44 protein-coding genes (1 of these 44 running past the window's edge) are annotated in these 57,671 nt (G+C 47.6%); 20 read left to right on the top strand and 24 right to left on the bottom strand.

Annotation, left to right across the window (positions count from 1 at the left end):
* Positions 1–5,545 carry the 5' portion of a DUF7379 domain-containing protein gene (locus ACOJS8_RS22720; RefSeq protein ID WP_420150850.1) on the bottom strand. It extends 32 nt beyond the left edge of the window, so the window shows 5,545 of its 5,577 coding nt (coding positions 1–5,545); it begins with the start codon at positions 5,543–5,545; the stop codon falls past the left edge of the window.
* A 232-nt stretch (positions 5,546–5,777) separates the two neighbouring features.
* Here ACOJS8_RS22720 and ACOJS8_RS22715 point away from each other — a divergent pair, with 232 nt between their 5' ends.
* Positions 5,778–8,195: a glycosyl hydrolase family 95 catalytic domain-containing protein gene (locus ACOJS8_RS22715; RefSeq protein ID WP_420150849.1), complete on the top strand. Its 2,418-nt coding sequence runs from the start codon at positions 5,778–5,780 to the stop codon at positions 8,193–8,195.
* 143 nt (positions 8,196–8,338) lie between these two features.
* On the opposite strand, the gene ACOJS8_RS22710 is transcribed toward ACOJS8_RS22715, so the two are convergent.
* The 11 genes from ACOJS8_RS22710 to ACOJS8_RS22660 form a co-directional block, all read right to left on the bottom strand.
* On the bottom strand, positions 8,339–10,462 hold the full coding sequence (locus tag ACOJS8_RS22710; RefSeq protein WP_420150848.1) for a S9 family peptidase: 2,124 nt from the start codon (positions 10,460–10,462) through the stop codon (positions 8,339–8,341).
* Positions 10,463–10,666: 204 nt separating this feature from the next.
* On the bottom strand, positions 10,667–11,365 hold the full coding sequence (locus tag ACOJS8_RS22705) for a hypothetical protein (RefSeq protein WP_420150847.1): 699 nt from the start codon (positions 11,363–11,365) through the stop codon (positions 10,667–10,669).
* Positions 11,366–11,388: 23 nt separating this feature from the next.
* Complete coding sequence (locus ACOJS8_RS22700; RefSeq protein WP_420150846.1) at positions 11,389–12,168, bottom strand: hypothetical protein; 780 nt, start codon at positions 12,166–12,168, stop codon at positions 11,389–11,391.
* A gap of 48 nt (positions 12,169–12,216) precedes the next feature.
* Positions 12,217–13,005, bottom strand: coding sequence for a HEAT repeat domain-containing protein (locus ACOJS8_RS22695; protein WP_420150845.1), 789 nt, complete (start codon positions 13,003–13,005; stop codon positions 12,217–12,219).
* Complete coding sequence (locus tag ACOJS8_RS22690) at positions 12,989–13,507, bottom strand: RNA polymerase sigma factor (protein ID WP_420150844.1); 519 nt, start codon at positions 13,505–13,507, stop codon at positions 12,989–12,991. Before ACOJS8_RS22690 ends, ACOJS8_RS22695 begins: the two co-directional genes overlap by 17 nt.
* A gap of 226 nt (positions 13,508–13,733) precedes the next feature.
* Positions 13,734–14,882: a glycoside hydrolase family 5 protein gene (locus ACOJS8_RS22685; RefSeq protein ID WP_420150843.1), complete on the bottom strand. Its 1,149-nt coding sequence runs from the start codon at positions 14,880–14,882 to the stop codon at positions 13,734–13,736.
* 58 nt (positions 14,883–14,940) lie between these two features.
* A complete protein-coding gene (locus ACOJS8_RS22680; RefSeq protein WP_420150842.1) occupies positions 14,941–15,810 on the bottom strand; it encodes a hypothetical protein in 870 nt (289 codons plus the stop codon).
* A gap of 135 nt (positions 15,811–15,945) precedes the next feature.
* Positions 15,946–16,416, bottom strand: a complete 471-nt coding sequence (locus tag ACOJS8_RS22675) for a hypothetical protein (protein ID WP_420150841.1) — start codon at positions 16,414–16,416, stop codon at positions 15,946–15,948.
* 123 nt (positions 16,417–16,539) lie between these two features.
* Positions 16,540–18,672, bottom strand: coding sequence for an alpha-amylase family protein (locus ACOJS8_RS22670; RefSeq protein WP_420150840.1), 2,133 nt, complete (start codon positions 18,670–18,672; stop codon positions 16,540–16,542).
* A gap of 33 nt (positions 18,673–18,705) precedes the next feature.
* Complete coding sequence (locus ACOJS8_RS22665; RefSeq protein WP_420150839.1) at positions 18,706–19,620, bottom strand: YihY/virulence factor BrkB family protein; 915 nt, start codon at positions 19,618–19,620, stop codon at positions 18,706–18,708.
* A gap of 109 nt (positions 19,621–19,729) precedes the next feature.
* On the bottom strand, positions 19,730–20,134 hold the full coding sequence (locus ACOJS8_RS22660; protein WP_420150838.1) for an energy transducer TonB: 405 nt from the start codon (positions 20,132–20,134) through the stop codon (positions 19,730–19,732).
* 167 nt (positions 20,135–20,301) lie between these two features.
* Here ACOJS8_RS22660 and ACOJS8_RS22655 point away from each other — a divergent pair, with 167 nt between their 5' ends.
* A complete protein-coding gene (locus tag ACOJS8_RS22655) occupies positions 20,302–20,466 on the top strand; it encodes a hypothetical protein (RefSeq protein WP_420150837.1) in 165 nt (54 codons plus the stop codon).
* A 4-nt stretch (positions 20,467–20,470) separates the two neighbouring features.
* Here ACOJS8_RS22655 and ACOJS8_RS22650 read toward each other — a convergent pair whose 3' ends face one another.
* On the bottom strand, positions 20,471–21,328 hold the full coding sequence (locus ACOJS8_RS22650; protein ID WP_420150836.1) for an SDR family oxidoreductase: 858 nt from the start codon (positions 21,326–21,328) through the stop codon (positions 20,471–20,473).
* Between the two features lie 588 nt (positions 21,329–21,916).
* On the opposite strand from ACOJS8_RS22650, the gene ACOJS8_RS22645 reads away from it, so the two are divergent.
* Positions 21,917–22,663: a carboxypeptidase-like regulatory domain-containing protein gene (locus ACOJS8_RS22645; protein WP_420150835.1), complete on the top strand. Its 747-nt coding sequence runs from the start codon at positions 21,917–21,919 to the stop codon at positions 22,661–22,663.
* Positions 22,664–22,692: 29 nt separating this feature from the next.
* Here the strand turns inward: ACOJS8_RS22645 and ACOJS8_RS22640 are convergent, their stop codons facing one another.
* Positions 22,693–23,682 carry a YihY/virulence factor BrkB family protein gene (locus ACOJS8_RS22640; RefSeq protein WP_420150834.1) on the bottom strand — a complete coding sequence of 330 codons (990 nt, stop codon included), beginning with the start codon at positions 23,680–23,682 and terminating at the stop codon, positions 22,693–22,695.
* A gap of 200 nt (positions 23,683–23,882) precedes the next feature.
* Complete coding sequence (locus ACOJS8_RS22635; RefSeq protein ID WP_420150833.1) at positions 23,883–24,833, bottom strand: hypothetical protein; 951 nt, start codon at positions 24,831–24,833, stop codon at positions 23,883–23,885.
* Positions 24,834–25,224: 391 nt separating this feature from the next.
* Here ACOJS8_RS22635 and ACOJS8_RS22630 point away from each other — a divergent pair, with 391 nt between their 5' ends.
* Together ACOJS8_RS22630 and ACOJS8_RS22625 are read left to right on the top strand one after the other, a co-directional pair.
* Entirely contained in the window at positions 25,225–25,563 is a 339-nt protein-coding gene (locus ACOJS8_RS22630) for a PadR family transcriptional regulator (RefSeq protein ID WP_420150832.1), read from the top strand.
* 12 nt (positions 25,564–25,575) lie between these two features.
* Positions 25,576–28,236: an ABC transporter permease gene (locus ACOJS8_RS22625; protein ID WP_420150831.1), complete on the top strand. Its 2,661-nt coding sequence runs from the start codon at positions 25,576–25,578 to the stop codon at positions 28,234–28,236.
* Between the two features lie 71 nt (positions 28,237–28,307).
* On the opposite strand, the gene ACOJS8_RS22620 is transcribed toward ACOJS8_RS22625, so the two are convergent.
* On the bottom strand, positions 28,308–30,716 hold the full coding sequence (locus tag ACOJS8_RS22620; RefSeq protein ID WP_420150830.1) for a TonB-dependent receptor domain-containing protein: 2,409 nt from the start codon (positions 30,714–30,716) through the stop codon (positions 28,308–28,310).
* Between the two features lie 337 nt (positions 30,717–31,053).
* Here ACOJS8_RS22620 and ACOJS8_RS22615 point away from each other — a divergent pair, with 337 nt between their 5' ends.
* From ACOJS8_RS22615 to ACOJS8_RS22575, 9 genes are all read left to right on the top strand, one after another.
* Entirely contained in the window at positions 31,054–31,392 is a 339-nt protein-coding gene (locus ACOJS8_RS22615; protein WP_420150829.1) for a PadR family transcriptional regulator, read from the top strand.
* A 58-nt stretch (positions 31,393–31,450) separates the two neighbouring features.
* The gene (locus tag ACOJS8_RS22610) at positions 31,451–34,177 is read left to right on the top strand and encodes an ABC transporter permease (protein WP_420150828.1); all 2,727 of its coding nucleotides are present in this window, start codon (positions 31,451–31,453) and stop codon (positions 34,175–34,177) included.
* Positions 34,178–34,317: 140 nt separating this feature from the next.
* The gene (locus tag ACOJS8_RS22605; protein ID WP_420150827.1) at positions 34,318–34,887 is read left to right on the top strand and encodes a Crp/Fnr family transcriptional regulator; all 570 of its coding nucleotides are present in this window, start codon (positions 34,318–34,320) and stop codon (positions 34,885–34,887) included.
* A 75-nt stretch (positions 34,888–34,962) separates the two neighbouring features.
* The gene (locus ACOJS8_RS22600) at positions 34,963–35,553 is read left to right on the top strand and encodes an HD domain-containing protein (protein WP_420150826.1); all 591 of its coding nucleotides are present in this window, start codon (positions 34,963–34,965) and stop codon (positions 35,551–35,553) included.
* Between the two features lie 60 nt (positions 35,554–35,613).
* Positions 35,614–37,263, top strand: coding sequence for a DUF4980 domain-containing protein (locus tag ACOJS8_RS22595; protein ID WP_420150825.1), 1,650 nt, complete (start codon positions 35,614–35,616; stop codon positions 37,261–37,263).
* Between the two features lie 485 nt (positions 37,264–37,748).
* Complete coding sequence (locus tag ACOJS8_RS22590) at positions 37,749–38,387, top strand: ankyrin repeat domain-containing protein (RefSeq protein WP_420150824.1); 639 nt, start codon at positions 37,749–37,751, stop codon at positions 38,385–38,387.
* A 98-nt stretch (positions 38,388–38,485) separates the two neighbouring features.
* Positions 38,486–38,983 (top strand): DUF4199 domain-containing protein, encoded by a 498-nt coding sequence (locus ACOJS8_RS22585; protein WP_420150823.1) that lies wholly within the window; start codon positions 38,486–38,488, stop codon positions 38,981–38,983.
* Between the two features lie 69 nt (positions 38,984–39,052).
* A complete protein-coding gene (locus tag ACOJS8_RS22580; protein WP_420150822.1) occupies positions 39,053–39,484 on the top strand; it encodes a VOC family protein in 432 nt (143 codons plus the stop codon).
* 218 nt (positions 39,485–39,702) lie between these two features.
* The gene (locus ACOJS8_RS22575) at positions 39,703–40,080 is read left to right on the top strand and encodes a bleomycin resistance protein (protein ID WP_420150821.1); all 378 of its coding nucleotides are present in this window, start codon (positions 39,703–39,705) and stop codon (positions 40,078–40,080) included.
* A gap of 7 nt (positions 40,081–40,087) precedes the next feature.
* On the opposite strand, the gene ACOJS8_RS22570 is transcribed toward ACOJS8_RS22575, so the two are convergent.
* Positions 40,088–40,723: an intradiol ring-cleavage dioxygenase gene (locus ACOJS8_RS22570; RefSeq protein WP_420150820.1), complete on the bottom strand. Its 636-nt coding sequence runs from the start codon at positions 40,721–40,723 to the stop codon at positions 40,088–40,090.
* Positions 40,724–40,934: 211 nt separating this feature from the next.
* Between ACOJS8_RS22570 and ACOJS8_RS22565 the strand changes: the two genes are divergently transcribed.
* The 5 genes from ACOJS8_RS22565 to ACOJS8_RS22545 all read left to right on the top strand — a co-directional run bounded on the left by ACOJS8_RS22565 (position 40,935) and on the right by ACOJS8_RS22545 (position 44,939).
* The gene (locus ACOJS8_RS22565) at positions 40,935–42,002 is read left to right on the top strand and encodes a sensor histidine kinase (protein WP_420150819.1); all 1,068 of its coding nucleotides are present in this window, start codon (positions 40,935–40,937) and stop codon (positions 42,000–42,002) included.
* Between the two features lie 40 nt (positions 42,003–42,042).
* Positions 42,043–42,516, top strand: coding sequence for a hypothetical protein (locus tag ACOJS8_RS22560; protein ID WP_420150818.1), 474 nt, complete (start codon positions 42,043–42,045; stop codon positions 42,514–42,516).
* Positions 42,513–43,010 carry a hypothetical protein gene (locus ACOJS8_RS22555; RefSeq protein ID WP_420150817.1) on the top strand — a complete coding sequence of 166 codons (498 nt, stop codon included), beginning with the start codon at positions 42,513–42,515 and terminating at the stop codon, positions 43,008–43,010. Before ACOJS8_RS22560 ends, ACOJS8_RS22555 begins: the two co-directional genes overlap by 4 nt.
* A gap of 7 nt (positions 43,011–43,017) precedes the next feature.
* Positions 43,018–43,755, top strand: a complete 738-nt coding sequence (locus ACOJS8_RS22550; protein WP_420150816.1) for a LytR/AlgR family response regulator transcription factor — start codon at positions 43,018–43,020, stop codon at positions 43,753–43,755.
* Positions 43,756–43,895: 140 nt separating this feature from the next.
* Positions 43,896–44,939, top strand: a complete 1,044-nt coding sequence (locus ACOJS8_RS22545) for a sialidase family protein (protein WP_420150815.1) — start codon at positions 43,896–43,898, stop codon at positions 44,937–44,939.
* 44 nt (positions 44,940–44,983) lie between these two features.
* Here the strand turns inward: ACOJS8_RS22545 and ACOJS8_RS22540 are convergent, their stop codons facing one another.
* Positions 44,984–48,889, bottom strand: coding sequence for a sialate O-acetylesterase (locus ACOJS8_RS22540; protein ID WP_420150814.1), 3,906 nt, complete (start codon positions 48,887–48,889; stop codon positions 44,984–44,986).
* Positions 48,890–49,180: 291 nt separating this feature from the next.
* Positions 49,181–50,569, bottom strand: a complete 1,389-nt coding sequence (locus ACOJS8_RS22535) for a TolC family protein (protein ID WP_420150813.1) — start codon at positions 50,567–50,569, stop codon at positions 49,181–49,183.
* A gap of 106 nt (positions 50,570–50,675) precedes the next feature.
* Between ACOJS8_RS22535 and ACOJS8_RS22530 the strand changes: the two genes are divergently transcribed.
* Positions 50,676–52,307, top strand: coding sequence for an amidohydrolase (locus ACOJS8_RS22530; protein ID WP_420150812.1), 1,632 nt, complete (start codon positions 50,676–50,678; stop codon positions 52,305–52,307).
* 5 nt (positions 52,308–52,312) lie between these two features.
* Here ACOJS8_RS22530 and ACOJS8_RS22525 read toward each other — a convergent pair whose 3' ends face one another.
* The 5 genes from ACOJS8_RS22525 to ACOJS8_RS22505 all read right to left on the bottom strand — a co-directional run bounded on the left by ACOJS8_RS22525 (position 52,313) and on the right by ACOJS8_RS22505 (position 57,571).
* Positions 52,313–53,242 (bottom strand): nucleoside hydrolase, encoded by a 930-nt coding sequence (locus ACOJS8_RS22525; RefSeq protein WP_420150811.1) that lies wholly within the window; start codon positions 53,240–53,242, stop codon positions 52,313–52,315.
* Between the two features lie 410 nt (positions 53,243–53,652).
* The gene (locus tag ACOJS8_RS22520) at positions 53,653–54,249 is read right to left on the bottom strand and encodes a hypothetical protein (RefSeq protein ID WP_420150810.1); all 597 of its coding nucleotides are present in this window, start codon (positions 54,247–54,249) and stop codon (positions 53,653–53,655) included.
* A 43-nt stretch (positions 54,250–54,292) separates the two neighbouring features.
* On the bottom strand, positions 54,293–54,712 hold the full coding sequence (locus tag ACOJS8_RS22515; protein ID WP_420150809.1) for a hypothetical protein: 420 nt from the start codon (positions 54,710–54,712) through the stop codon (positions 54,293–54,295).
* A gap of 131 nt (positions 54,713–54,843) precedes the next feature.
* A complete protein-coding gene (gene bla, locus ACOJS8_RS22510) occupies positions 54,844–55,593 on the bottom strand; it encodes a subclass B1 metallo-beta-lactamase (protein ID WP_420150808.1) in 750 nt (249 codons plus the stop codon).
* 79 nt (positions 55,594–55,672) lie between these two features.
* A complete protein-coding gene (locus ACOJS8_RS22505) occupies positions 55,673–57,571 on the bottom strand; it encodes a CocE/NonD family hydrolase (protein WP_420150807.1) in 1,899 nt (632 codons plus the stop codon).
* Positions 57,572–57,671: the final 100 nt, after the last annotated feature.

The following is a 57,671-nucleotide window of genomic DNA, read 5'->3' as shown; positions in this document are numbered from 1 at the left end:
GTTTCACTACGTCATAAGACTCCTGAGCTTTGCTCCCTCCCATGCCCAGAGCATCCATCAGGAATTCAAAATTCTCGATCTCGACCTGATGCTGTCCTTGTGTGCCTACTACTTGCCAGACATTCTTAAATTCAGCCAGAATCTGATCTTCTGTAATCGTCGTGTCGCCCAGCAGGCGTTTGCACAACAGGAGCGTTGCCACAGCAACCCAGTCCCAGTATTCTTTCTCTTCCTGCGATTTCTGGCGGACACTTCCCAGTTCATCATCAAGGTATTTATAAGCTTCTTCGGTTGTCGGCAACTTTATATCTTCTCCTTTTGGCGCTTTTCCCCAGGCTCGACTACCAGCGATTACCAGCGCATTCTCGATAGACAGCCAGTTGACTAAAGGATAGAATTTCGCTTTGTTGTCGGGCATTTCATAGGCGGTTCGATAAAAGAAAGCCGAGCCAGCGTAAGCTTTCTGCTTCTCATCGATTTTGGCTTTATGTTTATCGCTTTCGCCTTCCGATTTGTCTAACTCGTTACGGATGATCATTCCCAGCCGTTTATACGTACTGGCCAATATGTTTGTTCGCTCTGCCGTTACGCCAAACTGGTTCAGTGCTTCCAGATCTTCGGCTGCCTTCCTAATGCCTGCAATGGCCTGAGTGATAAATTCGGGGTTAGTGCTTCCCTTTTGTTTTATCTGTAATACGTACCATTTAACTTTTGTATTGCAGTACTTTTCAGTAGCCGAAAAAGAGAAGGAAGCCCGTTCTTCCTTCCAAAGCTCATCAAATTTCGCTACGGCCTGTTCGTACTTGTTCAAGGCACAATAAAGCAGAGCCTGCAGTTCGGTAGTTCGCGCGCTTTTGATACCTGCCTGAAGAAGTGCTTTGTCGATAGCATCCATTGTTTGCCCAACAGCTTCCGGGTCATGGCCTCCTGCGTCTACTCGTCGTAGCAGATTACTCAATTCAATTTCAGCCTCTTCCGGGATGATGAAACTGTAAGCTTCTTTTGTTTTGCGAGTTTCATTCGAGAGTTTATAGAATGGATCTCCGTAGCACTGATACGCCCCCCAGGTGTTGTTCCGTAGTCCGTATTTCTCAAATACAGCTTTGCGTGCCCGCTTGATCGATTCGCCGAAATTGTAATTCTCGAACAGGCTCTCATAAAATCGTTCGGCAAAGTCGAGGGCCGCACTGTCGTTAACCGCCCAGCCAGCCACCACCACCGCTTTCACGCCAATTTCGATCAATTGTGTACCGATATTGGCCGCCAGCCGAAACCGGCTTCGGCTAAAGCGTTCGGCAGTTCCATCGTTCTGTCCTAAGTAGCAGCAATTGACAAACACGAGTTCCGGTACATTGCTCATTTGGTCGATGTGCGATGGGGTCAGAAAAGCGTTCGGGCCGATGAGCATACCTGTCGGCTGATTTGGGTCGCTGTTAAAGACCCCATGTCCGGCCAGATGTACCACTTTGTAATCTTTACTGAACAGGTTGAGCATGATCTGCTCTGCCGTTGCTTTCAGCAGCGAGGTAACCTGAAAATCCTGCGTGCCGAATAAGCTGGCTACTTTCTGACCTTCTTCAAAAGCCGCTTTAAGCTGAATAGCCGGATTCTTCAGATCAGGGTCGCCTACCACGAAAGCCGTACGTTCGACTACGGGATTGATGTTAATACGAAAATCGCCTGTAGCCAGTTGACGAATCATACCCGCATTAACGCTCAGTGGGCGTGCATTGGCTACATTATCCTGCAACAGTTCCCAGGGAAAAGCCGCCGTGTACTTATCCAGAATCCAGTTAATATTGCTCTGACGTTTTACCTGATCCTTAAAATCATTCGGGATCATCAGCTCAAAGATGGCTTTTGCCCGCTCCGCCGACCAGTCACCTTTTCGGGAGATTTCTTCCAGCATGTTGGTGAGCGTATCATTGAGTGTTTTGAGTGGGCGTTCTTCAACGCGGGCGGCATCAGTGGAGATCGTAAACTGTAAACTGCGCCGTTGTTCTTTACTACCCTCTTCGCTGGCAGGTCGGCTTACGGTGATGCGGGTCCACCACTCGGCTGTGTCATCAACTGGTAGCCGTTCGCGCCAGCCGATAAGCTGCTTAATTTTGTTGCCACTCCTGAAAATATTAAGCGACCGGCTTTCTTCTTTCTCGATAGACCCAATGGCTTTTACGCAGGCCAGCGCCCTATCTTTGTAGAGTTCAACAAACTCGATAATGTCTATAACTTTAGGCGATGCATACACCTGCCGCACTTTGGCGTTGGCGTTCTGCACTCCCTGAATGATAGCCCGGATCGAATTTTCGACGCGCAGCCCACCGTAGCCCGATCCGATCAGTAGGGCCGATATTCCGATACGTTGCGAAACCTGGTCTTTGCTACCAAGATTGTCATACCGGCTGTTTAAATTGACTAAATAGTTGGTAGCACCGTGTTCGATGGCGCTGGTAAGTCGGAATTCGGTCAGCGACCCCTGCTGTCCCAGGCCAATAATAATTGCTCCCTGAAACCCTGTCGCGCTTCCGGAGCTGACCGTTTTGCTAGTACCAAACGCGCCCGGATATTGCCCCAACCGATGCCGACGACTCAATTCACCTTTTAGCGCCAAGTCAATCACTTTTTCGGCGGAAAGAATACCATCTTTTTCAAAATGTCCGGCCATAATCGGGTACAGCGCGTACTTCAGATCGCCGTTACTGACTGATACATTAATCGGTACGTTACTGGCCGAAAACCGATTGTCGGAACCTAACCCCATCAGCGTTTTTTCAACCCCGTCCGGCGATGTATCGAAGTCGAAAACGGCACGAGCTTTAAATTCTTTCTCCAGACTACGTAACGCCGGTCGGGTTCGTTTAAGCTGAGTAGTGGCACCTGTAGCCAGAATGTCTGTAATGGCTCCAAACAACTTCGGATCGTTGGCCAGTTCGCCGTGCGGTACGTCGGAATAGTAGACAGTATCCTGATTAAGAATCGCCTGTGGAATGCCGCTCTCCCAGGTTACGCTCTCGTCGCCTTCTTTCGTAGCCAGGAATTCCAGTGCAGGCCGTTTACCCGTCCTGTTGATCCGATATCCGCTTATGGTCTGCTGGTTTTGGCGCGATTGTCCGGCGATATAGATCGCATTACGGTAGGCGCGTTCCTGAGGTTCTTTCTGGTTTTCATCCTGGTCAAACTCCAGCGCTTTTCCCCGATAATCCGCGAATTTCACTAACAGCTCCTGCGTGGGTATGGGCCATTTTCCGTCGCCATAAGCATCGCGCATATCCTCCCAGGTGCTGCTTTTGGCAAAATCATTATCACTATCGGGTTTATTGTCTTTTTCAGTCGTTAGCGGTAACAGACTCAGTATGCCAGGGAATTGAGAGAATACCGTCAGCAACTCTTTCCGAGAGTTGCTGATGTCGATAAGATCCAGCGTATTGATCAGCGAATCCAGCCCGAAAAGAACGTAAGGGATGCGGAATGAACCTTTCAGGGGCGAGCCTAGAAAAATCAACCGGAAGTTACTACTGGCATTCAGTTTCTCCCAGGTTTTGGGATGATTAATAATAAAATCACGAATCAATACCCCACCCATCGAATGCCCAATGAGCTTAACCGGCTGCTGAAACTCCATCAACTCGGCCAGTTTTCGGTCCAGCGCTTCGGCGTTTAGGGCCATGTCTTTTCGCCAATCGAACGGGAAGGTTACTACGTCATAATCACGAGCGAGAAATTCGGTCAGTTTCCTGTATGAGCTCCCTACCAGGGCGTCAGCCCGAACGTTTTTGTTATTATCATCACTGTAGAGTAAATGTGTCAGTCCGCCATTGATGAAACTCAGGAAGTTAATCCAGACCAGATTGTCACTCACCGTTAGCGTACTGCCCATAATACCAGGCAACAGCACTACAATTGGTTTCTTTCCGGACACCTTGTCGCGGAATACGCGGCCACCCGGTAAACCGAGGTCGATATTACGGACTTCTTCTTTCGTAAAATCCCTGATTTCCAGCTTTGTAAAACTAGGAATAGGCTTACCGCCGGGCGTACTTAAGGCCTGAAACAGCGCGTTTCGTGTCGTATCATTCTTAAAATAGTTAAAGTGGCTCACCTCGGCCCCTTCATCAAAAAAGAATTGTACTTTGCCCGGTGCCCGTTTAGCCCCGTTGTACATCGAGCGCGTATCGACTACGAAATCATTGTCGCCCCAGAAGAACAGATTCGCCAATACTACTTTAATAGCCGACCAGCGCTTACTTAGTTTGGCATCGCCCGATATGACCACTAAAGGCGTATTAATCAGTACGTCTGGATTGGCGTTGTTGAGCATCTGATTGAATACCGACTGCGGATTCTGCATCTCCAGTCCCGGTAGTACCGATGCGTCGCTTTTGCTTTCAATCAGAGCCGTAACCAACTCCTTGAAAGCCATATAGGCCGGATTGGCGGCCTGCGCCGTTGCCAGACCAATCAGATTAAAAATAACGTTAAAATAAATATCCAGCCGACTCGATGCCAACGTAGTACCACTGGCCGTACAGGCCACCCGGATGAACTTCTCGATGGTAATCGTTTTCCCGACAATCGCCTTATCAATCTCCTCAATCAGGTTGAGTTCGTCCTGTCGCTTCTGCCGGCTGAGATAGTTCTTCTCCTTGGCCGAAAAACCACGTAACGTCGGGTCTTCGACACAGTAGCGGTTCAGGATGTCGCCCACCAATCCCCCGCGTGAATGGCTGACGAGAGTTAGGGTAGCTTTTTGCGGTAGCAGATTAACCAGGTCACGGACATTTTCCAGCGGGCTTTTGGTGAGCGTTTCGTGTTCAAAGGCTAGTACGTTGCTGGGGAAGGTTTGCGTTATGTAAGTCCATAACTGAGTGCCCTTCAGTTCGCCAAACGAACCCGTATTATGCGAGGTAGGATCGTCTGAAAATCCCGTTGTAGACGAGGCCGTACCGTGTAGAAACAGAATATATTTGCCGTCTGGCTCGAATGTCGATTTTCCGCGGAAGTCTCTTGTGTCTGTAAATTCAAATTTACTGCCGGTGTAAGCGAACCGATACAGGCCCGATCGTCCCTGCAACTGCTTTTTCTCAAAGTCTTCAGCCAGTTTATGAACCAGTGGCGACAGCACCTTTTTCTTGGTAAAAATTTTCACCATTTTGAGTACCACCTTCACCAGTTCACCACTCCGGCCCGGTTCGCTAACAGCCACCTCCGTAGGAATATCGACAACATCCTCTCCCACTTCGGCGCTACGTACCTGTGCCAGAGTACCCGGAAAAATCTCTTCGATCGTCGTATGATCGCCGATCCAGGTCGTGTTGTCATCATAGGTAAACTCCACAACTTTGGTGTCGTCCAATTTGATTGTCGGGCGGCTTTCGGGCTCTCCGCGCATGGCAGCGCCGATTACGTAGACCTCGTCAAGCGTTAGGTTTGCGGTCTGTTCGTTTTTTGCAGCTACCTCCTCATCTTTGAGTTGGTGGCCGTTGACTCTAATGGTTAAGGCTTTCATGCAGAAGAAGGGTGAAGGACGTAGTACTTGCTGAAGCATCAGGGATGTTACGTCCAGAGCCAATGAATCGCACGCGAAATGTGCAGTAAGTACGCGAAATGGATGCTACATTGGTCTACTGATACTGAGTGATTTAGCGAACGGTCGGTTATTTCCAGAAACTGGCAAGCACGACAAAGAGAGCACGTAGTAAGAAATCAGAAAAACTGATCTTTTACTGTAACGTAGCACATCCTAACTTAAGTAACTATCACCCATAACGTAACAGCTTATGCGCCGTTTTGCCAGGCTTATCCTTTTCGCTTTTTTACTGCCTGCCTCCGGCTTTGCCCAGCAATCGGCACCAATGAAATTGTGGTTCAAACAACCGGCTGATGCTTCCGTACCTGATGGTTCTAATGGCTGGCAGAATAATCCGGCCTGGCTCCATGCCTTGCCCGTTGGTAATGGCTTTATGGGCGCTATGGTATTTGGCGACGTTCATCGGGAACGTATTCAGCTTAATGATAAAACCCTCTGGAGCGGTAGTCCTGCCGACAATGACAATCCTGTTGCAGCCGCTTCGCTCCAGCAGATCCGCGACCTGCTGTTTGCCAATAAATTTAAAGAAGCCACTGAGCTTACCAACAAAACACAGATTTGTAAAGGGGCTGGCTCAGGCAACGGCAATGGCGCTTCTGTACCCTTCGGCTGCTTTCAAACGCTGGGAGATTTGTGGCTGGATTTCGGCAGGAAAGCGCCCTACAAAAATTACTACCGCGACCTGAACGTAATGAATGGAATCGCGTCTGTTCGCTACGAACAGGATGGCGTTCGCTATACGCGGGAAGTTTTCGCCAGTTACCCCGACAAAGCTATTATTGTACACCTCGCAGCCTCTCAGCCAAAAGCCCTTTCGTTTACACTTTCACTTGATCGTCCGGAACGCTTTACAACCACAGCCGACCGGAGCCAACTGACAATGACTGGGGCGCTCAACAATGGCACTGGCGGAGATGGTATGATGTATAAAGTACACGTAACACCGATTATAAAGGGTGGTACGTTAACCTCGCAAGGCAACAGACTGGTGATTTCGAACGCTACCGACGTAACACTGCTCATTACGTCAGCAACCAACTACCGCCTACATTATCCAGACTATCTAAACGCCGATTATGAGAAACAGCTAAAAAAGACAACAGATGCGGTAACGCGAACGCCATACGTAACGCTTCGGCAAAGGCACGTAGCAGATTTCTCATCGCTCATGAACCGTGTTACGTTACAGCTTAGTGCCCAGTCAAACGATACGCTGCCTACTGATGAACACCTCGCAACGCTTGCCCGTACGCATAATGCCCCACACTTATACGCGCTGTATTTTCAGTATGGACGGTATCTGCTTGTTTCCTCGTCACGTCCCGGCAGCTTACCAGCCAATCTGCAGGGCGTCTGGGCCAATGAATTACAAACGCCCTGGAATGGCGATTATCATACCGACGTAAACGTACAGATGAATTACTGGCCTGCTGAAGTAACGAATCTTTCCGAACTTCATATGCCGCTAATTGATCTGATCACTTCCCTGAAAGAACCAGGCTCCAGAACGGCTAGTGTGCAATACAACGCGAACGGCTGGGTCATGCACCCGATTACGAATGTCTGGGGCTATACGTCACCAGGCGAACAGGCGAGCTGGGGTATGCATGTGGGTGCCAGCGCCTGGCTGAGTCAGCATTTGTGGGAACACTACGCATTTACGCTGAACAAACCCTATTTGTCGAAGGTACTTCCCTTATTACAATCTGCTTCAGAGTTTTATCTGAACTGGTTGGTAAAACATCCAGCCACTAATCAGTACGTATCAGGACCAGCCGTTTCACCTGAAAATACGTTTATCGCTCCCGATGGCAGTAAAAGTCAGATCAGCATGGGACCGGCGCACGACCATCAGGTGATTTACAATCTGTTTACCAATACGCTGGCTGCGGCTCATGAACTCGGAATTACCAATCCGACCCTTACGAAAATTGAAGCCATTCGTGCGCAACTTCCTCCACCGACGATTGGAACGGATGGGCGCCTGATGGAATGGCTCCAGGAATTTAAGGAAACAGAATCCACGCACCGGCACGTATCACATTTGTTTGCCTTGTATCCTGGTGATCAGATAACGTACCACAAAACGCCGGTTTTAGGGCAGGCAGCCCGCCAATCGCTGGAGGCACGGGGCGACGGAGGCAACGGCTGGTCGCTAGCCTGGAAAATCAGCTTCTGGGCTCGATTGCACGACGGAGATCGGGCGCTTAAACTGCTCAATAATCTCCTTCAGCCGATTGATACGCAAAGTCCATCAGGGAAATCATTGGGTGGTTCTTACGCGAATTTGTTCTGCGTGTGTCCACCTTTTCAGATCGACGGAAATTTTGGCGGCACGGCGGCCATTGCCGAAATGCTGTTGCAAAGCCACGGGGGTCAGATTGAATTATTGCCTGCCCTTCCCACCAACTGGAAAGAAGGTGAGGTAAAAGGTTTATGTGCACGTGGCGGATTCGATATCAGCATGAAATGGAAAGCCGGTAAACTAGTCTCGGGCTTCCTTTTGTCGAAAGTTGGCGGGAAATGTGCCGTTACGTATGCTGGCAGAGCAGTCACACTGACTACCGTAAAAGGAAAGCAATACAGTTTAAACGAGTTGCTGAAGTAATACTAACTAGTTCTTCCTCATACGTTTTCGACGATGAGAATCATCACATTTTACCAACTATAACGGGCGATCCATTCATCAAATCGCCCGTTGTGACGCTTTTCAGCGGCTGTTTATCAGCCTATGAGGCAGCAAAGCAGCCATTACTGTTTTGGCTTCATCAGCTTGCGTTTAAAAAAATCGGCCGTTGCCGCACTCATTTTCAGCGCGTTGGCGTGTTTCATCCAGTGATGTGTATCATCGACAATAACAAGTGTTTCCATCGGTATGCCCTGCTTCGTTAGCCGCTGGACCAGATCCGTACTCTGGCTAAACCGTACGTTCCGGTCATCATCACCATGAATGATCAGCACGGGCGATGTCCAGGTTTTTACCGACGAAATTGGCGACGATTCGTAAACCACTTTATTGGCCTGTTCCAGGTCAGGTATTTTTTCAGCCCGATCAGCCTGGGCACCACCGTAGCGTTGCTGGCTCCAGTCGTGTACGCCATGAATATCAACGCCAGCCGCGAAGAGTTTTGAGTCGCGGGCGAGCGCAAGAGCGGTCAGATAACCACCGTACGAACCACCGTAAATTCCGATTTTAGCAGCATCGACCTGGGGTTGTTCCGATAGCCAGACAGCTGCTGCCCGAACGTCCTGATATTCGGATGCACCCGAAGCTCCGCCTTTAGCTGGTTGGTGAAACTCGTATCCGTACCCAATGCCTAAGCGATAATTGACCGACAAAACAACGAAGCCCTGACTAGCCAGATACTGATTCAACGCATATGAATTAGCGTAATAATCGGAGTAGTTCCAGCCCAGAAGCATCTGACGCGGAGGGCCGCCATGCACATAAATCAGAGCTGGTTTTTTGGCAGCGCCCCCAGCCGGCTCAAAAAGCTGTCCATGAACCGTCATGCCATCCGGCGCTTTAAACGTAACCTGCTTTGGGGTCACCAACTGGTTTGTGGGAAAATTGGCAGGCACAAGGTTCTGGCTCAGAATTTTAGGCGTCCCCTTTGAAAAAGCCATCACCGCTGGCAACGGTGGTCGCTGAGCCGTAGCACTGATCATCGCTATTGTGGAGCCCTCACCCGTAACTACGGGCATCCATTCGAGGCCATTGCCGGGCGTGAGTACTTCCATCGCGGCTTTATCAACCGGTACCCGTACTACGTGTCGGCGGTCAATGTCCTGCTTATCCGACCCCGTATTTCCACTAAAAACCAGCCATTTTCGGTCGTGACTTAACGTAATGTGCTCGGCCATAAACGAACCCGGCGTGAGTAATAACGGCGTTCCACCGGACGTAGCCATCGAATACAGGTGTGGCCACCCATCCTGATACGACAGAAAAACAATACGTTCGTTAGCGGTCCAATGCAGGTTAAATCCGCCGTGCGTTGTCGGTACGGAACCCGCCAGCGTTTTGGGCGCTTCCCAGAGTTGTGTCGCTGCGCCCGATGCTACGTCGGCGGTCCAGATGCTCCAGGGGCGATGTCGGCGCACCAGTAACGAGTCGGGAGCACCACCACTACCGGGTGTGCGCACAAACACAATGCGCGTACCATCCGGCGACCAGCGTGGCGATTTATCATTTGCGAAGGAAGGGGCAATCCAGGTAATGGGCGTTGTTTCGTTCGTGAAAACACCAACAAATGAATGATCTTTCCGGTCGCAGATAAACGCCAGTTTTGAACCATCCGGCGACCATTCGAGCGAACTGTTAGTGCCGCGAGCGGTGAATAATGCTTTAGCGGCTGACGACCCATTGACGGGCACCGACCAAACCTGTCCGCTTTTTACAAACGCTACGTTATCGCTTTTGGGCGAAATAACCGGCGCGTCGCCTTCAGCTAGTTTTTTTCCTTCGCCACCGGCAAACGGAAAACACCAGATTGTTACGTTCAGCGGTACAGCGCTGGAATTGGTATTGATGGGTAGTTCATCGTCCCAGTTGGCACCATGGTCGCCCCCGCGCACGAAAACAACCCATTTTCCATCGGCAGAAATCGAGAGACTACTGATCTCCTGACCTTCATCCGTATCGAAACTAGTCAGTTTTCTGGGCGTAAAGTCAGGTCCCTGCGCTACGTACACATTTCGTTTTCCCTGCTCATCAAATGCCCACGCAATGCGCGAACCCTGCGCCGAGCTGGTAAGTTCGGTTGGAAAAGGGTAGCTTTTAACCGCTTCCAGTGAGAACGTTTGCGATTGTACGGAAGTTGTTCGGGTGAGAAGTAAGCCTATAGTCAGACAAAGGAACGTAACCGTTTTCATGTGCTATGAAATGAGGATTGAGACTTCACTATCCAGCGAGTCGGCACCCTCAAATAAGCACTTTATTTTTTATTCTAATGGATAGAAGGGATAAAGTTCTACACATCAGCAATATTGTAATATAACGTAGTAAACGATTTGTTTTTCTCGATTGACTTTAAGGGCTTCCATGCTATCAACAACCCTATTCGCCCGGACCAAATGCTACTCTTTCTTTCGTAAATAAACATTGTTGCTAATCGACTCCAGCCGCACATTAGGACCTCCACCGTTAACGGTTCCTTCCAGCAGATAACCGACCATTGGATTCTTTTGCTTCTTCGAGGTGAATGCAATGTCAAGGTCCGAGTAAACCTCTCCGGTGATAGTTTGCATCGCCAGATTTGCCCCTTTCGACTTGGGCCAGGTCATATCTACGTAGCCGCTGATGGTTTTCGCAAAAACGGGAGCCGTTCCACCCTGAATGTCGATATTACCGCTGATCGTTTCGATTTTCAGCTGCGCCTGCCGGGGCACAAATACCTGATAATTAATATTGCTACAAACGCTGTATCCCTTTCCATCGCGATTGACGTTCATCGAGTAATTGCGTTTGGGGCAATCTTCGTCTTTACCCTGCTTGATAAGTTCTTGATCGAAGTCGGTTTTAAGACTAACTTCTTTATCCGTTGAACCGGTCGCTACGGTCAGCGCATCATTCAGTTTGCCACCGTTGATTGTAACCGAAATACGTACCGATACGTTGGGCTGATCCCAATACCGTACCCGGATGCTATCGGCAAATTTCAGGTTTAGATTAACCAACTGGCCAGCCGTAACAGGCAGTGATTTTTCAATGATTTTCTGCGAAAAAGCCGGGCGAATGAGCAGGCCAAGCAGAAGTAGGAATAAAATCTTTTTCATGGTACCAGACAGAAATAAGGGGTCTATTTTTGTTTACGGATATAGATGTTGCTATTGATGGTCTTGAGTTGCATCTCTACGCCACCACCGTTGGTCGATCCATCGATGTTACGTCCACCGCCTACCTTGGCCAGCCCATCTTTTGAATTTTTCATGCCAAGATCAAAGTCCGTATACATCTCCCCGCCTACTGACCGGAGTTTCAGATTTGCTTTGGCGTTGGCAGGTAAGGTAATGTCGATGGGACCGTTGATGGTAGAAATAGCAGTTGGTTTTTCCTGACTCAGACTGGAGTAAACAATGTTTACTTCGCCGTTGATGGTGTTGGCGACGACGGGACCGGTTACGTTGTTGAGATCAATCGCAGAGTTGTTTGTGCGGATTTCCAGATCACCATCCATGTTGCTTATGGTGATGTTTGAGCCATGCCAGTTCGTTTCCTGATAGAGAATCGCTACTTTTCGAGGTAGTTTAATCGTGTATGTAATTTGTTTACGGGCCGCTTTTTCGATTTTCAGTCCACCGCTTTCGGGCGTTACGGCCAGACCGATGCTGGAATTATCGACAGCCGTATTGTAAATTGGTTTTAGTCCCTTGGCTCGTTCCGGTGCCGCTTCGTAGCCCGTCGACGCCTGAATAATAACCTCATCGCTATTGTGGCCTTCGATTTTGAGTTGGGCAGCGTCCATCTCAATCGTTACTTTCCTATCTTTCGAATTCGTTAGTTTGGTTTTGTATTCCTGCGCATTGGCCGTAGCGAAACACCACGCCAGACCAACGCCTAGCATCAATAACGTTTTCATATATAAACTTGAATTAATTGGTGGTTTTTACTGAATTGTACCGCTCGTTTACGACGGCGATTTTTCATTGTGAGCCAGCTGGTTTGCTCCTTCTTCTGCCTTTAGGCGTACTACATCCAGTGCCTGCTGATTTTGCGCCAGACGCTGCATTTCCGCAACAGCTCGTTTCTCTTTAATGGCGACCAGAACTTCGATGAGCGTGATCTGAACGTTTGGATCGGTTTGAATTTTCAGCGACTGAATCAATCCATCACGCACCGTTGGCTCACTCTCGAAACGTGCCAGCGCCTGACAGGCAGCTAGTCGTACATTTACGTTTGCATCGAAGTTCAAGGTATTGAGCAACAGTTGGGTAATCTCCTGGTCGGCTTGTGTAAGTTCATAGCTTTGATTAACGGCCTGAATACGTTCGCTGGCCGATGTTTTAGGCTGTTGCTCAAACGCCAGCACTTTTTTTATCTCGATCGCGGGTGCTACGTTACCTGACGCTACGTTAGTTTCGGTATTTGGTATAGAACGCCACTGGTCATACAGCAAGCCCCCGGCAAAGCCAATAATCAGGAGCACAACGCTGGCCGCCAGACGCATACTCCACGCTGTCAGGCTAATGACCCGGCCCCGCTCCGGCGCATTTAATTTGTTGGCCAACTGATTGATCGACGCGGCCGATGGGTGCTGATTCCGAACGTTGGCGAAGTAGCGAAACTGCTCAGCGTGATGCTGTAAGTGAGTCGGAATTTCCGCTTGCTGAAAGAAATTGCGCAATTGCTTTTCTTCAGCCAATGATGTTTCGCCCTCGTAATACTTTCCCAGTAGCTTTTCAATGTCCTGCTTCATAATCGTTGGCTTTTACGTAATTATCCCGCAGCCGTTGTCTCGCCCGCGACAGAATCACCCGAATATTATTGACGCTAAGGCCGGTTATCTGCTCGATTTCCTCAAACGAATACTCCTCAACGTCGCGCAAATGAAGAATCAATTTTTGCTGGTCAGGCATCGTGTCAATCAGATTACGGATTAAGTCGGCACTGTCCGCAAATTCCAGTTGCTGATAAGGTGAAAAGCCCTCAGCCTGCACACTCAGCATATCGGCTTCGTCAGCCATTTTCCGCTTACTGTGCGCTTTCAGCTTATCCAGACAGAGATTTTTAGTCATCTGAACGGCGAGTGCTTCTACGCTGTGATACGCATCCAACTGCTGCCGATTGGTCCAGAGCCTGAGCAATACGTCCTGCAGGGCATCTTCCGCTTCTTCACGATTTCGAAGAAACAGTTGAGCCAGCCGGAAAAGGCGTCCCTGCACGGGCAGTATGCGTTGCTTGAAGGCTTGTAGATCCATTTCAGTGACAAAGACGACTGAAATCAGAAAACATTACAGGCGAATGGAAAATATTTTTGAGAAAGAAATGCTACGTCCCGATAGGGTGTGATGGTTGAGGATAACAGTAAAGCGGATAAGTACGACCCCTTCGGAGTCAAATGTTTATAGAAACCGCTTTCGTACTATAAACATTTGACCCCGGAGGGGTCGTATCGTCATCAGCCTCTTACGATTTCGAAAGAACTTACACCTTCCGAATTAAATCCAGCAGCTTACGGTCTAGTTTGTGGCCGTGCCAATCTTCATAGGCGATATCAGTACGTCCAGAATCCAGGATACCAAACGAACCGACAAACTCCCAGAGGGCAAAGCCAATACCGTGGCTGGTCAGAATGTCCAGTACGTCGCTAAACCAGGCCAGAAATACAGTATGGGGCGTCTTGTTCCAGCAGCCGCACTCGCCACAATGCACACCTACGCCTTTATTGACCAGATCAATCCAGGGTTGATAGAAGGTTTCGAGCATGGCGCGGCTCAGGTATTTATCGCCAACCTGTCCCGGCCATTTGGGTTCGGGAAGATTGTCCGGATCTTTATTAGCCCAGGGTGCTTTGTAGTGTGAAATAATGCCCGGATTATAACCCCGACAACTCTGTGCAATGTTCAGATCAGCAATCTCCGGGATGACTGAGCTACCCGTATTGTTACCATCGGCAATGATTAGATGTTTCGGATTTTCTTTCCAGATAGCGCTTGATGCAGCCTGCGCCACTTTACGATACGTAGCGCCCGGTACAGTACTGTGTTTGGAATGCTGATCGTTCATGTCGGCCCGCATACTGGGCTCATTGAGCAGATCAAAACTAATTTTCTGTGATGATACGTTCTTATATCCTTTGGCCCACATGTTCCAGTGAAAGCAGAACGCATCGAGTGCCGCCTGATCGGTCCAAAGATTATAAGGTTCGTGAAAACCCGCATTCACGCAGTAGCCCGGTGCGCGGTGCAGATTCAGACTAACGTGCAGGTTATATTTATGGGCCGTCGCGACCAATGCATCAATCCGATCAACTGCCTGCTGATCAATCTGATATACTTCTTCGGGCGTGATATTACGACTCCGATCAAATTTCAGATAAGCCGGATATGCCATCGGTATTCGGACAAAATCGAACCCCCAATCCTGCATCCATTTAAAATAATCCTCTTTTGTGGCCGGGCGGCTACTCGCTGGATCGGGCGAGAAGAAATCCAGCAGATTGAATCCCTTCCATTTCGGCAGTTTGTTTTTGGCTGTTGTCTGCAGCTGTGACGTAGCGAACAGACCCGTTCCGGTGGTACTGAGTGCCGCAGTAAGCAGTCCTGTATTTTGAATAAACGTTCTCCGTTGCATGACAAATAGAGCGACCGAAATGACTAATCTACTCGCTCAGCAGAGAATTGCAATAGCCTTAGCTCAACTTCACCGTTAGTACCTCGTGCGCTAGTTGCCACTGACCGTTACGTTTCCGCCAGATGCGCAGATAAGCCTGCCGGGTTTGCCGGTACGTAGCATAGCCATAACAAAAGCCCAGATCGCCCGAAGGAGACGTAACGGTTCGCAAAGGCAGATAATCGACCTGCTGCGTCGACGTTTCAGCTGCGCGTTTCGCGGCTGTTCCCTCGTAACGCTCGTAGCCTTCACGTAATAAGCGTATTGAATCACTGGCTGGCAGAACAGTCCGGTAAGCATCGCGTAGGTTTTGAGTGCGGGCAATCTGGGCGAAACTCACTTCTTTCTGCATTAGCTCCCGGTTTGCAACGGACGTATCGAGAATAGTAATGGATTTAGTCGCGAACTGAGTTGGCGGATTTAGCTCTGGCGCGGGTTGTGTGAGCTTGTTATGCGTACAACCGAAGTCAATTAACACTTTCCAGTGCCCAGCGGCATTTTTATGCCAGATACTCGTAAACTGTCCCTGCGCTACGGGGTCATCGTCAAGTGTGCGTGGCCTAAGTTCAAAGGGCCCGGTGGTGTAGCCGAACGTACCTGACAGCGCCATTTCGGCATAGTTAGGTCGCCAGCTAAGTTTTCCGGGTCCATCAGGCAGACGTTCATACGTAGCTTTACCCGGCCGAAACTCATTGCCGATATAGACAACGGATTGTTGTTCATCAAGATTTTCAACGAACGCATGGCGAATACCTTTTTCAATACCGGCCTTAGCAAAGCTGCGCTCGGCAGTTACCAATGCTTCGTAATCGGCCTGAACGGTACGGGTTTGTTTTTGGGGCAGATTCGCCCATAAATGAAAAATAGTCAGAAAAACGGGGAAGTTCATAGGCCTGTTTGATTGATGTGCAGACCAAAACTAGAATTCTGCCACTTTTCCTGCCAACGATGCGCAGTTCAACTGAGTAATTAAACGGCTGAATTAGATAAAATTAGCATCGAGTTATTCAGAGCAGGAACAAGTTTACTTCTGAGAAATTGGACGCAAACTTGCGCGATGTTTGTTCAGTAGCGAATTGTTGGCCATTAACGTAATGATATGCTGCTGGGTTTCCGCCGGAAGAGTAGGCGTCCGGCTAATGATATCAACACCTTCGGGCGTAAAAAGCGTTTTCGAAAACCAGATAACCGCCCATTGCCCGGCAGGATCAATGAGCACTACTTTCCACTTACTACGTACTACACTTAGTATACCCTTTCCGCGCCAGACAAAAGCCGCCGAATCTGACTCATCCTGATAATCGAAGCCTGTCAGGGTTTTGACTTTACCAGCCTTCCGATACCTGACCTCGTCGAGCAATACGTTGACACCCGCCTTTTTATCCGTAATTGAATAGGTAAACGTCGGGTTTGTTTTATCACCTTTCAGCCACATCGGAAAATTACTGCTGCAAATGAACCAGGTTCCAATCAGAGTATGAATAAAGGGCGTCATGCGTAGCGACAAAAAGCATTTTACAGTAAACTACGTATCACAGCCAGAGTTTCGGCGGGTACAAACGATTTATGAAGACAATCAACAAGGTGCGACTGGCTACAATGAGCGTTGATCTACTCGTTACCGATCCATTACGATGCCATCAAAGCCTTCCAGTTTGGGAAGCGTAAATTGCGCAAAGCCCTCCTTCCAGCTGAACGGAATGGACTGACCGGTAACCATCGAGAACAGTTTAGCAGGCTTAAAATCAGAGCGAACGTTGAACGTTAGGTTATAAACCGGTAAGGGCGGGAAATACGTATTGCCACTAAATCCGGTTAGGTTCACCAGATGAAGAATCTGACCGTCGGAAAGTCTTTTGTTCGTGTTCGACGGTACGTTCTTTTGATAGTCCTGCAGGATTACCTCAACCCGATCGGGTGCGTTGGTTTGAATGGTTTGCGTAGCTTTGGGATAAATCAGGTCGATGGCATCCAGCAGCAGGTTTTTGTGTTCCTGATACCCATGCATGTAATACAATTTCCCCAGGTTCTCGGGTAAAATAATGGCTTTACTACGCGCATGTTGTTTCAGTCCCATTGCGTAATAACCAATTGGGTCATGTCCGCCAATGATTTCCGGCGGACCGGGTCGCCCTTTGTCCAGTATAGGCAGAAATTGTCTGTCGGTGGCGGTCAGGTCATACAGTCCCAGGTTAAATTTCCAGAAAAGCATTTTCTGTTTTCGGAATCGTTTGAAGACCGTCTTATCATCTGGATTCAGGTAAAATCCAGCACCGTCATGATCCCTTTTAACGATCTTAGCCCCGAACAACTGAAGCAGCGTTTCAGGGCTATCGAACAGCGTCCGGTTGGTCGCAATCAGATTTGTTCCCTGTTCACTGGCTTGCTTCATTACACGTATAGCATCCTTACTCAGATACGTAATTTCAGGTAAAATCAGGAGCTTGTATTTTTTCAGTTGCTCAGACAGATTGGCAATCTGCGCATCTTCAATTACGTCGAATGGAATATGCGCTTCCTTGAGCATAAGCTGAATTCCACGGTACTCCTGCATCGGTTCGCCACTGGGCCAGGAACCAGGCGCAATTAACCCTACGTTCGCGACGGATTTGTACCGACCAAAATAAGGCTCGTGCTTTTTATGGTGCGCGTAGATTTTCCGGATCACATCATAATTGCGTTCATCTTCGTACCCGCGCATATCACCCATCATACTCATATCGAGGCCCGAACCGTTGGCAATGTTTTCATAAAGCCGAATCGCCACTTCTTCAGGTTCTATGGCGTTATAGCGCGACTGAAACGAAATCTGCTGAATGCTGGCGTTGCTGATAATATGATCCGGGAATGAATGAACCGCATTGTTCACGTTGTCAGAGGCCGTATAAGGCCAGTACGGCAACGTAGTGTTCGACTGCGATTCATGCCGGATAATATCAACGTATTTATCCATGTACGTACAGATAGCAATCTGATCGCTTTTCGATTTAACCAGCTCGTGCAATCGCTTCGACCAATCTTCAACGGTTGCTTTTTTAAATTCGAGGTACTTCTGAAAAACCGGATCGGCTTTGTTTTCCTCGGTTGGTAACGTCAGACCGTTGCTGTAGTCGGCGAAGCGCTTTTTATCGTATTCATTCTGATCAATACCGTGATATTTTCCTTCGTAAGGGTTGTTGACCTGATACCCCGGCATGTTCAGAAAAATACCATCAACAGGAAATTTGGCAATTACTTCTTCAATAATCCGAAAGGCTTTGTCCTGAACGTAGGGCGCATTGATCGACACTACGTACATGTTGGTATTGATGATTCGCTCACCCTTTGGCGATACGTAGCACCAGTCGGGATGGGCTTTAAAAATGCTCTCATGCACACGACTGAAATCAAACCGGACGATAACCCGAATCCCGTTTGCGTGACATTTCCTGACAACATCACTCAGCGTGTTTGGCTTCATGTACGGGTTTGTATACTGAAAGTCGAGTAGGGTCGGATAAAAAGCCATAATGCCGCCCGCATTGATCAGCAACGTATTGGCCGAACAGGATTTCAGATCGGCCAGTAACGAATCGGCGTTCAACGTAGCCGCTTCATAATCGGGCAGGTTCGTTTGAATGATACGTAAATTATTCGCTTTCCACCACGGCTTTGCGTCCCTCGGATTGTTAATTGAAACTGCTTTTTGCGCTAGACAGATTTGCGGGAGAAAGGCAATTAATAGGATAGAAAAAAAGCAATAGATTTTCATGAGGACGTAGTGAAAAGCTACGCAGTATACCTATTATTTCGTTGAACTGGACGTTTCGTTGTCCAATTCCTTAATTTGATAAGCCACCGCATTGGCACCCGGCTCCGCATCCAGATGAACCCATTGGGCATAATAACGGGTAAAACTTGCCCCATAATAAAAAATCAGGGCAGAGTAAAAAACGAACAAAAGAATCAGCATGATAGCCCCCGATGTTCCATACAAAGAGCTGACAGAACTATTGATCAACAGGCGATTCAGGATTGCTTCCCCCAATTCGACCAACAGAGCTGTAACCAGGGCTCCTACTCCAACGGCCTGCCAATGAATGCGGATATCGGGCAGGTATTTAAAAACGATTGCGAACCAGATGGTTAATGTAGCAACTGATAACATATGCTGACCTGCATTCCCTGACCAATCGTCAATACCTGAAAACAACTGTTCGTTTAAGGGCGCTAACGTCCGGCTTATCGTTAGCGAAGCCATAAATAGAAAGCCCGAAAATACGATAATAGCCAAAGCCACCAGTTTATCGAGGGCAACGTGCCACACATGCCGGTCGATAGAAGGTTTCACGCTCCATAGTTGATTCAGCGAATTTTTGATAATCGCAAACAACGTAGTAGAAGCCAGCAACAAAACAAAAATATTGAGAACGGTTAGCAACGTACTGGATCGACGTTGCTGTAAATGCTGGGATATATCCTGTATTTGCCGGGCGCTCTGATAACCTAATACGTCGGCCATTTTGCGAAAAAGCTGCCAGCTTACCCGATCGTTGCTACTCAGCAGATTACCATACAACTGACTCAGGATGATGAGAATAGACGGCAGCGCAAAAAAGCTAAAGAAAGCCGTTGCAGCCGCCATCCGGATCGGGTCGTTCGCTTTCAGATTAGCAAACGCCTGGGCTGCCAGCCGAAATACAGGAACAACTTTTTTCACAATTCGTCAGGTTGAAGTCATCCTGACTAACGATTTGTGAAACAACATGGTTTATAATTTGCAGCTAACGGGTCCTTCTGAAAACTCAGATATGAACCCTGGTTCAGCACTACTTTAAACTAAAGTCAATCGGTAGGTTGTAACGGGCGTTAACCGCTTTACCACCTTGTTTAGCCGGTATCCAGATGGGCATATTTTCGACCAGACGTATCGCTTCTTCGTCTGTCCCTAATCCAAGACTATTATAAAGTTTTACGTCCTCGATACGGCCTTCGCTGGTTACAACAAAGTTGACCACTATGCGTCCCTCCAGTTTAGCCTTGCGGGCTGCTTTGGGGTACTGAAGGTTTTTTTTCAGATAATCGGCGAGCTTATCCATTCCTCCGGGAAACTGAGGGGGTTCATCCGCATTGGTAACGAGCGACTGGTCAGGTTTTGCGGGTGAATAGTTCTGTATTTGAATCGGCGAGCAAAGCGCGCTGAGCAGGAGTAAGGATAGTAATGAATTAGACACTAGAATGCGTTTTTCAAGAATAATATTATTCTTAAGACAATTTATTAAACGATCTAATGATTTAAATAAATTTATTCTTGGATTTAGTATATATTCATATAAAACTAATTACTACGTAACTTGGATAGTGAGTAGTCATTTCTCCGCCAGATTAGTCATTGTAATAAATGAGCAAGGCACGCCGTAAAGCCCATAACCATTTGTTGACAAATTCACTCTGGTTTGGCTGGCTGAGCTATTCGTCAACTAATAAAACGTCCGTCGGGAATGGTGTTCGCGAATCGGGAGAACGTAGCATAAGCGAAGACCGCCTGATGGTCTACAATCGGTAAGGCTCTACTGCTGTCGGGCAAATTCGCTCAAGGTCGTAGTTGGTTTGCCTAATACGGTCCAGGTTCGTTCCGCTTCGAAGCGCTCAGGATAGTTGTTCATCGCTTCGAGAATATGCCCTCCGTAGTTCATCTTCCGATTAAACCTCCCCAGAAATTGCAGTATGCCAACAGGCGCTTTAAGTGTGTACAGCTTCTTTTTAGTATAGTTTTTTATGAATAGATGCGCAGCTTCGTCGTAGGTATGCGCTTCCGGTCCCTGAATAACGTAATCGCGGCTCTCATTGCCCGGAAGCCGAAAATCACGGACAACCTGCTGCCCATAATCCTGTCCGGCAATGAACCATAATTTAATGGACGATGAGCCTCCCAATGCCAGAAGAGGACCTTGTATCTGCATCAGAAAGCTTTCCATGAATGTAGAGGGATAAAAGATGGATACCGAAATACCGGATGCTTTGAGCAGACGTACCGCTTCCTCTTTGATGTCGAATACCCACCAATGAAAACCATCCATATTCTGGTAACGCATCACCAGCGAAGACAGATAGCCAATCCGCTGAATACCGGCTTCTTTTGCCGCAGCAAGTATTGTTTTCATGCCATCCGTTTCTGTATGGAAATCGGTTATTTTTTCATTCTGGCGGACGGATAAATTAAGGTAAAGCATCTGCTGATTCTGCAAACCAGCCAGAATGGTATCTGGCTTTTGCAGATCGGCCTCAATAACCCTGGCCGAGGGAAATAACGTACCAATCTGTTCGGGATGGCGAGCAAGAATTGTAACTGTAAAACCAGCTTTAATCAGTTGTTGCGTAACAGGTTTCCCGATTAGTCCTGTAGCACCGATAACGGCAATATTCATAGCTGTCTGACTAAGGAAGTGCTGTACAAACGTAGTACACGAAAGAAAATCAGCCAAGCGATTCACCCTGCTACGTAGTGAATGGTTAATCAGCCCTTACTACGGATCATTCACCAGTTTATACGGTTGATGTAGCTTTTGTGCGGTTTGATACCAATGCTAATTGAAACCCCTATGATACTCAGCTATTATTGCATCGTTCATTTCTATCCACACCACCTACCCATTGCTTCACCACACCATTCACTCCCTACCCGATGGCTTAATGAATCGCTAAGCCGTCGGGTAGGGAACCTTCCCTCCCGAACCCTGCGATACCTTTTTTATCTTAATCACATCGACCACTGATTTCCTCTGGCATAACGAACAGGCGCTAATCAATAGTAAACAAAAAAGCACAGTTTCCGATACACACATCGTTAAGCCTACCGTTTAGTAACTTAACATAGCCAAGGTTGAATTCTTACTAATTTAGCAGCCGTACAGAATGACTGTTGATTGGTTTGGTATACAACGGGGTCGGCCAATACAAATAGCTTGGCTGATTTTGCTTAACGGCTCACTTGATTGAAGAATTTAGATTTAACCATGTATAAAATCGTCGCAATCACTTGTCTGATTGGGCTGTCATTCTTAGTATCCTGCAGTCAAAATTCCAATGAAAATCCTGCTCCGGCGGGTGGCGTTCTATCAGGAACGGTTCAGCTTTGGGACGATAAAACAAACACGCTGACTGACAATAGCAACGTAGTAGTCACAGTCGATAATCTGGCCAGTACCAGTGCTGTTACTGACGCCAGTGGTAAGTATTCGTTCGCCAGTCTACCCTACGATCTTCATGATTTTACGTTTACGAAAGCTGGCTATGGTACGTACAAACTTTATGGCGTATCGCACAGCAGCAATGCCAACGGTACTACGTTACCGGCCATACAACTAGGTAAGCTCGCTACGACGTCTGTTACGTCGCTTACAGTATCGGGCAGCACGTACAACGGCAGTCCGGGTGTGAGTGTGTTGTATTCCGTTGCTCCAACACCGACAGCCACAAACCGAGCATACGTCCGGTATTTTTTAAGCACCACTGCCGACGTTTCGAACACGAAGTATATGTATGCATCACCGATTTTGTCAGTACTGAATAACAACACAACCGGCGGATTTACGAAAGAGGATCTTTTAACAGCAAGTTTTAAGAGTGGTCAAACAATTTATATCCGCTTGTATGGCGATTCCGTTCAGAGCAACAGCTATACCGATCCTAATGTAGGTGTCCGGGTGTTTCCCAATATTAATACAACTACAGTGCCGGCTATTTCTTTCGTAATGCCTTGATCCATCGTGCTGGCCTCTACGACGCTACGTTATTTCTTCGCTTCTTCCACTTTTTTCGCGATCGGTATCGCTGATACGTCACGCTCGCGTTCGGTTTGCTCGACGTATACGGCATAATCCGCTGGCTCGATTTTAACGCCAAAATGGTTAGCATAGGCCAGTGTAAATTCAGCCCCGAAATACAGAATTGCAGCTGTATAATAAATCCAGGTCAGAATAACGATCAGCGAACCAGCAGCCCCGTAGGTTGAACTGGTGCTGGTTGTTTCGATATACAGGCCAATCAGATAACGACCAAGCATAAAAAGAAGGGCCGTAAAAATAGCCCCCCAGCGTACATCCTTCCAACTGATTTTAGCATCGGGCAGTACCTTGAAAATGACAGCGAATAGAACCGTAATGACTGCTGTACTGACCAAAAAATTAATAGCGCTAATTACATAAACGCCAAGGCCTGGCAAAAAACGGGTTAGTTGATCACTCAGCGCCAATATGACACCATTCACAATTAAGGACACCAGTAGCAGGAAACCCAGACTAATAATTAGTGAGGACGATAATAACCGGTCTTTAAGCAATTTGAGCCAACCACGCTTGGGTTTGGGTTTAACCCGCCATATCATATTTACTGAATCCTGAATTTCGACGAAAATACTGGTGGCACCGACAAGCAGGGTCACAATACCTACAATCAATGCCGTATTGGTTTTTCCTGATAAACCTACACTTTTGATCATATCCTGAACCTGCTTAGCGCCTTCGTTGCCTACCAACCCATTGATTTGGCCAAATATCTGCCCGCGAATGGCTTCTTCTCCAAAGAAAATGCTGGCCAATGAGATAATCAGAACCAGCAATGGAGCCAACGAGAAAATCGTATAATACGCCAGAGCTGCACTTAACTTCAGGCATCGGTCGTCGATAAAGGCGTTAAAAGCGTCTTTTAAGACTACCCAGGCGTTAGCAAAAAAACCTTGCTGGTCGGCCTGCTTTTTAGGGCTGGCAGTTTTCGTTTTCATAGGTATCGAATCGGCGAACAGTCTGTTGTAAAATTGCGCCAGTGTATTTGCCATAAGTCTATTAGCTAAAAGCAATAGCTGCCTGCCAAACTGTAGCTACAGTTTGGCAGGCAGCTTCAGTTACCCTGATAACTAAAACGAAGCCTGGTTGTTACCTAAAATAAGCTAATGAAATAGCCCTTATTCTGGCCTTACTACTTCTAATTCTTTTGTTTAGATAAATCAGCAAGCCATTGTCTGGCAAATACCTGCGCTTCGGCAACGGGCTCTTTGCCAAGTCGGTAAAGGAATTTCCACTCGGCGGGTTTACGCTCATAGACCGGATTGGCAAAAGCCTGTTTACGTCCCATAGGCACTAGCCGGGCCTCGAAATCAACGGACTCGCTCAGCGCAATAAAATCCTCCAGCCGTTTTTTCAGCAGTGGTTTAAAATCAGCGTGTGCGTCGAATTCCGCCTTTTTCCTATGTTCCTCGGCCAATCGCTCCCTGTCCAGCTCAGGCGTAGTGGATTGATTCACGGTTGCCTGCATTTGCTGTTTTAGCCAGGCCAGATACTGCTTCTTAAACTCTACCGCAGGGAGTGCCAGCATTTTTTTAAGACTTGCCACGCGCTGCGCCTGTATCGTTCGCTCGCTGCCTTCGAGCGAAGCAAGTTCCTGCTCCTGCTGGCCTATCTGCGACTGAGCCGCCATTTTTAACATGGCGGGGTCCATATGAGCAAAACCCTGATCCATCGCGGCTAGCTGGGTGCTCATCTGGCCTTTCATTACGTCTTTTTGTGCTTCATTCTCCTGCTTCTTTTTAGCTATACCTTCTTCCGTATAAGCTTCATCATATGGATACGTAGCGCGCAGGTCCTGGAGCCATTCGTTTTTAAAAACCGACGATTCGACGTAAGCCCGGACGGCCTTGCCTAAAGCACGTACCGTAGTAGCGCGAGAACCTTCCGGAATGCGGTGCGCCACCTGTCGCATTGAATGGGTAGCGCTGAAGAAAAACCATTTTTCTTCTTTCAAATTGAGCAGAACATCCTGCCGAATCTTGGGCATTTCGATGCCTAACTCAGTCGTTACGTCGCCGGGATTAGCCGCCATTAACCAGAAGCTGGCACCGATGAGCGTTAGAGCGAATACGTTTTTAATTGATTTCATGGTGTTGATAAAAAGCGGAAAGGGGTGTTAACGATGAATGCAACAAAGTTGGTTTACCCTTGGCCGTTGCGAAAGGATACTTGTCATCAGTTGATAGAAACAATGCTTAAACTGATTCTTTTAACGTAACAGGCTTATCCGCCGACGCTTGCGCTGTGCTTAGCTTTACTATACAGATGTCCCCAGAACCGCTTCAGGTCATCACCGCTACGTTACCATCACCCTATCTGACGTAGTACAAATCCTGTTCAGTAGTGGACAGATACTGTACGATTTCGGACAAGTAGTAATTGCCGAAAAAGCTTCTAATCATGGCTAAAGCTGTTTTATAGTTTTGGCAGGAGATTTGTTTTGCATAATTACAACTAATCATTCCTAGCGATTAAATACTATGCGCAGGTCCTTTTTAGGCGAGTTTGAGGAAATTGTTTTGTTGGTTGTAGCGGCCTGTCCAGCCGAAGCGTATGGCGTTACAATCTGGGAAGACGTTCAGCAGCAAACCGGACGTTCGATTACGATGAGCGCTGTTCACGCTACGTTATACCGGCTCGAAGAGAAAGGATTTCTAACGTCAACGATGGGGGGCGCTACTGCCGAACGAGGTGGCCGTCGCAAACGATTTTTTACGCTGACGGCTTTGGGCGTCCGGGCGTTGAACGACATTCAGGAAGTACGTAGTCGTCTTTGGCAGGCTATTCCGCCGGGCAAATTTCAACTGATGGGTTTTTAAACAGTACTACGTATGAAAACCACTCCTCGAACTCCTGATCCTCCCCGCTGGGCCGACTGGCTCCTGGAAACTTGTCTGAGTCCCCGTCTGCTGGAAGATGTGCAGGGAGATTTACATGAAGTTTTTTATAAGCGTATTGATGAAGTTGGCCTGTCCAAAGCGCGTCGGGAGTATGGCTGGGCCGTTTTGCATTACCTCCGCCCGTACTTTCTCAAGCCGCTTCGACGTAGCGGCAACCGCTACAACTCGGAATATCCCTCTCCGGAATGCCGGACCACATTCTTACTCAATCCAGACATGTTACGTAACTATTTTAAAATTGCCTGGCGCAACATCGCGCACAACAAATCCTTTTCAACAATTAATATTCTCGGACTTGCGCTGGGAATGGCCTGCAGTCTGCTCATCGGCCTTTGGATTCAGGATGAATTCAGGGTAGATGCCTATCATGCCAACGGACCACAGCTTTACAACGTAATGGAGCGTCAGTTTTACGACGGCAAGGTCGATGCCGGTTCCGGAACTCCTGCCTTACTGGCCGATGAACTGAAAAAAGAATTTCCCGAGATTGTCTACGCGGCCAACCTTTCGTGGGAAGAGGAACGAACATTTTTGGTAGGCGATAAATTAAACAAAGAGAAAGGAAGATCCGCCGGAGCCGACTGGTTTAAGATGTTTAGCTTTCCCTTGCTGGCGGGTACTGCCGAAACGGCGCTGAGTGCGCCAACGAATATTGCCATTTCCCAAAAACTGGCCGAAAATTATTTTGGCAGCCCGGAGGCCGCTATGGGGCAAAGCATCCAGATTGATGGTAAAGACGTTTATCAGGTCAGTGCAGTTTTTGAAAATATACCGCAGAACAGCTCAGAAACTTACGATTATCTGCTCAGTTGGCCGGATATACTGAGACGTAACGAATGGCTCAAGGAATGGGGCACAAATGCCGCCGAAACCCGCATTATGCTTCAGACCGACCGCAACGGCGTAATGGCCAACCCCGGTCGTCTGGAAGCCAAGATGAAGTCGTTTCTGAAAATCAAAAATCCAGGCATGGCAAAGCACGGGCTGGACGTTCAGCTTTTCCTGCAACCATACCAGGATGCGTACCTGTATTCTAATTTCAAGAATGGATATCAGGACGGCGGACGTATTGAATATGTCCGGCTGTTTGGCATCGTGGCGGTGTTTATTCTGCTGATTGCCTGCATCAACTTTATGAATCTGGCTACGGCCCGTTCCGTCAAACGAGCCCGCGAAGTGGGCGTTCGAAAAGTGGTTGGGGCTGGACGTAGCTGGCTGATTGGTCAGTTTATCGGTGAAGCGCTGGTGCTGACGGCGCTAGCACTGTTGATAGCCGTTGGGGTTGTGTGGTTGTTGTTACCGACGTTTAATAGCCTGACCGACAAACAGATTACGTTCCGCTTTACCGACGCTACGTTCTGGGGAATACTACTCGGAATGACGCTCACTACGGGCCTGATTGCGGGCAGTTATCCGGCACTTTTCCTGTCGTCGCTCAATCCGATTCGGGTTCTGAAAGGGAGTGTTCGGTTTGGTTCGGGGGCTCGTCTTTTCCGGCAGGGGCTGGTGGTTTTTCAGTTTGCCTTGTCGATGCTGCTGATTATCGGCACGATTATCGTTTATCGACAAATCGATTTTATTCAGACCAAAAACCTGGGTTTCGATCGGGATGGCATGGTGTATCTGTCTTCCGAAGGCGAACTGATCGAGAAGTATGATCTCTTCAAGCAGGAGTTGCTGCGTATGCCTGGTATTCAGTCCGTAACCAAAATGGATGGAACCCCTACTAATGGATTCGGTAGTACGGGCAATGTGCAGTGGCCGGGTAAAGATCCGATGGCGAGCATCTGGTTTCAGTTCTCAACGGTTGACTACGATTTTACAAAGACGTTGAAAGTAAAGGTGACCGGACGCGATTTCTCGAAAGCGTTTGGGGCCGATTCTGCCAATTTCCTCATTAACGAAACCGCTGCCCGACGTATCGGCTACCGCGATCCCATCGGTAAGCCATTAACCATGTGGGGTAAACCCGGAACGATTGTTGGTGTCATTTCCGATTACCATCAAAGCTCCATGCACACGCCCATCGAACCGTTCATTGCCAAACTAGGCAAAGGAAAAAGTATTATCGTTCGTATCCAGCCGGGCCAGGCCAAACAGGCACTGGCAAGCATGGAAACGCTGACGCGGCAGATGAATCCGAAGTTCCCATTTCGCTACCGATTCGCGGATGAAGCCTTTCAGCAATTATACCGTAGCGAAACGATTGTAGGGACGCTAGCTAATTACTTCGCGTTTCTGGCCATTTTCATTTCCTGTCTGGGCTTGTTCGGGCTGGCAGCTTTTATGGCCGAGCAACGTACCAAAGAGATCGGCGTTCGTAAGGTGCTGGGCGCATCGGTAACCAGCGTCGTTACGTTGCTTTCGCAGGATTTCCTTAAGCTAGTGTTCGTCGCTATCGTTATCTCCTCACCCGTTGCCTGGTTTGCTATGAACCGCTGGTTGCAGGATTATGCCTACAAAATTGATATAGAATGGTGGATTTTTGCCCTATCCGGACTGCTGGCCATCGGCATCGCGCTGCTAACAATCAGTTTTCAGAGTATTAAAGCCGCGCTGGTCAATCCGGTAAAATCACTACGTAGTGAATAAATAGCATAGGGCAAAGGGGTTTGGGCATGGGGCTTTTTTACCCTCTGCCCAAACCCCTTTGCCCTACGCCATTAATTATTCCCCTCGCCAGCTTTCTTATCGTCGTTACTGATCCGCTTTTTCTGGCGTTGGTTGCTGTTCATTTTCCCGAATTCGTATTTAAGGTTCAGGCGCCAGCCCCGACGATACAGCGCTACGTCCTGCGTCTGCACGAAATTGGGTCCAACAAAGTCATTACGCCAGTTGATGGTTTCGTTGAACGGGATGTCGTAGCCAAAGCCGATGGTCGCTTTTTTGTTGAGGATTTCCTTTTGCATCACTACGTTGTAGTAACCAAAACCAACATATGTACCCTGCAAACCAACCCGGGCCGAGTTGTAAAAACCGAAAAGCTGCGCTTTGTAGCCTTTGCCAAAATCGATGGTTGAGTTGAGGTTAATCCGGTACATCCAGTCGGCGTTACGTGCCTTTAGCTCCTTGCTTTCCAGTATGTTATAAAACACATTGAGCGAACCGTTTATCGACCATTGCTTGATGATTTTAGTGTTCGCGCTCAGGTTCAGGCCATACGCCGAATTTTGCGCTACGTTCTGAAAAATTTGTCTCAGCACACCCTCATTATCGACCGTATTGACACCTTCGATAGCGTTGTTCGTCTGACGCAGAAAGAAGGACGCGTTGATACTCGTTTGCTTGATCGACACGCTATAATTGGCTTCAACAGAATGAGTTAGCTCGGGGGCCAGATAAGGGTTGCCGCCATACTGATTCTTGGAATCGGCCTGATTGACGTAAGGATTCAGGTAGTAAAACTGCGGACGCTGAATCCGTTGCGAATAATTCAGCCGTATCTTCTGTTCTTTTGGCAAACTCCGCGACAAACTGATACTCGGAATCAGGTTTCCGTACGTATTGTTGAAAGACGACGTACCGTTCAGAAAATTAGCCTGGATAAATGTATGCTCATACCGGGCGCCCAGGTTTATGCCCCACTTTTTCTTTGACGTGCGGTTATACACAACGTAAGCCGCGGCAACCTGCTGGGCATAATCAAATACGTTGGCCAGCGCCGGATTGTCAACAAAGTCGGTCGATCCATCAACGGCGCTGGCTATACGATAATCGCTCAGGATTTGCCGAAAGATCGTTTTGGTGCCCAGTTCGAGCGTGCTCGCGCTATCCAGTGGATTCGTGAAATCCAGTTGAACCGTGCCTTCTTTGTTATTACTGATGTTGAAGCTCTTTTCGCGATAATAAATCGAGTTGTTTCGATTCAGCAGATTAGACCAGTAATCGCTGTCTTCGCCCTCGAACGAATACAGCATCAGAAGCGTGAGCTCTTTTTTAGGCTTTTTGAATAGGCGCGTATAATCCAGATTAACCGTAGCGCCTGACCAGTCGTAGGTGCGGCTCATGTCCCGACGAAAATATTGCCCGACAATACCCCGACGACTTTCTTCAAAGTTGATATCAAAGCCGTTGGTATTGTCTCCATTGTAATAGTTCAGTCCTGCACCAAGCCGATTCAGCGAATCAATGTCCCAATCAGCAGTGAAGGTGCCGTAAAAATTTTGCCCATTGCCCAGTACCCACTGCGTCTGATTCTGATTCGTAATGGTATCGCCCGTCATGAACGAACGTAGCTGTTGCATATATCGCTTGTTTCTCCAGTCGTTATAACCGGCATTCGCAGACAGGCTGATGCTTTTCATTCGGTGGTTCAACGTAGCATTCTGCCAGTTATTCCACTGACCGAAATTAGGGCTGATGGAGCCGTTGGTGCCCTGCAACGTGTTTTTCTTGGTAATGATATTGATGATCCCTGCCGTACCTTCTGCATCGTATTTTGCCGACGGCGACGTAATGACTTCGACCTGCTTGATGATGTCGGCCGGAATTTGCTTCAACGCATCGGAAATGCTACGTGCCACTATGCTGGACGGTTTGTTGTTGATGAGCACTTTAATGTTTGCGCTACCCCGTAACTGTACATTCCCTTCAAGGTCAACGGCTATCGACGGGATTTTCTTCAGTACGTCCGTAGCGTCACCGCCTTTGATACTAATGTCTTTTTCGGCATTGTACACCATCCGGTCAGCCTTTTCTTCGAACAGCGCCTTCTGTTCCGTTACGGTCACTTCGGCTAGTTTCTGAACCGTTTGCGCCAGCCTGATCACGCCAACTTCTACATCCTGCCCCGCCACTACGTTCACTTTGTCTATTGTTTTTGTGGTGTAGCCCACAAACGAAACCTGAATGGCATAATGACCAGCATCGACTTTTTGAAAGGTAAAGCTTCCTTTGGCATCCGCCGTTACGCCGTGGATCGGTTTGCCTTCTTTGAGAAGCGCCACCGTTGCAAATTCGACAGGTTTGTTCGCGGTCGAATCGAGCAGCAGACCAGAAATTTTGGCGTTTTGAGCCAACAAAAGGCCGGTACTCGACGCGAACGCCAGTATAACAAGTAGTAAAGATTTCATAGGATTGGCTGGTTAGCGCCAGCGTGTGTTGGGTAGATATTTTGATTTATGTGGTGCATTAATGACGCCAGTTGCGGAGAAACGTTGCACACTTTTCTGCAAAAGATTAAAAATGAATTAAGCGGAAGCTCGAATGACGAACGTCTGATACATTATCGGCAGAAGGAAACGCATTATTGGGTGCGAAAAATTGTCCCTCACCGGACAGGAGATGTCCATTTACGGACAGGAACACTCTCTCGTATCGTAGAAAGATGCCCTTTACTGAGCACCTGAGCCTTATTATGTATCTGGCCGCAGATTTGTACGATAAAATGTAAACTAATCAGTCGATCTCATGCGACGAACGTATTTAGGCGAGTTTGAAGAAGTGGTTTTAATGATGGTTGCCATTCTGGATGGAGAAGGCTACGGCGTTACGATCAGTCAGGCGCTGGAAGAGCACACGGGCCGAATTGTTACGTTCGGTACGGTTCATAACACGCTGATCCGCCTGGAGGAGAAAGGGTTTGTGCGATCTGAACTGGGTGGTGCCACCGCCGAACGCGGTGGCCGACGCAAGCGACTGTTTCGGATTACAGCCCTGGGAAATCGGTCACTTCAGGAAATTCAGCAGCTTCGTCAGGAGCTCTGGCAACTGATGCCACCTAATACGCTTCGACTTGGTGGTATATGAATGGCAAAGGGCATAGGGCAAAACGCCTACCGCACCCCAACTCGTTTTTCCCTGTCTCATGCCCTTATCCCTCTGCCCCACACCCATGAATCCACCGCGCTTTGCTCACTGGCTACTCACCAAACTCCACCCCACCGATACACTGGAAGAGGTGGAAGGCGACCTCGACGAACTCTATACGTACTGGTTAAAACGTAGCGGTAAAACGCAGGCTACACTGCGGTATCTGCTCAACGTAGTGTCAGTACTGCCGCCTTTTGTGCGCCGACGAAAACGGGAATATAATAATGACCCAACCTCTTCAACCCTTAGCCCTGTTATGATCCGGAATTATTTCAACATCGCCATCCGTACCTTATTGCGAAATAAGCTTTATACTACGCTGAACGTAGCAGGTTTAGCCTTTGGACTCACCTGTTTTTTATTGATTTGGCTGTATATTTTTGACGAACTCACATTTGATCAACAGCACAGAAACGCTGGCCGGATATACCGAGTCATTGAGCACAAAAGCGAAAAAGGAGAAGAGACCACCGTTGCTGCCGCCAGCTACAAGCTGGCCGAGGAATCAAAGAAAATGATTCCGGAAGTAGAAAACATTACCCGACTTCAACGCGCGGGACGAGCCAATCTTATTAATCCTGAAAACCCGGTAAATTTCCAGGAAACGGTTACCGTTGCCGACGAAAACTTTTTACAGATTTTCGATTTCCCTTTGCTATCCGGCGATAAGCAGATTGCCTTGCAGGAGCCGAATTCTATCATCATTACCGAAGATCTGGCGATGCGGCTCTTTGGGCAGACGGCTGTTTTGGGGAGAACGCTGGAATTCAGCCACATGGAAAATTCTCCTCTGAAGATTACAGCCGTCCTGAAAAATCATCCCGGCAATTCAAGTTTCAATTTTAATTCAATCGTTTCTGAAGCTTCTCTCCGGAATACAGATTACTATCAGCAGGCAGTGTCAACTGACTGGACATCAGCCAATTTCAGCGTCTACACATTGGTAAAGCCGAATGCCGACCCGGAATCAGTTGCAGCCAAGATAAATCAGATTGTTCATAGCCATACCAAACCCGAAACGGGCACAACGTTCAGCTACAGTCTTCAGCCCTTGAACGACATGCATCTGCATTCTGAAGGTATCATTGATGGTGCTCGTAACGCCAATGTAGAGGCCATTCCGCAGGGAAACCCAGTCTACATTACTATTTTTTCCTTCATAGCCATTTTTGTACTAAGCATTGCGGGCATCAATTACATGAATTTAGCGACCGCACGAGCGTCTAATCGCACCAAAGAAATTGGCGTCCGTAAGTCAATCGGTGCAGTACGTAGTAATCTGGTTTATCAGTTCCTGTTCGAAGCGCTTTTAGTGACCAGCCTTGCTTTTGTTCTGGGGGTGATTTTTGTCAATATTCTGTTGCCCTTCTTCAACCAGTTCACTGGGAAACAGCTTTCGCTGAGCTTTAGCACTAACTACCGGATCTGGGTCGGAGTCGGAGCCGCCACCGTATTGATTGGGTTATTATCCGGTAGCTATCCGGCTTTTCTACTATCGGGATTTAAGCCCGTTTCCTTGCTGAAAGGCATGAGAATTAATCCCGGAGGCAGCCTGAGTTTACGAAAAGGCCTGGTGGTTTTTCAGTTTGCCATCGCTACCGTTCTCATTATCGGCACCATCGTACTGTATCGGCAAGTTCAATTTATGAGCACAACCGATTTAGGGTTCAATAAAGATTTACTCGTGGTTATTGATGTCAATACGGGTAAGGCAAGAAGCGGTTCCGAGACTATCAAAGCCGAAATGAGTAAAATTCCTACCGTGAAAACTATTTCGGTTACCTCCCGCGTGCCAGGCGAATGGAAAACGTATCGGACAGTTAAAATCAACAATCAGGGTAATGGCGATGATCAGAAAGTCGCTTACTTTTTCGGTGCTGATAAAGACTTTTTGAAAACATTCGAAGTAGACCTGGTAAAAGGGCGGAATTTTAACAACCTGACGGATTCAACGGCCGTATTGCTGAACGAAACGGCGGCCAAACTGCTCAACATTACCGAACCGTCTGACCAGCTGGTTGAAATACCTGCTGCGTCGTGGGGTGGTGGTTTTCAGCCGCTTAATGAAAAAAATAGCCCGTTTACAGCCCGGGTGGTTGGCATTGTCAAGGATTTCCATTTTCAGTCATTACGTACTAAAATAGAACCTCTGGTGCTCGCTTATAGCTACAACCCGATCCAACCCGTTGATTATTACACGGCCCGCATTGACGCCAGGAACATACCCGCTACGCTGGAACAGTTAAAAGCACCTTTGGTCAGGGCCGATAAAGATGAGCCCTTTGAGTACCATTTTCTCGATGAACAACTGGCCTTGTTTTATCTCGAAGATGAACGTCGACAAACCCTGTTAATCTGGGTTGCGCTGGCTACTGTTTTCATCGCCTGCCTGGGCCTTTTTGGGTTGGCCACGTATTCGGCCGAACAACGTATCAAAGAAATTGGCGTTCGGAAAGTATTGGGAGCCAGTGTAATGAATCTGACATTTTTGCTTTCGATGGACTTTTTAAAGCTGGTCTTGATTGCCAATTGCCTTGCTTTTCCGATTGCCTGGTGGGCTACCGGCCAATGGTTGCAGGAATATGCCTATCACATTAACTTAAGTTGGTGGATGTTTGCTTTGGCGGGCGTGCTTGCTGTTGGCATTGCGTTACTCACAGTCAGTTTTCAAAGCATTAAAGCCGCGTTGATGAATCCGATTAAATCGCTACGTAGCGAATGAGCTACCAGCGCCGACCGGTTGTATTCATTTGGCTCCAAAGACATTAAAAACATAAGGCGATGTCGTTTTTAAAAAGACATCGGAATGGTCCCTGCTGCTATAGTTTTGTGTCAGGCGGTGTACATTCTTAGCTTTGATTAATGGACGAACTTTTCACCTACTTGCGACAGTTTGGGTACCTTGACTCTCGACAACAGGAACTGATTGCGGCTAAGGCCAAACGCAGGACCATTGCTAAAGGAGCTTACTTTGCAGAAGCAGGAAAAATTTCCACTCAGATAGGATACGTAACGGACGGAATTTTCAGAGTTTGTTACTACGACAAACTAGGCGACAGTTTCACCCGGTACTTTATTTACGAAAATAGATTCATTGTCGATATGAACAGTTTTCGCGATGAAATTCCATCAGCTGAGTACATTGAAGCCATCACAGATTGTCAGATTCTGACCTTCTCCAAAGACGACTTTACTCAGCTTTCTGCACTCATTCCCGAATGGCACGATATATTCGTTAAAATCACGGCCTACGTGCTGGAGAATAAGCTGAAGTTTACCAGCAATATGCTGGTGCAGGACGCCCAAAAAAGATACCTGAATTTTCTTGATCATTACCCAGGACTGGCCAATCGTGTCCCGCTCAATATGCTGGCTTCTTATCTGGGCATCACTCCATCCTCATTGAGTCGGATACGAAAAAACATTCTCTAACGTCTTTCTTGCCAATTGGCAATTGCGTTTACATCCACACCCCTCAATTTTGCCTCATCATAAAAATACAGACAGATGAAATCTACAAATCTTTTCAGGCAGATTGAGTTCATCAAGGAAGTGGATAAGCTCAAATACATTCTTCGCAAGACGAAGCTATTGAATAGTGATCGAAACGAGAATGATGCAGAACATAGCTGGCATTTGGCCTTGATGGCAGTGGTTTTAGCCGAGCATGCCAATTTTCCGGTTGATTTACTCAGGGTTATTAAGATGCTTCTGATCCATGATATTGTCGAGATAGATGCCGGTGACACTTTCATTTATGACACCCAGAAAAGCCACACCAATACGGAAGAAGAAAGAAAAGCGGCTAAACGAATCTTTGGGTTATTACCTGATCATCAAGCCAGTGAGTTGACCGCCATTTGGGAAGAGTTTGAAGAAGGACAAACCAACGAAGCAAAGTTTGCCCGAGCCATGGATCGCTTGGAACCTCTGCTCCAGAATACGTCGAATAATGGCGGTACCTGGAATGAGTTCGGCGTGAATTATGAAAAGGTGTACGCAAAAAAACAAGTGATCGCACAGGGTTCTGACCAAATCTGGCGCTACGCTGAACAGCTAATCAATGATAGTGTTGAAAAAGGCATCCTGAAGAAGTAAAGTATGCAGGGAAAGTATAAATAGCGTTACGTGTTCTTCCGATTTATATACCTGCATCAGATGAAATTACTTACTACGTGTATAGCCCTCGTTACGTTGATAGCAGTTGGCAGTTGGTCACTCCAGGCGCAACCTGTTTCCATACAGATTACGAAGCGCTATCTGAACCTGCCTGTAGCACAAGCTCAAAACAGAGGAACCATGACGTTCAGGTTACAGGACAAACCCGAACGTTCGTTCAAGATTCGGCTAGCGGCAGATAAACCCGATTACTGGGTGTTTTGCGACATGAAAGCCCTTCAGGGCAAGAGCATCACAATCAGCTATGACGGCAATGTAGCTGGCTTAAGTAAAATCTATCAGGCAGATAACATTGCTGGGCAGGATTCAATCTATAGCGAGAAAAATAGGCCACAATACCACTTTTCTACCCGTCGGGGCTGGATCAATGACCCGAATGGCATGATCTTCTACGAAGGCGAATACCATCTGTTTTATCAGCATAATCCGTACGAACGCGAATGGGAAAACATGTCGTGGGGGCATGCCGTCAGTAAGGATATGATTCATTGGGAGGAGTTGCCCACGGCTCTTTCTCCCGATAGTATGGGCACCATGTTTTCCGGATCTACCATCATTGATTATGACAACACGGCTGACTTTAACCGGGGAAATGTACCTGCTATGGTCGCTTTTTTTACCGTCGACAGTCCCGAAAAACAGGTTCAGTGCATGGCGTATAGCCTGGATAAAGGCCGTACCTGGACAAAATATGCTAAGAATCCGCTGATCGACTCAAAAGCGAAGTGGAACAGCAAAGACACGCGCGATCCCCGCGTATTCTGGTACAAACCTTCCCAACATTGGGTGATGGTTCTGAACGAACGGGATGGTCATTCGATCTACACGTCTAAGAATCTGAAAGAATGGACGTATCAAAGCCATTTGACGGGTTTCTGGGAATGCCCCGACTTATTCGAGTTGCCCATTGATGGCGATAAGAACCGTACCAAATGGGTCATCTACGGGGCTTCTGCTACGTATATGACGGGCGCGTTCGACGGCAAAACCTTCACTCCCGAATCTGGCAAGCATTATTATACAACGGGCAGTATTTATGCGGCTCAAACCTTCGCCAATATGCCTGAAAGCGATCCACGACGTATTCAGATTGGGTGGGGACGTATTGCACAACCCGGAATGCCGTTTAACAACATGATGCTGCTTCCAACCGAACTTCAGCTACGTAACACCAAAAACGGTTTGCGCCTGACCAGTACGCCCGTGGCCGAATCCAAGCAACTCTTCGATCGGATCGGGCAATGGTCGTCGCTATCTAGTACCGAAGCCAACGAAAAGTTAAAATCCGTGCCTTCTCTGGATCGGTTCCGGCTGAAAACAACTCTTAAATTATCGCACGCTACCAGTGCAGGACTTTCCCTTTCCGGTCAGCGAATACTGGATTATGACATGAATAGCAACCTGGTTAACGGCGTTTTTTACTCGCCCGAAGACATGACCAGTATGGAAATTACAGCCGATATCTATGTAGATCGGACTTCGATTGAGGTGTTTATCGACGGGGGTGCTTACTCGTATTCGCTTGAACGGAAACCCGTATCGACAAGCAAAGAAGGACTTCAGTTCTGGGGCAATCGTATCGACGTCAAAAACCTTGAACTCTACACAGCCAAATCCATCTGGAAATAAATACTGTCAATTCTTGGTTTAAGCAACGGATAATACATTGGAGCTGATCAGGCTATAAAATCTCTCCCGCGTCGGGACGACAATTATACATTCATTTTTAACAGAATTACCAGCCAAAATAAAACCTTGGACAGCTTCAATAAATAAAGCCAGACGACGCGAAGTCACCTGGCTTTTTTAGATCGCTTCGTAGAACGGTTATTATCGAAAATCAGGTGCCTTTCACAGCATCCCCGTCTATCAGCGACTTAATGTATGTATAACCTGGCTAATTCGGAATTGTTTACCGACTGCTGAAAAATTTCAAAAATTTTTCAGCAAGTATCACCCCATAAGAATAGAATCCACTGACTGGCTGACTACTACGTTCAAAAATTGGCGAGACGCGTAGAAAAAAAGTTGCAAAAGACAAAACGTAAAAAGGTTACGTTTTGTGGGTCATACTATTGCAGAACATCCCTGCAAACGGTAAACAACTCATAACTATGTCGCTACGTAAACTTATTGCCAGTCAAGACATTGAGGGCATCAGACAGGCTCTTGAGCAGAATCCTGCACTTGCGAACGAAGGCCTTCCCTACGATGACCACAACACTGCAAAAGCACATCCGCTTCACCGCATTTGCGACGATGTATTCAGCAAAATTTACTCAGACGACGAGGCCGTCGAGTTGGCAACACTGCTGCTGGAACACGGGGCTAACGTCGATGGGTATGAACTGGTCAAAAATCAGGATACGCCCCTATTGGCAGCTGCCAGTTTATACGCCGAAAACGTAGGCATTTTATACGCAAACAGAGGGGCCACGATCAATCATCCCGGCTGTTATGGTGGGACGGCTCTGCACTGGGCTGCGTGGACAGGGCAGGATAAACTGGTGAAGCGGCTCATCGAAGCGGGTGCCGACATCCACAGACGATGTACTACGTTCGAAGGTACGCCACTCCTGTGGGCGGTGCATGGTAGTAAACAGGGTGGACCGGAGAACAGCCGAAATCAGATCGCCTGCGTACAACTGTTATTAGCTGCCGGTGCCGATAAAAACACACCCAATAAAGAAGGAACTCCCCCCATCGACTTTCTGGACAAGGAAGATAACGAACTGCGGGCGCTGCTGAGCTAAACCTGTAATCGAGCATTTACCATCGTTAGCAGTAAAGCAGTTTCTCATTTAATGAGTCGCCATCATCACTTCGTAAAATCCTCCTAAATCTAAACAAAATGGTTGAGAACTATAAAATCGAAATTAAATGGGCAATCCTCTTTTCAATTATGGTTTTGCTCTGGATGATTCTGGAAAAAATTAGCGGTCTCCACGGGAAATATATCGACTATCATTTATACCTGACTAATCTGTTTGCCATTCCTGCCATCTGGTTTATCGCTTTGGCGCTAAAGGATAAAAAGAACAATTTCTTCGGTGGCAAAATGACCTACAAACAAGGTCTGATTTCAGGTATTATTTTATCTGTATTGATTGCACTGCTTAGCCCAATAACGCAATGGATTACGTCATACCTGATTACGCCCGACTATTTCCCGAATGTGATTAAGCGATCGGTTGAAATCGGCTATTACAAAACAACCGCTGAAGCTGAAGCAAATTTCAACTACAGAAATTATGCAATTCAGGGGGCAATCGGTTCGCTGATAATGGGCGTTGCTACAACCGCAATCGCTATGCTTTTTATTCGCACAAAACCAGCTACAGTCTCTTGATAAGCAAGCACTTATACATCTTCATTTTGACGTCAGTTTTTCGAATTTTCAACTTAACTATGAACATATATGGCTACTACAAACACGTATTTACATTTTGACGGAAATTGCGAAGAGGCATTTAATTTTTATAAATCCGTATTCGATGGAGAATTTAATTACGTAGGTCGATATGAGGAAGTGCCTGAGAGCGACGACTATAAAGTCCCTGAAAAGGACAAAAACAAAATAATGCACGTATCGTTACCCATCGGCGAATCCATTCTGATGGGAAGTGACAACCTCGAAGCGTACGGAAATTCTTTTGTAAAGGGCGACAATTTTTCAGTCTCGATTACTGCCGAAACGAAAGAAGAAGCGGATAGAATTTTCAATAGTCTGTCTGTAAATGGCCAGGTCACCATGCCGATGAACGACACGTTTTGGGGCGACTATTTTGGAATGTTAGTCGATAAGTTTGGCATACAATGGATGATGAGTTATAATGAGAATCAACAATAGAAACTGTTTATATTTTTCTCACAATTGAGTATTTTTTATTATTCTGACGACAGTAGTAAAGTTGAGATTCCTACTGTCGTCAGAATAACAAATCTGCCTTGGTTTTACCCAGGATTAATAGATCACAACTGCTTCATCTTAGTTCTTGAATAGTTTTCACCAGCAAAATTTGTCAACAAAAATAACGTCGATTATTAACGTAATGAACGTCTGTGCTTATGAAACTAATCCCGTTGTTCAAGTGTCGAAATATGCCCGAAGCCATTACGTTCTATACGACGATTCTCGACTTTACACTTAAATATCCGCACGCATCGGCCAGCGATTGGGTAGTGAACCTGGTCAATGGCGTGGCTGAACTTCAGCTCACTACGCTGGAAAGCGATACGTTATTTGGCAACGTAGCGAATGTGCGGGTTCTCGATGTCGATACGTTGTTTCGCTACTACGTTGCACGAGGACTGGATGCATCAGGACGGGAGAATTCTCCTGTACATCATGACCCTGTCGATCAGACGTGGGGCATGCGGGAATTTTACGTAACAGACCCTAGCGGCAATACGCTACGATTCGGTCAGCCGATTGTCAATACGTAGCAGCAATCTACTGGCTTGTAGGGTAGTTGGGAATATTTTTGCCGAGGTAGATATGTCGTTCCGTTTTGTACATATTACCAACATCTTTAAGCTTCAGAATACCGCTACCGCCCCGATTATCAAGTTTCTGCTGTTTCTCTGGCGTCAGTAATGGGTCATCGTCAAACACGTATTCGTCGATGTAATACTCCGGCAGGCCAGGTTCTTTAATTGTTACATGAATATGCGCCGGGTCCGAATGACCGGGGTACGGTGCCGGACGTAACGTAACGAATTTGTACTCGCCTTTTTCGTTTGTACGCATCCAGCCGCGAATGGAACCGTGTCGTTTCTCCCAGCCTTTAGCGTCCGCTTTTGTCGTATAGTGCCCGGTCTGGTCGGTGTGATACACGTAGATGATTACGTTTGGGGCGGGCGTTTTTCCATCGGCTTTATAAACGACGCCATTTATTCCCAGTGGCTTCTTGCCGTCCCACGTAGCGTCGGGGAGTTTGACGACGGCTTCCAGTTTGTTGAATGGAACCGGACTTTCGTGAATAGCCTCACAGCCTTCGCAGGGGCCGCCAACTTTTTTATCCTGCCCGAAGCTTATTAACGTAACAAACAACGTAGCAACCAGCAGTTTGACTTGTTGGGTTTTCATCATGAATAGGTTTGATGGTGTTTTCGGAAATCCTGGACAAAGCAACTACGGACAAATTTCATCGCAAAAAATAGTAGACCAACATCCTGAAAAGTAGACGAATAGCAAGCGTTGTTTTCGTTCATCTACTTTTTTGGGTGTTGCTCTATATAATTTTCAGGGTGTTTTTCTTTTGTGTTCATTTACATCGAATTACAAATCAGAAAACACCATGGATTTTCTGGATCGCCGACTAAAAATACCCTTAACAAACCGTACAACTACGGTTAAATATGCCCTCGTTCACACAGCATATTGGGTGCTTATTACCGGATTTTTCCTTTACGAAAAACGCTACCTGCTCTATAAGGCCGGTCTACCATATTTTGCAGCCTGTGTAATCATCCGGGTGGTGTTGCTGATTGCCATTGCCTACCTGAACATCCACTATTTTCTGCCACGTTATCTGCTTACTGGTCGCTATTGGCGGTATTTTAGCTTAGTGATTCTTTCTATTCTGGGTTATTTATTCGTTCAGACAGTTTACGACTTTGTCATTTATGGCTTTATCATTGCTCCCACGCGAAACCGCGATTGGGTAGAAACGCTGTCGTACAATTTTTTCAGTACGCTGTGGTATCTCGGTCTGATGGTGCCGCTGAAATTGAGCATCGACTGGTACGAGCAGCAACGCACTCTTCAGAAAATTGCCGTCGAAAAGTTACAGGCGGAGGTCAACTTTCTACGTTCACAGGTGAACCCGCATTTTCTGTTCAATATCCTGAATAACCTCTATGCCTTGACGCTCAAAAAGTCAGATCTCGCTCCCGATATGGTGCTGAAACTATCGGAAATGATGGAGTATATGCTTTACGACAGCGACGACGCCAAAGTGCCACTCGAAAAAGAAATCGGTTATTTACAGAATTACATTGAACTGGAAAAAATACGCTGCGGTGACCAGTCGGATATTGCTTTAAAAATCAATGGGAAGCCCAACGGTCAGGAAATTGCTCCGCTATTGCTGCTGCCCCTGGTTGAGAATGCATTTAAACATGGCGTCGGCAGGCAATCGGAAAATTCGTGGCTGCACGGTACGCTGACTCTAAACTCGACAGCGATCGAAATGACCGTCGAAAACAATAAACCCGCCAGCGCAACAGAAGCTCCGAAAGGAGGCATTGGACTAACCAATTTGCGAAAACGACTGGAGTTACTGTACCCCGGACGCTACAGCCTTCAGACCGAAGAGCGCAGCGATACGTATCGAGCCGCGTTGTCTATTCAATTCGCTGATTGATATGATTTAGATATTGCCTAAAAACAAAAACTAACAGCTGATGAAAACCCTCAAAATCAGTACGTTCCTGTTGCTGGCAACTTGTTTTATTCAGGCCAGCCGCGTTTCGCCCGACCCGGTAACATTTGTAGGAAGTACACCCTGTGATATGATTCCGAGAAACATGCTTTCGATTCCAATCAATGCTGATTGTGAATTCATCAAATGGAATCTGGCGCTACGTCGCGATCCACGCAATCAGGCCCCTACTACGTTCAGACTCAGCTATACGTATGGCCTAACGCAGCCCAACACAACCGGATTTCGCAATAACGGAACCAGCCAGACTAAAGAAGGCAACTGGTCCATCCGAAAAGATGCCAGCAATAAAGAGACGTATCGCCTGAACGCAACGACGCCTGAAACCAGTATCACATTCGCCAGACTGGACGACAATCTGATCCACCTGTTAGACTCACAGGGAAAACTAATGATTGGTCATGCTGGCTGGAGCTATACCCTCAACAGAAAATGAGAAACGTTGTATTTTTTCTGTTGCTCACTTCCGTAGTGAGTCTTTACGCGCAGGATGCCCGTCAAACGAACGTCCCATCGAAAACAACGTCGCGCAAGCCAATTGCCAGTGGACCATCAGTGCTGGGTGTGTTTGCCGGTCGTTTTCCCTGCGCCGAACTAGCTAAAGACTGGAAACTTACCGTTAGTCCAGAATGCTGGAAAGTGAAATGGGCACTAACACTTTTTCAGGACTCCGTTACGCACCAGCCCACTACGTATCATCTGCTTGGCACGTTGAATCGGCAGGCAGCGCGCGAAGGGAAATGGTCGTTTGTAAAAGGGACGCCATCCGACCCGGAAGCCATTGTCTATCAACTCGACTCCGACACACCCGACGTATCAGTGTATATTCTGAAAGGTGACGACAACGTACTGTTTATTCTCGACCAGCAACGACGGATGCGCGTAGGCGATGAAAATCTGAGCTATACGCTGAATCGAATCGTGAACTAATTCCCGTATGTTAAAATGCGTAATTATTGATGATGAACCACTGGCTCGCGAAGTGCTGGAGGAATATCTCGCGCGGCTGAACTTTATAGAACCAATACGTTCATTTGGCAATGCCCACGATGCACTAGTGTATCTGGAAAATCACGAAGCAGACGTACTGCTTCTGGACATCGAAATGCCTGGCATGAATGGAATTGATTTCCTTAAATCGCTCTCGCAGCCGCCCATCACTGTTTTTACAACGGCCTATCGAGATTATGCGTTTGAAGGGTTTGAACTTGGCGTCATCGATTTCTTACTAAAGCCAATTGCTTACTCCAGATTTTTACAGACCGTCGAAAAAATCCGGGATTTTCTGACCCTGAAAACGCAAAACGTTCGGCTTGAAAATAGCCCAGTAGAAACCCTGCCGGGAACAACCCGGACCGAATCAATTTTTGTCAAGAGTGGCACACAACGTATCAAGCTCAATTTTGAGGACGTAACCTACATCCAGGGCCTGAAAGATTACGCAATTATTCACGCAACTACTGGCAAAATTGTTATCAAAGGCTCGATCAAAGCCATGCACAGTATTTTCCCGGAGAGCCGCTTTCTTCGAGTGCACAAATCCTTTATCGTCGCGAAAGCATCCGTAGTCCGGATGGAACGAAATCGGCTAATACTATCTGATAATCAACCTATTCCTCTCGGACGTAATTATAAAGATGATATAGAAACCATCTTAATTGATCGTAAAAAATAGGAGTCTGGACACGTAGCAGAACATAAGTAGCCATCTTGCCTGAGTTACTTTAATGATAACTGTATCTGGACTGATGACTCAATTGGAGAGGCAATAAATCCAGAAATATGTAATTTCCGGCCTCATCCTACTTATTCCTCATGAACGTTAACTTTCGTCTTCTACTGATTCTCTTTTCTCTGTCGATCCAACAACTTTATGCACAGCCCACCAATCCGGCGATCTTAAAGAAGGAATGGATTTATGAAAAAGCGCCATTTCCTGAATGTCATGCATCGACCATAGCGGAAACGCCCCAGGGGCTCATAGCATCCTGGTTTGGCGGAACCCACGAGCGTCACCCCGACGTAGGTATCTGGGTGAGTAGTCTGACCAAAAGCGGCTGGACAACGCCCGTGGAAGTAGCAACGGGGGTGCAACCCGATGGGAAGCGACTACCCTGCTGGAATCCGGTCTTGTTCCAGCGCCCTGGTGGCGAACTGATTCTGTTCTATAAAGTAGGGCCAAGTCCTTCAACCTGGTGGGGTTTGCTTAAGCGTTCAAAAGACAACGGAAAGACCTGGTCAGAGGCCGAGCGACTACCGGAGGGGATTCTAGGCCCAATTAAAAACAAGCCCGTTTTATTATCCTCAGGCGTTTTGTTATGCCCAACCAGCTCAGAAGATCATAATTGGCGCGTTCATTTCGAACAGACCAGCGACTGGGGAAAAACATGGCAAAAAACGGCTCCAATCAACGACGGCATTACGGATGGAGCGATTCAGCCAAGTATTTTATTTCATCCGAACGGTCAGCTTCAGGTACTTTGCCGCAGCCAGAAGGTCGGTTATATTCTGGAAAGCTGGTCGAAAGACAACGGGAAAACCTGGTCAGCTTTAGAGAAAACATCGCTGCCAAATCCTAACTCAGGAACGGATGCCGTTACGTTGAAAGATGGTCGGCAGGTTCTGGTTTATAATCCCACGACAACGAATAACGGTAAAAACGGTCCGCGAACTCCTCTTGATGTCGCCATTTCGGATGATGGCAAAAACTGGAAAACACTGGCTGTACTCGAAAATGAGCCAGGCGAATATTCGTATCCAGCTGTCATTCAATCAACTGACGGACTGGTACATATCACTTACACCTGGAAACGTAACCGCGTTCGGCACGTAGTACTCGATCCGAATAAGAAATCTTAATCCAATTGTTGCCAGAAAGAGCCTTTCTGGCAACAATACGTTCGTTAAGGAACCTGCAGCGTTTGAAGATTCAGCGTAGCAACATCGTCCTCGCCATTAGCGAAGCCATTATTCGGCGTTGAATCGGCATCCGTTGGTGAAGTCGCTTCAATTTGCGCCTGTAGATTCCAGTTCCCAGTACCGTTGGGCGTGATAGTAAAATGCAACAGTCCCTGCCCACCGGCCGGAATACTCGGGATCGTCCCTCGTACCGTATTGCCTGACAAACTCATGTTGGCACTACTGCTAAACGTTAATCCTGCTGGCAAAGAACAACCAATCTGCACGTTCTGAGCAGGTTGAGCACCTGTATTCGTCACAATCAGGCTTACCGATACTGGATTGCTGGCCGTAACGATCAGACTATTGCTTACTAACCGAAGACTTAGATCTACCTTATTCGGATCAGGCAGCGGCTGACCGCTCGATACTACTGGTAACAATGGCGCATTGGGCGACGGCATTACAGTAAAAAAGTCGGATGAGTTCTCCAGAGTGCGGAAATCTATCCAGGCTACATCGTCCTCGCCATTACCGATACTGGTGTTGGGCCTTGAATCCAGATCCAGTTGGTCGACGCGAACGATTTCGGCAGCCATTCGGTACGCCCCTGGTTGCTGCATACGCGCTGTAAATGACAACGTAGCACTTCCCCTGGCGGCTATGTTGGCGATAATTGCCAGGAGATTACCCGCCTGATAAGTCATTGACGTACTGTTAACGAACTGTAGATTATTGGGCAGCAGGCAACGTACTACTGCGTTGCTTACGGCTACAGGCCCTTCATTCCACACCGTTACAGATGTCTGAAAATCAGTTCCTACCGACTGGACCCGGTTGGTCACTTGTGCCGACAGACGTAAATCACTCACAACCGGCGTCATCGAAAGCACAGGCGACGTATTCCATACCGTCGTTGTGAGGGCATTATTCCAGGCCGCAGCCAGTCGACTTAGGCCTGCTCCCTGCAAATGTTTGCCATCCGGTCGGGGCATCTGGATCGTATCGACAATGGGGCCTGCCATTACTTTGGCAACCGTCTGAATTACGTTATTTTGCTGATTCGTAACGGGTTCATAACTTCCCGACGGATACAGCTGCGATGTCGTATTGTCGGCAGAAGCGCGGGCCACTAACCAGGGAAGTTCAGCAGAACGCGAATCTAGCCGAGTGCGGGCAATTATGGCCTGTAGATCAGCAGCATAATTAGTAGCCTGCGGATTGGCCGAGTAATATTCTGTTTCGCCTTGCTGCCACAGCACGGCCCTCAACCCAGTTAAAGGCACGTAATCCTGCAACACACGTTTGAGATTACTATAAGGCATACCCGCCGGTAAGGCATTTCCGCCAATTGTCGTATTACCTTGTTCCATACTTTCGCGCCAGTTCCGAACGGTTGTACCTGCCCAGGCGGTATTATAAAACAGGACAGGAACATTTAGACGCTTTGTCAATATATCCCCCAGTTCGCTCCAGCACCAGGCTGTATTGCCGTGAGGGCCAATGGCCGTTTCACCATCAGCGATCCAGTTAAACAATGGCGGAACAGGCAAACGCGTTGTGTCGGTGTAATTGTAATGCGGAACGCAGTTGACCCGTGTATCCATAGCCGCTGCGACAGACCGAATAGGTGTAACGCCCTGTGCATTTGCCTCGCCCGCAATAACAAATACCTCGCCTACCCCAACCGGAGTCACACGGGTATGACAGATGACCTGATTCTGTGCAATTGCCCGAACATCCAGGTTATACCACCCCCCCGTTATGTTAATTTTTCCTGAAAAAAATCCGTTGGCGGGCTGATTATCCAGCAGAACAAAGGCATCGCTGTTTTGGCCGTAACTATCTATTGTCGGCGATACCCGGATTTCAATACGTTCGGTTCTGGTCGGGCAGGTTCCAGCAATTGTAACCTGCGCTACGTTGTTCACACTTCTCTGAAATACAGTACGTTGCCGGGGAAACACAACTTCCATGGGTTCGGCCTCAGGTATGTAGGGGAGTAAGGCCGGGTACAGGCGGTCCTTAGGAATGTAGACGGCGTTCGAAGTGCCTGGCACAACCCATTGCAAGCGCACTTGCGCATCAAACCATCGTTGCAACAGCTCAATCTTAATATTGTATCGCTGGTTAGCCTGTAAGGTAACCTGGCCTTTCTTGGTGTTCGCCCAGGGATGGCTGGCCCAGTCATCAACAATCAACTGATCATTGATCCAGATACGCGATCCATCGTCGTTGGCCGCTTTAATGGTGTACGTGCCCGTAACGGGTGCTTCGACCTGGCCCGTCCAGCGCACTACGTAATCACGAATCGGCATAAACGGTGTAGGGCCCCCGTTATCCGCTCTAAACCAGGTTAAATCCAGAGGGCCATCCAGTTGCGTATGCAGTACAGGGCCATTCGGCTCAATCCCACTGATGTATTCGCCAATCAAGCCCGAACCCGTTCCCATTGCGTACGTAGGTGTAAAGATGCTAATGGGCGGACTGAGGCTCGAAACAGCGCCATTTATAGATGAAACCACCCGAACACGGTACGTTCCTGTGGAGTTTCCCGGAAGTGTAACCCGCATTGGGCTGCTCGTGCTGCTACCCAGATTTGTAATGAACTGCCCTGTCAGAGAAACTAACTGAGCTGTATATACGGTAGGCAGTTTATTACGAACGGTCGACTCATCCATGAAAGGAATAACCAGATGTCCATTCGTGTATTGATACGCTGGCTGAGGCATTCCCACCGTGATACGTGGTGGCTCGGTCGATAAAACGTAAGGCGTTGACTGCTGGAAAAAGGTATCGGTTAGGGCGTCGTTCCAGATTTGAGCCAGCTGCGGATAAAAAGACTCCAGGAAATGCGTCTGATCCCGTCGGTAGCTATTGTCATACACGTCTGTATTTGGCCCTGGATAACAATAGGGCATCTCGGCAATTACCTGATTCTGAGCCTGTATGATATTATTGTCGCCCCACCCGTCAAGCCAGGAAGCGCGCGAGACAATCCAGGCTAATGTCGAGCTTCCTACGTCCTGACGACTAATCTCGATTACCTTTTTCAGATTGCTGACATAAGCAGTACCCGATAAACCTTTGTCTGATTCGCCCTGATGCCAGAAAATCCCGCGTAGCCCTGTTCGCTGAACGTAGTGATTCAACGTTGCCCTGATCGCTCGGTAAGGCATCAGTTCATCAGCCCCACCCCACTGCGCCGATTCCGGGATTGTCAGATTTCCTTCTGCCGATTGCCGCCACTGCGAAGAGGATGTGCCGCCCCAAGCAGCTCCGTACAGAAGAACAGGCACCCCAAGGCGTTGTACAAGCTTATCGCCCAGCATCCCGTAAATATAAAGTGCATTGGTTGGGCCTACCCGAGCCGTATTAGACAATTGACTGAATACCAGAGGCATGCGAAACTCTCTTATGTCATTGCTGTAAAAATCAACACACGATACCCGATCATCAGCCGCTCCTATAGTTGAGGAAAATCCCTGAGCATTCGATTGACCGGATACCAGTAGCACCTCGCCCACCCCTACCCGCTGTACGCGTTTTATACCCAGGCTTATACTGCCGTTAAAAGCTTCGGCCTCCAGATCGTACCATCCTCCCTGAACCGCAGGCACACTGCCTGAAATCACACCGTTCGTAGGTGTAAGCGTTGTCCAGCCGGTAGTTACTCCTCCCTGTCGAACTACTAAACGCACTTTAAGCTGCGTAACGGCAGCCGTAGGGATAGCACTGAACGGCACCATTGCCTGATTGGCATTATTTCGCTGAAAGACAATACGCGAAACGGGAAAATTGATCTGAAATTGAGCCGTAACGAGTGTTGGTAGCAGAAAAGCCGCGACGAAGGCTATTCCTATTTTGCCGGTTATCATCCGGGCAAGGACGGACGTGTAAATTTTTATCATACAGGTATTTATCAAAGGCGCGGGCTAAATACTCGAAGATTGATACAAAATTTTAACATATCAAAATATAGCCAGCAGAATCTATACTTTATACCCGTAATTCAATACTATTTTCTAATTAAAATAAACATTTTATCTACCAAAGAATATTATAGCAAACAATTACCTATATCTATATGCCATTTTGCGTCTCTTTTTATTCGATTACGCGAAAAAGAAGACAATAAAAAAGCGGACTGATCGTGGATCAGTCCGCTTTTTTAAATCCAGTATTTAATTCAGATGAGCTATTTATTGACCAAGATCCTGAGAAATGGTGCTACTCAGACGTAGCAATTCGATTTCGGCAGCTTTTGCCGTGTACTCTGCTTCGATTAGCCGGGTTTGGGCGTTGATTGCGTTACGTTGTACGTCTCGAAATTCGACAAAGGTAGAGTTTCCGATACGGTAACGATCATAGGCGATCTCAACGTTCTGGTTCGCCAGCTGATTATTCAGCACTTCCAGATTTAATAGCTGCAGATTATTCTGATACGCCTGATATGTTTGACTAAGCGCCGACTGAAGCTGTAAACGCTGATTCTGCTCCTGATCCTGAGCAATAATCGTATTAACGCGTGCATTCTGAATCTGACGTTTCAGGTTATAGCCATTAAAAATCGGGATTGATGCCACAACACTATAGGTTAAAGCCCGGGTTCGACCGGTGGCCACGCCAAAACCACCCTGGTTATCCTGAAGCTGATAGTTATAACCCGTTTGCGCCGTAATCAACGGTAACTGTGCCGCATTGGCAATCTGTATATTCAGATCTGTAAAATTCCGGTTGAGCACAGCCGCAACCAGTTGCGGGTTGTTTTGGGTTAAAGATTGCTGAAGCGGAGCCAGTTGCAGATCAGGCCGGGCAATGATCGAATCACGAACGGAAAATTCCGTTTGCGGGTCGCGAATCAGCAATGTGTTCAGCACAATTTTAGCGTTACGTAACGCCTGTTCCTGCGAAAGCAGCGCAGCACTATCCGTATTAAAATCAACCTGGGCGCTTAGGAAATCAACTTTCGAACGTGCCCCAACTTCGTAGTTGGCCCGCGCCAAGTCGCGCCGTTCACGCGAAATATCCAATGCCTGACTGAACGCAATCAGCCGTTGTAACTGGCGCACTACGTCGTAATAACTCGTGGCCACGCTCGCCATTGTTGCTTCTACGTTTGCCCGGGTATTTACGGTACTGATCTGGAGCAGCTGCTGAAGCTGCGTATAAACCGTTCGGCGTGCAAATCCATTAAAAACCGTGTAATTGAGATTAATTCCCAAATTAGACGTACGGTTGAAAATACCATTTGCCGTCTGTGGCGGTCGAATATTGTCAATAAACGTTTGCCGGAAACTTTGCAGCCCCCCATTCGACGTAGCATTAAATGTCAACGACGGTAAGTATCCCGCGTTTCCTTTCGTATAGTTATTACGGGCAATTTCTTCCTGCGAACGATTGATATGAATTTGATAATTATTTTCAACAGCCTGTGCAATAGCCTGTTGTAGCGTCAGGGTCTCACCCGGCTGAGGTAACGTAGCCATTGTATAAGTGCGTTGCTGCGCACGTTGAATAGCATTTTGAGGCTGTTGAGCAAATACCGATAACGGCAGAAAAGAGAATAAAATCCAACTGCTGAGCTTCATTGAATACGTAGTAACAAGAACGATTAAAGCAAAAATACAAGAATCTGCTATTGTCTCATCAGCTTATTAACCTTTCGATTATCTTGCGAGCTTTCCTTTAACTGGTATGAAACAGTTATTACTCCTATTTTCTACTCTATCCTTCCTTCTATCGAGCTGTTCTTTTAAGAAAAAAGCCGATCTTTTCGTTACCAATGCCCGCGTTTACACGGCAGATTCGAGTTTTTCGACCGCCGATGCTTTTGTGGTCAAAGACGGAAAATTTCTGGCAGTAGGCTCCGCTCAGGCGCTGGACAGTGAGTACGAAGCCGCGTCAACAGCTGATCTGGCCGGCGCGCCCGTTTATCCTGGTTTTTACGATCCACATTCCCACTTTCTGGGTTTGGGCCAAGTTCTCGACCAGGCCGATCTGGTGGGCGCTACGTCGTACGATGAAGTTATTGAGCGATTAAAAACGTTTTACCACAATCACCCGAACGTATTATGGCTTTCGGGTAGAGGCTGGGACCAAAACGACTGGGACGATAAAGTTTTTCCGACAAAAGAAAAACTGGACGCTACGTTCCCCAATATACCCGTGGTTCTGATGCGTGTAGACGGGCACGCCCTGCTTGTTAATTCCAAAGCGCTCCGACTAGCCAACGTAACAGCCGGATCAAAACTTCCGGGTGGAGAAGTAGTCTTGCAGGATGGACAGCCAACGGGCGTATTGGTCGATAACGCCATGCTGCTTATCAGGCGTGTGATTCCACAGCCTGATAATAACGACAAAAGTCGGATGTTGCTGAATGCGCAAAAAGCCTGCGTAGCCATGGGACTAACTACCGTTTCCGACGCTGGCATTAGCCCCGATGAGATTAACCTGATTGACAGCTTGCAACGTACTGGCAAACTCAAAATCCGGGACTATGCTATGATTAGCCTGGGCGAACCTAATCTGAATTATTTTCTAAAACGCGGTCCGTTTCAGACGGATCGACTGACGGTACGTTCGTTTAAGCTTTATGCCGATGGGGCGCTCGGTTCGCGTGGAGCCTGCCTACGGCAACCGTACAGCGACCGCCCGGAAACAGGCGGCTTCCTGCTACTGAGCCCCACTGAATTAGAACGGGTTACAAAACTGCTTTACAATTCAAGCTTCCAGGCCAATACGCACTGCATTGGCGATTCGGCAAACCACCTCATGCTCGACCTGTACGGCAAATTACTGAAAGGAAAAAACGACCGGCGCTGGCGAATCGAGCACGCACAGGTTATATCGCCCGATGATGTCTGGGAGTTTGGTCGATATTCGATCATTCCGTCGGTACAACCCACTCACGCTACGTCGGACATGTACTGGGCCGAAGACCGGCTAGGGCCGATTCGTGTGAAGGGTGCCTACGCCTTTAAGGATTTAATGAAACAGAATAATCTGATTGCTTTTGGCAGCGATTTTCCAGTAGAAGCGGTTAATCCGCTGTTCGGTTTTCACGCAGCAGTGGCTCGTCAGGATGCGAAGAATTATCCGGCGGGTGGTTATCAGATGGAAAACGCTATCGACCGAAAATCGGCACTGCTTGCCATGACGCGCTGGGCCGCTTATGCCAACTTCGAAGATAAATTGCGGGGCAGTATTGCGCCTGGCAAGCAGGCCGATTTTGTCGTTCTCGACCGCGACATCATGACCGTTCCGAATGAACAGCTTCGGGCCACTAAAGTCCGTCAGACCTGGATTGGCGGAGAACGTGTTTACTAATTGGATTACTGCCGAAACTGCGTCAACAGGTAATCATAGAAAACAGACGTATTGACATCCGTAGCAATTTTCATTACGTAACCATGATCATCCAGATAGGTCTGTCCGGCATTGGGTGGACGAGTGCTTACGTTGGCGGTTACGGTTTCGACCTGAAACTGTTCGGGCATGGCTAAGTAGCTTGTAGCCAGAATATCCCACATAAAATACGTGTAGTGATACGCTGGAATCGTATCAAGGGTTAACGCCCAGAACTGGCCTGTCAGATTCGATAGCTTGTAATCGATCTGGCTGGCCAGCCGCGATAAAAAGGATTTGGTTACGGGTGTGTGATTCGTTACGTCCAGCGGGATCAGCGTTAACGGCAATTCGTAGGCTATCAGCTTTTGCGCGCTAATCGGGTCCCAGAATACGTTCCATTCGGCAGACCCATCGTGCTGATACATCTGCACATTTCCGGTGGTACGAAATGCCCCTGCCATCCAGACAATCTCTGCGATTTTGTCTTTTAATGACGGTTCTTTTTCTAAGGCCAATACCAGATTGGAGCACGGACCGGTCAGTAAAACCGTTACGTTGCCGGGAGCCGACATCAGTCTGTCGATAATGAATTCAGGGGCACTTTGATACGTATACGGGTCAGGCGATTTTGGCAGGTTGATCAGTAACGGCAGCGCATTCACAATTTCGGGTCGGGCGCGCCACTCGGCCGGGAATGCATTAACACCGTTATAATCACCCCGGCCCAGCGGTACGTTTTCCTGCCCCATCAGTTGCAACAGTTTATAGGTCGATTCGAGAGCAGGTTCAAGAAAGCAGTCGGCGGGCGTAACCGACACCCCAATCAGCTCGACGTCGGGCATGGTCAGCACCAGCAGTAACGAAAGCAGATCATCGATACCACCATCGTGATCCATCAATAAGTATTTAGGCATAAGAACGCTGGGATGAGTGTTGATCAATCAATACCCCGGTCAATATCTCAAAAATTTGCTAATTAGTTTTAACCAACGTACACCCCTTTTATCGACTAAGGTAAATTAAGTATACGGCAGAGATGGAACGAATACCGTATATGAAGGTCGCTACCTTGTTCCTGGAGTCTAAACAGACTCACAAATCCAATGTCGGGGCGATTTTGGTAACGTTGCTTGAGAGCATTTAAAGTTGGCATTTCAGCGACGCAAGGCCGCACAACGTCTAAATCCTTCAACGTCTATCTTCTGACTCAAAGTTATCTGGAACGAACTCGCTCTTTCCCCTGAGCGGCTTGTTTGCGTTTGCAACAGTCGACAAACGTGTAGTAAGAAAGTAAACTGCCGAAGAGGATTTACGCCTGGAAAGCTTAAAAGCGATAACCAACATTGATCCCGGCAAAAGAACTGATACCCGCTTTGTCTAAATTAGCCATCCCTACTTGAGCCCCTAAGCTCGTCCGGGAGCCAATAAGGTATTCGTATTCAGCAACCAGATGAAACCCCACATTGGTCTCATTTGCTTTTTCACTAACGATCTCGATACCCGCTGGTTGACCATTCTGCCCCGGAACAGACCTGGCTTCTCGTAAAATCTCATCGCTCCTGTACCAGACCGAAAGGCCTCCTCCCAACCGAAAAGCGTGGCGAGTACTCCTAAGAATATCATATAAAGCGGTCAAATCCGCTGTAATACGCTGTCGGGGACGACCTTCAAAATAGAAGTTATTGGCTACCTGGCGTCGGTTTTTGATGCTGAGGTAGCCCAAGCTACCTGCTACAACGATGCGGTCATTAGCAAAATGTCGTGCATATCGAAGCCCATATCGAATTCCTAGGTCGTCGGGAGCATCTAAGCTAATATAGTCAATACCAATTCGAATTGAGTTATTGTAATTAATAACCTGTGCAGTTGCAAAGGAGCCAATAAATAAGCAAAGGCTGGCGGTTAAACAAAGTTTGTTCATGTCGTTGAGCATATAAGTGATGTAAAATAGAATGCACTTCCGGCTACTTCTTTTCTTCTTCAATCAGCTTAAGACCTGTCTGCTGACGAAGCGAATAATGCCGGTACTTACCATTACCATACACGTGAGCGTTGAGCCAAAACTCTTGCTCAGTCGACAAGGTTAACGAAGGCTGCGCTGAGACCGAAGCGCCACCTCCTACACTTCGAAAGTAGTACGTATGCCCCCGCTCGAAATGAATATAAACTGTCTTACCAGGGGTAATGTTAAAGCCTAAACTATCTAAATCAGTCTCTAATAAAGTGCAGTAGCTAACTTTCACGGGGTCGTCTAAGTTGCGCGTTGTCCTGATCGAGATGATTCGGTTACTGAAGAAATAAATTTTTGTGGCTGGTGAAGTTTGCCCTATACTAAGCTGGTTGATTACAACCCACAAAAAGACAATCATACTGACTGTTCGCATCGGGAGTAGTTTTACAATCTTCCACACATTAACTAACCTATAAAAAGACAACTATAAATAAAGTATTTTATGTATAAGAATTCACCGCTAAATCGAGAATACTAATGATCGGTTAGCGACAGAACAACTGATTACCGTTTGGTTGCCAGATGTTTTTCAACCAAACGTAGCGTGTGTTCCAGCGACTTTGCATCGCCCCAGTCCTCATGTCCGGGCACTACGATTTTAGCCGTTCCGAACCGATTCATTACATTCCGAATCGAACCCGACCAGGCTGCTACGTTCGCATCGGCCAGATTGCCCATACCAAATACCGCCACACTTTTGATCAGGCAGCCACCGTACAAAATCTGCTGGTTCGGCAACCAGACCACAATGTTATCGCTGGTGTGGCCTTTGCCCGGAAAGTAGCAACGTATTGGCTCCTGCCCGATTGTGAACGTAGTGTCGTTGGGCAAAATACCCTCCGGCGATTCAAAGCCTCGCTTCACGGCATTTTGCGCCGTTAGTGGCGTACTAACAACCCGAACGCCTGCCTTTTTAAGCGCGCTGATCCCTCCTACCCGATCGTCGTGAGCGTGCGTGACAACACAGAGCCGAACCGGTTGATGCAGATTGTCGGCCACCCAGCGCAGTAGTTGTTGCGTATTATCCGTGTCGTTGACCGTATCCCAGCCAGAATCCACCAGAATGATACCATCTTTCGTCTTGATAATTAGTCCATTCGATGGATAGGGCGTGTTGTTGTACATCCCGTATGTCGTATGCACAAATACGTTTGCATTGAGCGGAGTCACCTTAAGTGTAGGCTTCTGCGTCACCTGGGCCAGTGTTACGTAGCTCGTAAGTAGCCCCGATAAAAACGGAAGTAGAAATCGCATAAATGGTTAGCTGGAAAGACAATACGTTATGAAGGCGTTGGTTTATAGTAGGCTTATTAGTTTAAACCCTAAATAGCTTCTATTTTAAGACGCCAATTTTAAGAAAACTTGCGCCCGGTTTACCATGATAAACGCGGTGTGTTGCTTTCTGATAATCTGACTCTTTCGCTTTAAAAACAGGCACAAACGTCTGTGGATTGCGGTCAGCCAGCGGGAAGCACGTACTCTGCACCTGCACCATTAGCCGGTGCCCTTTTTTGAACGTGTGCAGTACATCCTGCAACTCAAGCGGAACCTGCGTTGGTTGATTGGGCCTGAACGCTTCGGGTTTGCTGATATTATTACGATATCGTCCCCGCATGATTTCGCTACGTACCAGTTGCTGATAACCGCCATATACTACGTCCGGTTTGCGTGGATTTGACGGTGCATCAGTCGGGTATACATCAATCACTTTCACCATCCAGTCGGCATCTGTACCCGTGGTCGACACGGTCAGTTGGGCCAGAATTGGACCAGCCAGCGTTAAATCGTCGGGAAGGGGTTCTGTCTGGAACGTAAGCACATCGGGTCGCGACGAAGAAAATCGCTGATCTTCAACCATATATTCGGCCGAGAAACCGTCGTTGATTTTACTGGAAAACGGAACCGGATGCGCTGGATCGGACAGAAATTCAGAGAAATCCGATCCAGTTGTTGATGGCGAAAAACCCAGCTTGCCATTTGGCTGTAAATACAATTGCTTTTGTTCGGTTCCTTTAGGCGGATACGTATCAAAGGAGCGCCAACGATTCGTGCCGGTTTCAAACAACGTAGCTTCGGGCAAATTCAGGGGGGTGGCAGTCCGGCCGTTCGGTTCGCTGAAGAGATAATGTCTGAAAAACTTTGCTTCGATATTCTCCTGATAATATGGCGATGTGGCCGAACCAAAATCTACGTCAGCCAGTGTTTGCCCTGATTGCCGCGCCCACCCACCATGCACCCAGGGCCCTGCCACAAAGATGTTCTGAATGCCGGGATTCTGTTTTTCAATTGCCTTATACGTATTAAACGTACCGTACAAATCCTGTTCATCGTACCAGCCGCCCACTACCATTACAGCGTGTTTTATTCCTTTCAGATGCGGCAGAATATTCCGTTTTTTCCAGTGTTCGTCGTAATCAGGATGCTCAAAATTCTCGTGGTAATATTTGTTTCGGCCTTTGAAATACTGACTCTCCGAATTGGATGTTGGTCCTATGTTTAGGTAATAATTATAGCCGTCGGGCTCGTTGATTTCGAACAGGAGGGGCGGACTTTTTTTGGTTGGCTGTGTCTGCTCCTGAAAGAACGTGTAAAAACTAAAATTGCCCGCCAGTTGAAAAGCTCCATTGTGAAAGGCATCATCGCGCCACAGGTCAGCCATTGGTGCCTGTGGTGAAGAAGCTTTCAGCGCCGGGTGCCCCGATATTGCTCCTGCCGACGTAAAGAACCCCGGATAGCTGATTCCCCACTGCCCTACGTTGCCATTATGATTTGCTACGTTCCTGAGCAGCCAGTCGATGGTATCATACGTATCGGAGGCTTCGTCATGATCAGCTTTGCTTTTTTTCTCGTCAACATGCGGAGTCATCTCCACAAACGTCCCCTCCGACGCCCAACGCCCTCGAACGTCCTGATAAACAACGATGTAATTATCACGTAGCATGAACGGATTCGGCGCAACCCGCGCACGAAATTGGTCTGCGCCGTAGGGGCGGCAACTGTACGGAGTACGCTGTATCAGAATCGGATGCTTTACCGTTTGGTTTTTAGGCGCGTAGATCTGCGTAAATAATTTGGTACCATCGCGCATAGGCACCATGAATTCAGACTTCTGATAATTTTCACGCGTATAGGTAGAATCCTGCGCGGGCGTAAAAGGATACGAGTTTACAGAGGTATTAGTCTGAGCAATTGTTAACGCTGGAAGCAGCAAAAGGGCGAGGAATGTTTTCAAGGAAGAAGTGCACAATTGTTTTCTCGTGCAAAATAGAAAACAATTGAAATAAACTGCCGCCGGCAAATAATTCACGCCCTATTGGTTTGAACTGCAATTA

Origin of the sequence: Spirosoma sp., from assembly GCF_048594605.1 — a bacterium.
Classification (GTDB): domain Bacteria; phylum Bacteroidota; class Bacteroidia; order Cytophagales; family Spirosomataceae; genus Spirosoma.
This window is presented reverse-complemented; position numbering and strand designations above follow the sequence as displayed.

Bases quoted from the DNA above. Each gene is read 5' to 3' on its own strand.
- ACOJS8_RS22545 (WP_420150815.1), top strand. From the start codon at position 43,896: ATGAACGTTAACTTTCGTCTTCTACTGATTCTCTTTTCTCTGTCGATC.
- ACOJS8_RS22695 (WP_420150845.1), bottom strand. From the start codon at position 13,005: ATGAAGCAGGACATTGAAAAGCTACTGGGAAAGTATTACGAGGGCGAA.
- ACOJS8_RS22580 (WP_420150822.1), top strand. From the start codon at position 39,053: ATGGCTACTACAAACACGTATTTACATTTTGACGGAAATTGCGAAGAG.
- ACOJS8_RS22615 (WP_420150829.1), top strand. From the start codon at position 31,054: ATGCGACGAACGTATTTAGGCGAGTTTGAAGAAGTGGTTTTAATGATG.
- ACOJS8_RS22590 (WP_420150824.1), top strand. From the start codon at position 37,749: ATGTCGCTACGTAAACTTATTGCCAGTCAAGACATTGAGGGCATCAGA.
- ACOJS8_RS22715 (WP_420150849.1), top strand. From the start codon at position 5,778: ATGCGCCGTTTTGCCAGGCTTATCCTTTTCGCTTTTTTACTGCCTGCC.
- ACOJS8_RS22610 (WP_420150828.1), top strand. From the start codon at position 31,451: ATGCCCTTATCCCTCTGCCCCACACCCATGAATCCACCGCGCTTTGCT.
- ACOJS8_RS22625 (WP_420150831.1), top strand. From the start codon at position 25,576: ATGAAAACCACTCCTCGAACTCCTGATCCTCCCCGCTGGGCCGACTGG.
- ACOJS8_RS22570 (WP_420150820.1), bottom strand. From the start codon at position 40,723: ATGAAAACCCAACAAGTCAAACTGCTGGTTGCTACGTTGTTTGTTACG.
- ACOJS8_RS22675 (WP_420150841.1), bottom strand. From the start codon at position 16,416: ATGACGCCCTTTATTCATACTCTGATTGGAACCTGGTTCATTTGCAGC.
- ACOJS8_RS22680 (WP_420150842.1), bottom strand. From the start codon at position 15,810: ATGAACTTCCCCGTTTTTCTGACTATTTTTCATTTATGGGCGAATCTG.
- ACOJS8_RS22515 (WP_420150809.1), bottom strand. From the start codon at position 54,712: ATGCGAACAGTCAGTATGATTGTCTTTTTGTGGGTTGTAATCAACCAG.
- ACOJS8_RS22565 (WP_420150819.1), top strand. From the start codon at position 40,935: ATGGATTTTCTGGATCGCCGACTAAAAATACCCTTAACAAACCGTACA.
- ACOJS8_RS22700 (WP_420150846.1), bottom strand. From the start codon at position 12,168: ATGAAAACGTTATTGATGCTAGGCGTTGGTCTGGCGTGGTGTTTCGCT.
- ACOJS8_RS22640 (WP_420150834.1), bottom strand. From the start codon at position 23,682: ATGAAAACGAAAACTGCCAGCCCTAAAAAGCAGGCCGACCAGCAAGGT.
- ACOJS8_RS22630 (WP_420150832.1), top strand. From the start codon at position 25,225: ATGCGCAGGTCCTTTTTAGGCGAGTTTGAGGAAATTGTTTTGTTGGTT.
- ACOJS8_RS22530 (WP_420150812.1), top strand. From the start codon at position 50,676: ATGAAACAGTTATTACTCCTATTTTCTACTCTATCCTTCCTTCTATCG.
- ACOJS8_RS22655 (WP_420150837.1), top strand. From the start codon at position 20,302: ATGAGCAAGGCACGCCGTAAAGCCCATAACCATTTGTTGACAAATTCA.
- ACOJS8_RS22670 (WP_420150840.1), bottom strand. From the start codon at position 18,672: ATGAAAATCTATTGCTTTTTTTCTATCCTATTAATTGCCTTTCTCCCG.
- ACOJS8_RS22520 (WP_420150810.1), bottom strand. From the start codon at position 54,249: ATGAACAAACTTTGTTTAACCGCCAGCCTTTGCTTATTTATTGGCTCC.
- ACOJS8_RS22575 (WP_420150821.1), top strand. From the start codon at position 39,703: ATGAAACTAATCCCGTTGTTCAAGTGTCGAAATATGCCCGAAGCCATT.
- bla (WP_420150808.1), bottom strand. From the start codon at position 55,593: ATGCGATTTCTACTTCCGTTTTTATCGGGGCTACTTACGAGCTACGTA.
- ACOJS8_RS22600 (WP_420150826.1), top strand. From the start codon at position 34,963: ATGAAATCTACAAATCTTTTCAGGCAGATTGAGTTCATCAAGGAAGTG.
- ACOJS8_RS22525 (WP_420150811.1), bottom strand. From the start codon at position 53,242: ATGCCTAAATACTTATTGATGGATCACGATGGTGGTATCGATGATCTG.
- ACOJS8_RS22620 (WP_420150830.1), bottom strand. From the start codon at position 30,716: ATGAAATCTTTACTACTTGTTATACTGGCGTTCGCGTCGAGTACCGGC.
- ACOJS8_RS22560 (WP_420150818.1), top strand. From the start codon at position 42,043: ATGAAAACCCTCAAAATCAGTACGTTCCTGTTGCTGGCAACTTGTTTT.
- ACOJS8_RS22710 (WP_420150848.1), bottom strand. From the start codon at position 10,462: ATGAAAACGGTTACGTTCCTTTGTCTGACTATAGGCTTACTTCTCACC.
- ACOJS8_RS22650 (WP_420150836.1), bottom strand. From the start codon at position 21,328: ATGAATATTGCCGTTATCGGTGCTACAGGACTAATCGGGAAACCTGTT.
- ACOJS8_RS22540 (WP_420150814.1), bottom strand. From the start codon at position 48,889: ATGATAAAAATTTACACGTCCGTCCTTGCCCGGATGATAACCGGCAAA.
- ACOJS8_RS22555 (WP_420150817.1), top strand. From the start codon at position 42,513: ATGAGAAACGTTGTATTTTTTCTGTTGCTCACTTCCGTAGTGAGTCTT.
- ACOJS8_RS22535 (WP_420150813.1), bottom strand. From the start codon at position 50,569: ATGAAGCTCAGCAGTTGGATTTTATTCTCTTTTCTGCCGTTATCGGTA.
- ACOJS8_RS22585 (WP_420150823.1), top strand. From the start codon at position 38,486: ATGGTTGAGAACTATAAAATCGAAATTAAATGGGCAATCCTCTTTTCA.
- ACOJS8_RS22685 (WP_420150843.1), bottom strand. From the start codon at position 14,882: ATGCAACGGAGAACGTTTATTCAAAATACAGGACTGCTTACTGCGGCA.
- ACOJS8_RS22550 (WP_420150816.1), top strand. From the start codon at position 43,018: ATGTTAAAATGCGTAATTATTGATGATGAACCACTGGCTCGCGAAGTG.
- ACOJS8_RS22595 (WP_420150825.1), top strand. From the start codon at position 35,614: ATGAAATTACTTACTACGTGTATAGCCCTCGTTACGTTGATAGCAGTT.
- ACOJS8_RS22605 (WP_420150827.1), top strand. From the start codon at position 34,318: ATGGACGAACTTTTCACCTACTTGCGACAGTTTGGGTACCTTGACTCT.
- ACOJS8_RS22635 (WP_420150833.1), bottom strand. From the start codon at position 24,833: ATGAAATCAATTAAAAACGTATTCGCTCTAACGCTCATCGGTGCCAGC.
- ACOJS8_RS22645 (WP_420150835.1), top strand. From the start codon at position 21,917: ATGTATAAAATCGTCGCAATCACTTGTCTGATTGGGCTGTCATTCTTA.
- ACOJS8_RS22690 (WP_420150844.1), bottom strand. From the start codon at position 13,507: ATGGATCTACAAGCCTTCAAGCAACGCATACTGCCCGTGCAGGGACGC.
- ACOJS8_RS22705 (WP_420150847.1), bottom strand. From the start codon at position 11,365: ATGAAAAAGATTTTATTCCTACTTCTGCTTGGCCTGCTCATTCGCCCG.